Raw genomic sequence first — 56,886 nt, 5'->3', positions numbered from 1 at the left:
GCTGGACGATCCCCGCAGCCGTTATCAGCAGGCCGAGCGCTGCCGTCGCGGTGACGGCACGTCCCGGACGGGGTCTGTGCGAGGAGGACGAGTCCACGAAGTCGTCGCCTTTCCGAGGGGGCCGGACGGCCCCGAGTGGAGTCAAGTTACGGCATGGACCACGGCGGTTCGCAGGGGCCCCGGCGGACTGTCCGCCCTGGTCACGAGGGGACCATCGTCACGCGGCCCCCAGCTCGCACCACACGCACTTGCCGCGGTCCCCGAACCTGGCCGCCGGCTGCCACCCCCAGTACTCCGCGCAGGCCTCCACCAGCCCCAGCCCCCCGCCCGTCCTCCAGCTCCCCCACCTGTTCCAGTGGACGCGGCGGATCCGGCGGCGCCGGGTCGCTGTCCCACGCCCCGATCCACACGGTGCCCTCCGGGGTTCGGCGGACCCTGAGCGCGGCCGGTCCCTTGGTGTGGCGTACGGCGTTGGACACCAACTCCGTCGCCAGCAGCTCCGCCGTGTCCACCAGGCCGATCAGACCGTGCAGTGTCAGGATCAGACGCAGGGTGCGGCGGCACACGGTCACGGCTCTGAGGTCGTTCGGGATGTAGAGCGTGTAGTCCCAGGTCTCGATGGGCTCGTTTTCGGGCATGCGTCATCGACTCCAGTCGCTGAGGGGAGTTCGCACGCGGTGGCATTGCCGCGGCCGCCGTGGCAGGACGGAGCGGTGTGCTTCCGCTGGGTGTGCGCTGCGTCACCGACGGTAGGGGTCAAATTTGGTCCCGCGCAAGTCGCTGCCCTAATCTAACCCTCGAACGAGTCGTTCCTTTGGGGCAGTTGAGGCAGAGGAGGATGGCATGCCACGCAGGCGGCAGGCCACTGCGCGCCAGGAGCGCTTGGGTACTGAGCTGCGGAAACTGCGCGAAGCGGCGGGACTCAAGGGACGTGAGGCTGCCGCGCTATTGGGAACAGACTCCGCACAGATCAGCCAGGTAGAGGCGGGCCTCGCGGGGGTCAGCGAGGCCCGCCTTCGCAGAATTGCCGCGCACTACGCCTGCACAGACCAGGAGTTGGTCGATGCCCTTGCGGCGATGACGTCCGATCGAATGCGCGGCTGGTGGGAGGAGTACCAAGGCCGTCTACCCACGTCGTTCCTGGACTTGTCGGAGCTGGAGTACTACGCCGCCCGCCGATGGGACGTGGAATTCCTACATGTGCCCGGCTTGCTTCAGACACAAGACTATGCGCGAGCACTCTTCGCCTCACGCGTTCCCGAACTCCCCGAAGAGGAGCTGGAGCTGCGGGTGCAGCATCGCATGCAGAGGCGCGTCATCTTGGAGAAGGCGCCACCCGTCCCATACGTTGCCGTAGTCCACGAGGCAGCGCTCCGCATGATGGTGAGCAGCCGTGCCTCCTCGCGGACTCAGCTTGCTCGCATCTTGGAGCTTTCAGAAGCAGACCACATCACCGTGCGCGTACTCCCCTTCGACCTGGAACATTTCGCCGACCTGGGCGCCGCCATGGTCTACGCGGCCGGAGCCGTGCCGAAACTGGACACAGTCGTACGCGACGGCCCTCACGGCACGGTCTTCATCGACTCCGAAGCACAGCTGAGCGTCTTCCGAACACATTTCCATAGAGTGGAGGCAGTGTCACTCGACCCCGCCCGGTCGCGTGACTTCATCCACAGACTGGCGAAGGAACTGTGAGGCGCACATGGCCAACCTCGACCATTGGCGGAAGTCGTCCTACTCCGGTGGCGGCGACGGCAACGCCTGCGTGGAAGTCGCCGACCGCCGTACCCACATAGCCATCCGCGACTCCAAAACCCCGGCCAGAGCCACCCTCACCTTCCCGGCCGGAGCCTTCGTCCCCTTCATCGACTCTCTGAAGGGGACTCCTCGGCGTCCTCGAAGTACGCGTCCAGCACCGCGTCCAGCTGCTCGTCCCACTCCTTGAAGAGGGACTTCGACGTCGCCTCGATCTCGATGGGATACCAGCGGCGCTCCGGTGTGTGGACGGTGATCGTGTAGCGCTTGCCGAAGCGGGGGATCTCCGTCTCCACCGCCGCGATCTCGTCCCAGCGGAACTCGCAGGACTCCTCGTCCAGGCGGAGGCGGACGCCCTTGCGGTCGGCCACGATCTTCGCCCGGCGGTCGGAGGCCTCGAAGACCGGGCCGTCCTCGGGGCCGTCGTCGTCCATGCTCGCGTCGGTCTCCGGGGTCTCGCCGGTCTCCGATGTCTCCTCGGGCGCCTTCGAGTCCTCCGGCTCTGCCGACTCCGCCGGCGGCTCCGCGTCCCGCGGCTCCGGCTCGTCCGGCCTCGCCGACGCCGGGGCCGTGATCCCGGGGATGAACGCCGGGTCGAAACCGGCGCCCGTCACGGGCTCGGCCTTCAACGGCTCGGCCCCGGACGGCTTGCTGCTCGCTCCTATGCGCTGCTCCACGGCGGCAGTATGGACGACTTCCCTGTGCCGGAACCAGTCAGCCCGCTCATCCCCGGTATCACTCACGTCACGTTCACACGAACAAACCGACCACCGCCGCCACCGCGAACCCCGCCACCGACAGCACCGACTCCAGCACCGTCCAGGTGCGCAGGGTGTCCCGTTCGCTGATGCCGAAGTACTTGGCCACCATCCAGAAGCCACCGTCGTTGACGTGCGAGGCGAAGATGGAGCCTGCGGAGATCGCCATGATGACCAGGGCCACGAAGGCCTGGGAGTGGTGGCCCTCCGAGAGCAGGGGCGCCACGATGCCCGCCGTCGTCACGATCGCCACCGTCGCCGAGCCCTGCGCCATCCGCAGGACCAGTGAGATCAGGTACGACAGCACGATCACCGGCAGGCCCACGCCGTGGAACGTGTCCGACAGGGCCTGGGCCACGCCGCTCGCCTTCAGTACGGCGCCGAAGACCCCGCCCGCACCGACCACCAGCAGGATATTGCCGACCGGCTTGAGCGAGGAAGTGGACACCGCCTCCAGGGACTTGCGGGACCAGCCTCGGCGGATGCCCAGCAGGTGGTAGGCCATCAGCAACGCGATGGTCAGGGCCACGAACGGGTGGCCGAAGAACTCCAGGACCGAGCGGGTTGGGGACGGGTCCAGGGCGATCGAGGAGAAGGTGGCCGCGAGGATGAGGACCAGGGGCGTGCCGATGATGGCCAGGACCGTGGCGAGCGGGACCGGACGCTCCTGGGGTGCCACTCCCTGGGCGCGCTGTTCGGCCGCGACCGCCCGCTTCGCCTCCTGGGCCGCCTCGGCCATGTCCTGCGGAACGGCGACGAAGATCCGCTGTCCGATCCAGGCGGAGTACGCCCAGGCGGCGAGCACGGCCGGGATGCCGCAGACGATGCCCATGAGGATGACCCAGCCGAGCTGGACGTGCAGGAGGCCTGCGGCGGCGACCGGACCGGGGTGCGGGGGCAGGAAGGCGTGGGTCATGGAGAGGCCGGCCAGCAGGGGAAGGCAGTAGAGGAGGATCGACCTGCCGCCACGCTTCGCCGCCGCGTAGACGAGCGGGGCCAGGACGAAGATACCCACGTCGAAGAAGACCGGGATGCCGAAGACAAGGCCGGTCAGGCCCATGGCCAGGGGCGCGCGCCGCTCGCCGAACAGGGCCAGCAGGCGGGCGGCCAGCACCTCCGCGCCGCCGCTGGCCTCCAGAATCGCACCGAGCATGGTGCCCAGGCCGATGATGATCGCGACGTGGCCGAGGATGCCGCCCATGCCGGACTCGATGGTGGAGACGGCGTCGGAGCGCTGGACCGTGCCGAAGAGCTCGGTGACCGACAGGCCGGCCAGCAGGCCCACGGCTATGGAGACGGCCAGGAGGGCCACGTAGGGCTGCAGCCGGACCTTGATGATCAGGAAGAGCAGCAGGGCTATGCCGAGGGCCGCGACCGTGAGGAGGCCGGGGGTGCCGTCGAGGAGGAGGAGCAGGCCTCCGGTGTGGGGTGGGGCGGCGGGCGCGGCCGCAGCCACGGAAACAACGGACATACGGGGGTCCTCTGGGTAAGTACATGGTGCTTTCGGGCAGGGGGGATCGCGGTACGGCGGCCCGGGGGTGGGGGCCGTCGTACCGGGAGAGGGCGTGCGGGAGGTGAGGGACCGTCAGACGCTCAGCCGAGTACGGCGAGCGCGTCGATCTCGATGAGGAGGCCGGCCGGGAGTCCGACGTAGACCGTGGTCCGGGCGGCGGGCGGCTGGGTGAGGCCCTGCTCCTCGAAGTACGCGTTGTAGATCTCGTTCATCTCGGCGAAGTGGTCGACGTCGGTCAGGTAGACGCGGATCATCATCACGTCGTCCCAGCTCGCGCCGCCCTCTTCGAGGATCGCCTTGACGTTGGCGAGGGTCTGGAGGGTCTGCTCGCGCAGGGTGGGACCGGCCGGCGTCGGGGGCTTGCCCTCCTCGGCGGGCAGGAAGCCGACCTGGCCGGCGACCTGGAGGATGTTGCCCTTCTTCACGCCGTGGGAGAACCGGGCGGGCGGGGTGGTGTGGGTCTTCGGGGTGAGCGCGATCTTGTCCGTCATTCGGGGTCCCTTACTGGCGTTCTTCCGGAGTACTCCCCGCTGATCGCGTCCGCGGTACGGCGGACCTGCGGGAGCAGGGTGAGGAGTTCCTCGGCGGTGACGACCACGTTCGGCGCGGACACCGACATCGCGGCGACCACGCGGCCGTCGGCGCCGCGGACGGGGGCGGCGACGCAGTTGATGGACTCCTCGTGGCCACCGAGGTCGGTGGCCCAGCCCTGTTCGCGCACCTTCTCCAACTCCCGTAGGAACGCGGGGGCGTTGGGGGTCGAACGGGGCGTGTACAGGGGGTAGTCGAGCTTGTCCGCGAGGGCGCGGCGCTCGGGTTCGGGCAGGTCGGCGAGGAGGAGTTTGGCCACGGCCGCGACGGTGATGGCGACGGGTTTGCCGATCCGCGAGTACATGCGGACCGGGTAGCGGCTGTCCACCTTGTCGATGTAGAGGACCTCGCCCTCCTCGTACACGGCGAGGTGCACGGTGTGCCCGCAGGCCTCGTTCAGCCGTACGAGATGGGGGTGGGCGATCTCGCGGATGTCGAGGTTCTCCATCGCCTCCTGGGCGAGGGCGAAGAGGCGGGCGCCGAGGCGGTAGCGCTGGTCGGACTGGCGGTAGACCAGGCCGTGTTCGTGCAGGGTGCGCAGGAGGCGGAGGGCCGTGGACTTGTGCACGCCCAGGCGGTCGGCCACCTGGCCGAGGTCCGCCGGGCCCTCGGCGAGGAGCGGCAGGATGCTCAGGGCGCGGTCTACGGTCTGACTCATGGGGTGTTCGCCTCCTCCGTGGCCCGCTCGGCCTGCGTCCAGCCGGGGGCGAGTCGAAGTCTCCCCCATGCGGTGTCGTCCAGAGCGGTCAGGCGGTCGGCGTGGTCCCGGGTGGGCGGCGCGGCCAGATCGCCGGGGGTGGTGAGGGTCGCCGCGGCGAACAGGTGACCGAGCCGCAGGCGGGCCCTCGGGGGGAGGCCGCGGAGCGTCCCGGAGAGAAAACCGGCGGCGAACGCGTCTCCGGCCCCGGTGGTCGCCACGACGTCCACTTCCAACGCCGGTTCGAAGGCGGGCGCCGCAGTGGACCGTCGGCCGGTCACGTCACCCGGCACTGCCGGGACACCGCCTCGCTCCGGGACGGCACCCACCCCAGCACGACCGCCCACGGTCAACCCAGGGAGCTGTGCACCCTCCGCCGCCGCCCCAGCGGCGTCACCGCCCGCGGGATCGGGGTGTTCGAACGCTGTCGCCCCCTTCTCCCCCTGCTTCACCACCAGCACCCGCGGCTCCGGAAGTGCCGCTCGGATCGCCTCCGGGCCGCCGGTGACGCCCCAGGCCTCTGCCGCCTCGTCCTCGCCGACGAAGACGATGTCCGCTCGGCGGGCCAGGTCCAGCAGTGCCAGGGGGCCGTCGGGATGCCGCCACAGGGCCGGGCGGTGGTTGACGTCGAAGGAGAGGAGAGGGCGCCCCGGGCGGGGTGCCGTCAGGGTGTGCATCAGGGCCCGGCACTCGTCGGACAGCGCTGCCGTGATGCCGGTCAGGTGCAGGACGCGGCCCGCCCGTACCGCCGTCAGGTCCACGGTGGCCGGCGACATCGCCGAGGCCGCCGAACCCGCCCGGTAGTACGCCACCTCGTGCGCACCCGTGCCCCGGTCGCCGGCCGTACGGAAGTAGACGCCGGTCGGGCGGTCCGGGTCCCGGGAGACGGACGAGACGTCGACGCCGTACCCGGCGATGCGCTCCACCAGGTGGTCGCCGAAGCCGTCCGCGCCGACCCGGCCGACCCAGCGGGCGGTGTGCCCGGCGGCGGCCAGCACGCAGGCCACGTTGGACTCGGCACCGCCGATCGCGCGGTCGAAGGAGGGCACGTCCGCGAGGCGGCCCGGCCCGCCGGGCAGGAAGGTGACCATGGACTCGCCGAGCGCCACCACGTCCACGGCATTCATGGCCGAACCCTTCACGGCGTAAGCAGCGTCCTTGATGATGGCTCCTGTTCGATGCCCGGGCAGCGGCTCCGTTGACCCGGTGTCGGCGAGATGCTAGACACCAAGCAGCAATCCACGCAATGACCATTGCAGAGAATGCAACGCCCGAGAGAGGGGCTCCATGAGCAGCAGTGAAGCGCTCGCCCGGCTGGCCGAGGAACGCGTCGACCACCGCTTCAAGGGCCTCCCGCCGGACGCCGACGGCCTCACCGTCGGCGAACTGACCGCCCAGCGCCGCAACCTCTTCGCGGAAGACGCCGGAACCGGCGGCTTCACCACTCCCCTCCTCGTCCTCTCCGCCGAGCGGCTCGCGCACAACCTGGCGGTCATGGAGACGTACACCGCCCGGCACGGCCTCGCCTTCGCCCCGCACGGCAAGACCTCCATGGCCCCGCAGCTCTTCCACCGCCAGATCGAGCACGGCGCCTGGGGCATCACCCTGGCGGTGCCCCACCAGGTGCGCGTCGCCCGGGCCTTCGGCATCCAGCGGGTCTTCCTCGCCAACGAGCTGGTCGACGCCCCGGCACTGCGGTGGGTCGCCGCCGAACTCGCCGCCGACCCCGCCTTCCGGTTCGTCTGCTACGTCGACTCGGTGCGCGGCGTCGAGCTGATGGACGCCGCCCTGAAGGACTGCGCCCGACCGGTCGATGTCGTGATCGAGCTGGGCGCGGGCGCCGGGGCCCGTACCGGCGTGCGCACGGAGGCGGAGGCCCTGGCCGTCGCCGAGGCGGTGGCCGGTGCGCGCACGCTGCGGCTCGTCGGTGTGGCGGGGTACGAGGCCCAGGTGCCGGACGCCTCCCCGGAGCGGGTGCGCGAGTGGCTGGGCCGGCTGGTCGCGCTCGCCGTGGAGCTCGACAAGGCCGGGCGGCTCGCAGGCGCCGACGAGATCGTGATCAGCGCCGGCGGCAGCGAGTGGTTCGACGCGGTCGCCGACGTCTTCGCCGCCGCACCCGAGTTGTCCCGCCCTGTCCTGAAGCTGCTGCGCTCCGGCGCGTACGTCACGCACGACGACGTGCACTACAGCAGGCTGACGCCGTTCAACCGGGTGCCCGGGGAGGGTGCCCTGGAGCCCGCGTTCCGGCTGTGGGCGCAGGTGATCTCCCGGCCCTCCGCCACGGAGGCGTTCGTCAACGCGGGCAAGCGGGACGCCGCCTACGACCTCGACCTGCCGGTGGCTCACGTGGTACGCCGGAACGGCACCGAGCACCCGGCGACCGGCATCGAGGTGACCGCCCTGTCCGACCAGCATCTGTGGCTGCGCACGGAACCCGGCGCGGACGTCGAGGCCGGTGACTGGATCGGCCTCGGTCTGTCCCATCCGTGCACGTCGTTCGACAAGTGGCAGCTGATCCCGGTGGCCGAGGCCGACGGGACGGTCGTCGAGTACATCCGTACGTTCTTCTAGACCCGCGGGAGGCGCCGGCCGTGGAGCAACTCGTCATCCGGGACGCCGACGTCGTCGACGGCAGCGGCGAACCGTCGTACCGGGCCGACGTGGTGATCGACGGCGGCCGGATCGCCGGAATCGTCAAGGAGGCCGCCGCGGCCGGCTGCCAGCGCCCGCGCGCCATGCGGGAGCTGGACGCGGAGGGCCTGGTCCTCTCCCCCGGCTTCATCGACATGCACGCCCACTCCGACCTCGCCCTGCTGCGCGACCCCGACCACAGCGCGAAGGCCGCGCAGGGGGTCACGCTGGAGGTCCTCGGGCAGGACGGGCTGTCGTACGCGCCCGTCGACGACCGCACGCTTCAGGAGGTGCGGCGGGCGATCACCGGGTGGAACGGGTACGGCGACGACATCGACTTCGACTGGCGGTCGATGGGTGAGTACCTCGACCGGCTGGACCGCGGGATCGCCGTGAACGCGGCCTGTCTCATCCCCCAGGGCACGGTCCGCGCGCTCGTCGTGGGCTGGGAGGACCGCGCGGCCACGCCCGAAGAGCTGGACCGGATGCGGGAGTTGGTCGCGCAGGGGCTGGAGCAGGGCGCGGTCGGGCTGTCCTCCGGGCTGACGTACACGCCCGGCATGTACGCGCCGGACGCCGAACTGACCGAGCTGTGCCGGGTGGTGGCGTCGTACGGCGGCTACTACTGCCCGCACCACCGCTCCTACGGCGCCGGCGCGCTGGAGGCGTACGCCGAGATGGTCGCCCTGGCGCGGGAGGCCGGCTGTCCGCTGCACCTGGCCCACGCGACGATGAACTTCGGCGTGAACGAGGGCCGGGCGCCGGAGCTGCTGGCCCTGCTGGACCGGGCACTGGACGCCGGCGCGGACATCACCCTCGACACCTATCCCTACACCCCCGGCTGCACCACCCTGGCCGCGCTGCTGCCGGGCTGGGCGAGCGAGGGCGGCCCGGAGGAGATCCTGGCGCGGCTCACCGACCCGGCGACGGCCGCGCGGATCCGGCACGACCTGGAGGTGACGGGCTCGGACGGCTGCCACGGGGTGCCCGTGGAGTGGGAGACGATCGAGATCTCCGGGGTCACCGACCCGGCGCTCGGGGAGCATGTGGGCCGTACCGTCCGGGAGGCGGCCGCACGGCGTGGCGAGGCGCCCTGGGACACCGCCCGCCGGCTGCTGGTCGAGGACCGCCTCGGTACGACGATCCTCCAGCACGTCGGCCACGAGGACAACGTCCGCACGATCATGCGGCACCGCACCCACACCGGCGGCTCGGACGGCATCCTGCGCGGCGACAAGCCGCACCCGCGCGCCTACGGCACCTTCCCGCGCTATCTCGGCCACTACGTGCGCGAGTTGGGGATCCTCTCCCTTGAGGAGTGCGTCGCCCATCTCACGTCCCGGCCCGCGGCCCGGCTGCGGCTGCCGGACCGGGGGCTGGTGCGCGAGGGGTACCGGGCCGACCTGGTGCTGTTCGACCCGGACACGGTGGCGCCCGGCGCGACGTACGCCGCGCCCCGCACGCTGCCGACCGGCATCCCGCACGTCCTGGTCGACGGCCGGTTCGTCATCGAGGACGGGAAGCGGACGGACGTGCTCGCGGGCCGGTCCGTCCGCCGTACGCCCCTGTGACCGTTACGGCTTGGGCAGGACGCAGCCGGCCGCGCTCAGGTCCAGCTTGTTGCCCGTGGTGAAGCAGGCGGGGATCTGGTAGGTCTCCTCGGCGTAGTTGATGCCCTGGTGGATGGTGACGTTGCCGTTCTCGTCCACCTCGCACGGGTTGTTCACCGTGCAGGTCTCGCCGTCCTCGTTGCCGGTGTTGTTGACGGCGACGACCTTGCCGGTGCTGGTGTCGATGACCGGGGAGCCCGAGGTGCCGCCGATGGTGTTGCAGGAGGAGGTGTAGCGGACCGAGTCCTTCCAGGTCCAGTCGCCCTCCTTCAGCCGGTAGACGAAGCCGTCGATGCTGCAGCTGTAGGTGCGCTTCCAGTAGCCGGAGACGACCTTGACGGCGGTGCCGACGGTGGGGTGGGTGTCGTTCACGGTGAGCGGGCTGATCCCGTACGCGCTCTTGATCTGGGCGTAGGTGGTGGTCAGCCGGTAGATCGTGACGTCCGTGTCCGTCATGGTCGAGTAGACGACCTGGTTGGCGCGGAGGGTGGCGACCCTGCTGCCGGAGGCGTTCAGCAGACCGAAGGTGCGGCTGGAGGACTGGCCGGTGATGACCTGGCCGGGGTCCGGGAAGCCGGTCTCCAGGCAGTGCCCGTTGGTGAGCACGAGCGCCGGGTCGCTGTCGGCGGAGTTGGGGAAACGGATGACGGAGCCGGAGCAGTCGCTGAGCGCGACGGTTCCGGCGAAGTTGACGGTCACCGCGGGCTTGGCGGCGGGCTCGGCGGTGTGCGGCGCGGCGACCGCGGGGGTGGCGCCCAGTCCGGCCACGGCCAGGGAGGAGAGTGCGGCAAGGAGAGGCTTGTTCATGTGGGGGTCCCCTCTGATGACATTGTCATGCGCATTGTCATCGCGCGAGAGGGGCGGGAACAAGAAGCCGGGTCAGGTCGTAGGGGTTTCCCTCTGTGGGGCGCTCGGCACGACAACTGGCCCCGAATGACCCGGAGTTGGCGTGAAGGCGAGGTCCGGCGGTCAGTGCGGGTGCTTGGTGGCTCCGTGGCCGTGGCCCTGGCTGCCGGGGAAGCCGGGCTCGGAGGTGGTCGGGGCGGCCGTGGTCGCCGTCGGCGCGGGCGCCCGGGACGTGGTGGGGGCAGGAGCGGGCGCCGAGGCGGTCCGGCCGTCACCCGACGGTCCCCGGGACTGCCGGGACGCCCGGACGTCCGGGGAGGAGGCCGAGCCCGACGGCGAGGGCGCGGGGGAGCCGGCGGCGGCCGTCGACGCGCCCGCGGACGGGGAGCCGGTGTCCGTACGGGGGCTCGCGGTGACGGACCGGCCCACGGCCGGACCGGACCCGTCCGGGGCGGGAGCGTCCGAGCCGCCCGCCAGAGCGGCGATCACCCCGACCGTGCCGGCCAATCCCAGCACCCCGGCGACGACCACCACACGGCGCCGGCCGCCCGCTCGCCGCCGCTGCCGGCGCCGCCGCGCGGCGCGCCCCCCGGCGGGAACGTCCGGCTCGCCCGGCCCCGGGACCGCGGGCAGCTCGCGGGTCCGGCCGTTCTCGCGGGCCCGGTCATAGGCGTCCTGCCAGCCGTGGGCGGCCGCGGGGTCGGCGTACTCGTCGTACGCCGGAGCGGAGGCCGACTGCGGAAGGTACACATTCGGCGGGGGCGCGTCCGCTGCCGCACGGCCCGCCTGCGGGTGAGCCGCGTCCGGCCGGTTCCGGGGCACAGGACCCGGTATGCGGCCGCCGTCCGGCCCGTGTCCGCCGTCCGTCCCCATCCCTGTGTGCCTCCCCGCCCCTCGCGTCGCCGTGCGGACCCGACGCCCGGCGGCACCGCATTCTAGGGACGCGAGTGACCGCCGGGACAGCCGATGGGCATATCGGGACAAACCAATGTGTCTCACGTGTCGGAAAACACGACCCAAGAGGCATTACCGGGCCGTAAGCTCACGACATGCAGGTGATCCAGTCGACCAAGCTCGCCAACGTCTGTTACGAGATCCGGGGCCCGGTTCTCGAGGAGGCCATGCGGCTTGAGGCGGCGGGGCACCGCATCCTCAAGCTCAACACCGGCAACCCGGCCGCCTTCGGCTTCGAGTGCCCCCCGGAGATCCTGGAGGACATCCTCCGCAACGTCTCCACCGCACACGGCTACGGCGACGCCAAGGGCCTGCTGGCCGCCCGCCGCGCCGTCGTCATGCACAACCAGACCATCGGCATCGAGACGGACGTCGAGCACGTCTTCATCGGCAACGGCGTCTCCGAGCTGATCGTGATGGCGATGCAGGGCCTGCTCGACGACGGCGACGAGGTCCTCGTACCGGCCCCGGACTACCCGCTGTGGACGGCGGCCGTCTCCCTCTCCGGCGGTACGGCGGTGCACTACCGCTGCGACGAGCAGTCGGACTGGATGCCCGACCTCGCCGACGTCGAGCGCAAGGTCACCGACCGCACCAAGGCCCTCGTCATCATCAACCCGAACAACCCGACGGGTGCCGTCTACGACGAGGCCGTGCTCAAGGGCCTGACGGACATCGCCCGCCGGCACAACCTGCTGATCTGCTCGGACGAGATCTACGACAAGATCCTCTACGACGGCGCCACGCACAGCCCGACCGCGAAGATCGCCCCCGACCTGCTCACCCTCACCTTCAACGGCATGTCGAAGGCGTACCGGGTGGCCGGCTACCGGGTCGGCTGGATGTCGATCTCCGGCCCGCGCGCCCACGCCGACTCCTACATCGAGGGCCTGACGATCCTGGCGAACATGCGGCTGTGCGCCAACATGCCGGGACAGCACGGGGTGGTCGCCGCGCTCAGCGGACGGCAGTCGATCAACGACCTGGTGCTGCCGGGCGGGCGACTGAAGGAGCAGGTGGACACGGCGTACGAACTGCTGACGCAGATCCCGGGCGTCAGCTGCGTCCGCCCCCGGGGCGCGCTGTACCTCTTCCCGCGGCTCGACCCCCAGGCCTTCAAGATCAGGGACGACCGGCAGATGGTCCTGGACCTGCTGCGCCAGGAGAAGATCATGGTCGTCCAGGGCACGGGCTTCAACTGGCCCGAGCCGGACCACTTCCGGGTGGTGACCCTGCCGTCGGTCGGCGACCTCCGGGACGCGATCACCCGGATCGGGAACTTCCTGGACGGGTACAGCCAGCCGTAGCGGAGAGGGTCCTGGGGACTCCTTACCGTGACACGACTCAACTTTAGACGAAATCCAAGCTAGGATGGCTTCCTGTCAGCGCACAGGAGGCCATCCCCATGTACGAACCGATCCGCACCAAGTCGGTCCACAGCACGATGGCCGGCACCGCCTCCGACTTCCCCCACCGGTCGCGCGAGGAGGAGTTGGACATCCAGCTCGCCGGCCACCTCGCCGCGCTGCTCGCCGTGACCGACGAGTTGCGCGGGCTGAACCCGTCGGCCGACCTGGAGACCTCCGCCGAGCGGCTCGCCGAGCAGGTGGCCCGGCTCCGGGGAGGCCGCGCCCCGCTGCGGGCGAAGCCGTCCGCCGCCGGCGACCCCGTGGCGTTGCACCGGCGCGCGCACGCCCTCGCCGGGCGTGCGCTCGTGGTCGCCGCCTCGCGCGCCGACACCGCGGCGGCGATCCTCGCGGCCGAGCGGATGGACGCGCACGCCGACGCGCTGTCGGAACCGAAGGAACTGAGCACCACCGCCTGACCCCGCCGGGGTCCCACGATCGGCCCCGGTCCGCGTGCACCCGCAGCGACGCGCGGACCGGGCGCCATACCCTGCGCCGGCTTCGGCCGGGCTCTTGGGGTGCGGGGCGTTTCGTCGGTGCGGTGGGCCGGGCCGCGTCTCGCCGTAGGGCTTGATGTCGTTCGGCGGCTGCCTGTGGTTCGTGGTTGCTCGCGCAGTTCCCCGCGCCCCTTCGGGGCGCGTTGCCGTACACGGGCGAGGGCCTGCCGCCGTGTTCCCGCGGGGCAGCGGGAACGTGACGACAGGCCCAGGACCCCCACGCCGTTGTGCGGGCCTCGCCGGTCTGTCACCACGGCCGGCCGGGACGATCGCTGGTCAGGGCACGGCGGCCGGCCGTGGAGTCTCGGGGGGACTAGCCCAGGCGCTCCACCAGCGCGTGGTACTGGTCCCACAGCTCCTTCGGGGTGTGGTCGCCGAAGGTGTTGAGGTGCTCGGGCACGAGTGCCGCCTCCTCGCGCCAGACGTCCTTGTCGACGGTGAGCAGGAAGTCCAGGTCGGACTCGGACAGTTCCAGGCCCTTGGTGTCCAGCGCCCCCTTGGCCGGCAGCACGCCGATCGGGGTCTCGACGCCCTCGGCCCTGCCGTCCAGGCGGTCCACGATCCACTTCAGGACGCGGGAGTTCTCACCGAAGCCCGGCCAGACGAACTTGCCCTCGTCGTTCTTGCGGAACCAGTTGACGTAGTAGATCTTCGGCAGCTTGGACTGGTCCTTGTCCTTGGCCACGTCGATCCAGTGACCCATGTAGTCGCCCATGTTGTAGCCGCAGAACGGCAGCATCGCGAACGGGTCGCGGCGCAGCTCGCCGACCTTGCCCTCGGCGGCGGCGGTCTTCTCGGAGGCCACGTTGGCGCCGAGGAAGACGCCGTGGTTCCAGTCGAAGGACTCCGTCACCAGCGGCACCGCGGAGGCGCGGCGGCCGCCGAAGAGGATCGCCGAGATCGGCACGCCCTTGGGGTCCTCCCACTCCGGCGCGATGATCGGGCACTGCGAGGCGGGGGTGGTGAAGCGGGCGTTGGGGTGCGCGGCGGGCTCCGCGGACTCCGGGGTCCAGTCGCGGCCCTTCCAGTCCGTCAGGTGGGCCGGGGTCTCCTCCGTCATGCCCTCCCACCACACGTCGCCGTCGTCGGTGAGGGCGACGTTGGTGAAGACCGAGTTGCCCCACAGGGTCTTCATGGCGTTGGCGTTGGTGTGCTCGCCGGTGCCGGGCGCGACGCCGAAGAAGCCGGCCTCGGGGTTGATCGCGTACAGGCGGCCGTCCTCGCCGAACCGCATCCAGGCGATGTCGTCGCCGATGGTCTCCACGGTCCAGCCGGAGATCGTGGGCTCCAGCATGGCGAGGTTGGTCTTGCCGCAGGCGCTCGGGAAGGCGGCGGCGACGTACTTGGACTCGCCCTGCGGCGGGGTGAGCTTGAGGATCAGCATGTGCTCGGCCAGCCAGCCCTCGTCACGGGCCATGACGGAGGCGATCCGCAGGGCGTAGCACTTCTTGCCGAGCAGGGCGTTGCCGCCGTAGCCGGAGCCGTAGGACCAGATCTCGCGGTCCTCGGGGAAGTGCGAGATGTACTTGGTGGAGTTGCACGGCCACGGCACGTCCTCCTGGCCCTGCTCCAGCGGGGCGCCGAGGGAGTGGACGGCCTTGACGAAGAAGCCGTTGTCGCCGAGTTCGTCCAGGACCGCCTGGCCCATGCGCGTCATCGTGCGCATGGAGACGGCGACGTAGGCGGAGTCGGTGATCTCCACGCCGATCGCGGACAGCGGGGAGCCGAGCGGACCCATGCAGAACGGGACGACGTACATGGTGCGGCCCCGCATGGAGCCGCGGAACAGGCCCTTCTCGCCGCTGAAGATCTCCCGCATCTCGGCGGGGGCCTTCCAGTGGTTGGTCGGGCCCGCGTCCTCCTCCTTCGCGGAGCAGATGAAGGTCCGGTCCTCGACGCGCGCGACGTCGGTCGGGTCGGAGGCCGCGTAGTAGGAGTTGGGGCGCTTGATCGGGTCGAGTTTCCTGAAGGTGCCCTTGGCCACGAGCTCTTCGCACAGCCGCTCGTACTCCGCCTCGGACCCGTCACACCAGACCACACTGTCCGGCTGCGTCAGTTCGGCGATCTCGTTGACCCAGGAGATCAGTTCCTGGTGGTTGGTGGGAACGCTGGTAGCCGAGTTGTCGCGCGCCACGGTTGCTCCTAAGTGAGGGATTTATACCCTGGTGAGGGATTTTGTCCTTGTTGCCCCGTGGGGGCTGCGACCCGGACGCTTCGCGGGATGCTCATCCGGTGCCGACCGCACTCATTTGATCATCCGCCCAGAGTGCGCATATGTCCAGGGGACCTCACAGGTGAGCGAAGTGAGGAAGGCCACGGTTTCCAGGCCCGTTTGCGTTCCCTTTACGTCCAGGTTTGCGTCACCTGAAGGTCTTTTTGCGTTCGATCAACCAAGTCCCGCCCTGACACCCGACTTACGGTGCCGTAGGTACCATGCCCCCCATGACTGCGTCCGCCCCCGACGCGCCCATGGACACGCCGGCCGACGGCCGCGGTCCCGCGCTCTCGCTGCCGCAACAGGTCAAGCCGAAGCTCCGCGGCTGGCTGCACCTCGGCATGTTCCCGGCCGTGCTCATCGCGGGCCTCGTGCTCACCGCCCTCGCGGACTCCACCAGAGGCCGCGTCGCCTGCGGGATCTACGTCCTCACGGCCTGCCTGCTCTTCGGCGTCAGCGCGCTGTACCACCGGGGCAACTGGAGCCCCCGGATGGACGGCGTCCTGCGCCGCCTGGACCACGCCAACATCTTCCTGATCATCGCGGGCACCTACACCCCGCTGACCCTGCTGCTCCTGCCCGGAGCCAAGGGTCGCTGGCTGCTGTGGGGCATCTGGGGCGCCGCCGCGGCCGGCATCGTCTTCCGCGTCTTCTGGGTGGGCGCCCCGCGCTGGCTCTACACCCCCTGCTACATCGCGATGGGCTGGGCGGCCGTGTTCTTCCTGCCCGACTTCATGCGCACCGGCGGCATCGCGGTCCTGGTCCTCGTGATCGTCGGCGGTCTGCTCTACAGCGCAGGCGGCGTGGTCTACGGCATCAAGCGGCCGAACCCGTCACCGCGCTGGTTCGGCTTCCACGAGGTCTTCCACTCCTTCACGCTCGCCGCGTTCGTCGTCCACTACGTCGGCATCTCGCTGGTGGCCTACCAGCACGCCTGACCCACCGCCCCGCCCCCACCCCGCTCCCACCCCTCTCCGGCCACGGCTCATCAGCCGTGGCCGATTTCGTATGCCTGCCATCAGCTACCGATTGACAGTCCCATTATTTTGAGAGCTACTCTCATTTCATGGCTACTGTCATTCACGCTGACGAGACGCGGCGCGATCCCCGCCGCTGGTGGGCCCTCGGGGCCCTGGTCGCGAGCATGCTCACGCTCGGCTTCGACATGACGATCCTCAACGTGGCACTGCCGACGATGGCCGGCGATCTCGGCGCCACCACCGGCCAGCAGCAGTGGATGGCGGACGCCTACGTCGTCGTCTTCGCCGCGCTGATGCTCCCCGCCGGTCTCCTCGGCGACCGGTTCGGGCGACGCCGGATGCTGATCACCGGGCTCGCCCTCTTCCTCGCAGGCTCCCTGGTGGGCGCGCTCGCCTCGGACGTGCACTGGGTCGTCGCGGCCCGCGCGTTCATGGGCATCGGCGGCGCCCTCGTCACCCCGCTCGCCCTGTCCGTGCTGCCCTCGCTCTTCGGCCCCGACGAGCGCGCCAAGGCCGTCGGCATCATCTCCGCCGCGTCCGCACTCGGCATGCCGCTCGGGCCGATCATCGGCGGCTGGCTGCTGAACCACTTCTGGTGGGGCTCGGTCTTCCTGGTCAACGTCCCGATGGCCGCGATCGGCATCGCCGCCTGCGTCCTCCTGCTCCCCGAGACCAGCGACCCCGCCTCCCCGCGCGTCGACCCGCTGTCCACCGCGCTCACCGCGACCGGCCTCGGCGCCCTCATCTACGCGATCATCGAAGCGCCCAGCCGCGGCTGGGGCGACGCCCTGATCCTGGCGATGTTCGCGGCGGCCGCGGTGCTGCTCACCGCGCTGGTGCTGCGCGAGCGCCGGGCCGTACGCCCCATGCTCGACATGACGCTGCTGGCCCACCGCGGCTTCCTGTTCAACACGCTGGCCGCGACCCTGGCGATGTTCGTCCTGTCCGGCCTGATGTTCGTGCTGCCCCCGTATCTCCAGGCCGTCCTCGGCAACGACGCCCTCGGCACCGGTGTGCGTCTGCTGCCGATGATGGGCGGTCTGATGGTCGCCGCGCGGGGCGCACAACCGGTCGTCGCCCGGTTCGGTGCGCGGGCCGTGGTGAGCGCCGGACTGGTGGTGCTGGCCTTCGCCGCGCTGCTCGGCAGCCGTACGACGGCCGACTCCGGCTACGGCTTCACCGCGCTGTGGCTGTCGATCACCGGCGTCGGATTCGGTTTCTCCATCGTGCCCGCGATGGACGGCGCGCTCGGCACCCTGCCCCGCGACCGGGCCGGCAGCGGCTCGGGCCTGCTCATGACGCTGCGCCAGGTCGGCGCCGCCGTCGGCATCGCCCTGCTCGGCAGCCTGCTCGCCGGCGTCTTCCGCGACCGGCTCGACGTGGCGGGACTGCCCACGCCCGTCGCACACACCGCCGGTGACTCGGTGATCGCCGCGCACCTGATCGCCGCGAGGACCGGCTCGGCGCACCTCGCCGCCTCCGCGAACGACGCCTACGTCCACGGCATGGGCGTGGTCCTGCTGGTGTGCGGGATCGCCGCGCTGGTCGCCGCCCTGCTGGCGGCACTCCTCCTGCCGAAGACGGCGGCACCCGCGGGGGAAGCGGAAAGCACCGGCGCCGCCATGGTCGTCACCACGGAGGATGCCTGACAATGAACCGTATGACGGCCGCACGTTCCCCCCTCTCCCCCGCCGACCGCCCCCAGCTGGGCCTGCGCGAACGCAAGAAGATCAAGACCCGTGAGGCGATCCGCGCCGCGACGTACGCGCTGATCAAGGAGCAGGGGTACGACGCGACGACGATCGAGCAGATCGCCGAGCGCGCCGAGGTGTCGCCGTCGACCGTCTTCCGCTACTTCCCGACCAAGGAGGACATCGTCCTCACGGACGAGTACGACCCGCTGATGGCCGAGGAGTTGCGGGCCCGGCCCGCCGGCGAGTCCTGGATCGACTCGGTGCGGCATGTGATGCGCAAGGCCATCGACGCGAACATGGCCGAGGACCCCGAGGTGGTGCGCCTGCGCACCCACCTCACGGTGCAGGTCCCCGCCGTCCGCTCCCGGATGTTCGAGCACATGTCGGTGACCGGCAGCCTGCTCCGTCAGGCCCTCGCCGAACGGTTCGGCCTGGACCCGGACAGCCTGGAGGTCCGCGTCTACGCGATGTCGCTCATCGGCGGTCTGATGGAGGTCTCCATGTTCTGGGCGGAGCACGACTTCGAGGGCGACCTGCACACCTTCGCGGACCGGGCCCTGGACGTCATGGAACACGGCCTCCCCGGCGAAAACCGCTGAGGTCCGGGCGGTCCCGCGTGCGATCCTGACACCGTGAACGGACCCGAGATCCACGTCGAAGTCGCCCCCGCGCTCCATCTGTTCGTGCCGGCCGCCCGCCGCGCCGGCGCCACGGCCCTGGCCACGGACGGCGTCTCGACGCTCGGCCATGTCATCGAGTCCCTCGGCGTGCCGCTGACCGAGGTCGGCGCGCTGGTGGTGGACGGCCGCGAGGTGCCGCCGTCCCACATCCCGCGGGCGGGCGAGGCGGTGCAGGTACGCCCGGTCACCCGCCCCCAGCAGGTCCCCGGCGCCCCCCTCCGCTTCCTCCTCGACGTCCACCTCGGCACGCTCGCCCGCCGGCTGCGGCTGCTCGGCGTGGACACGGCGTACGAGTCGACGGACATCGGCGACGCGGCGCTCGCCACCCGCTCGGCGGCCGAGAAGCGGGTCATGCTCAGCCGCGACCGGGGCCTGCTGCGCCGCCGCGAACTCTGGGCCGGCGCCTTCGTCTACAGCACCCGCCCCGACGACCAACTCCACGACGTCCTCGACCGCTTCGCCCCCGACCTGCACCCCTGGACCCGCTGCACCGCCTGCAACGGCCTGCTGAAACAGGCCACCAAGGCCGAGGTCGCCGACCAGCTCAAACACGGCACCCAGCGCTCCTACGACGTCTTCGCCCAGTGCACCGAATGCGGCCGCGCCTACTGGAAGGGCGCCCACCACGACCAGCTGGAGGCGGTCGTGGAAAGGGCGTTGGGACGCGCCCGCCGCTGATCCTCAGCTACGTCTGACGTCCCCCTTCCCGCACGCCACCCCGTCCCGGTTCCGGTCCAGGCCCAGGGGGTCGTCACCGCCGTTGACCTTCAGGCGGCCGTAGTGGTTCTGCCGGAGCCAGGTGCAGCGGGCGGCTGTTGTCCTCTTGACCTCCGGCGGGAACACCGTCGGCACGCACACGTTGACCGAGCCGTAGTGCCGGTCGCAGCCGGAGAGGGTGGGGCTGACCTGCTGGGACGTCTTCCGCTCGGCGGGTCCCGACACTGTGCCGGACAGGGAGTCGGCGAAGGCGTGGATGTGCGGGGAGGCGGCACCGAGGGCCGCCGGGCCCGTCAGGTGCACCCACTTGGCCACCGAGGGCACCCCGTTGGCGTCGACCGCGAAGAGCATGTACCAGCCGGGCGGGGCGATGTCCGGGTTGTTCGTGACGTTCAGGTCCACGTTGTTGCCGTCCACCGACAGCGGGAGATCCACGAACCGCTGGTTCGGGTCGGAGGAGTGCGTGACCGCCGCCGGGCGGATCAGCTCCGCCTTGGCGATGGGCCGGTCGACGGTGATCCGCTGGGTGTCGCCGTACTTCCACTCCTGGTTGATCACCGAGGTGATCGTCGGCCGGGTGCCCTTGTAGAGGTAGGGCGGGGTGTAGATCGACACGTTGTGGTTCCAGCTGCCGTTGCCCGGGTTGTCGCCCGTCGCCATCACCCGGCCGTCGGGCAGCAGGAACGCCGAGGAGTGGTAGCCACGGGACTCGGGGTCGGCCGCGACCGGGTCGAAGGCGTTCGTGGCCGGGTCGTAGACCGAGGACTCGTACACCGGGTTGGCGCGGTTGTGCAGGGCGCCGCCGGTCTCCAGCACCTTGCCGTCGGGCAGCAGCACCGCGGAGACGTACATCTTGCCCTGGTTGCCGGTCTCCGGCTGGGGCCCGCCGCCCAGGTCGACCGTGCCCTGCGGGACCGGCGGCCCGGCGACGTACGACGGGTTCGCCTGCTTGAGGTCGATCAGGTCGGTGAGCCGGTTCGCGTCGGGGTTGGAGTCGATGTTGCCGCCGCCGATGGTGAGGACCCTCTGGTCCTGCGCCGGGGGCAGCAGCACGGACGCGGACTGGTCGCGCTCGTCCTTGTTCTGCAGCCCCGGGATCTGTGTGATCGTGTTGGCGTCGTAGTCGTAGATCGCCGAGCCGCTGCCGGGGATGTTGTTGCCGAAGACATGGCTGCCCGTGTAGAAGAGGCGGCCGTCCTGCATCAGGATCATCGCCGGGTACAGGCCCCAGTACGACCAGGTCTGGTTGACCTGGGACAGCGGCAGCCACTGGTTCTGCGCGTAACTGAACTTCTCGGCGGTCACCGAGCCGGTGGAGTCCTCGCGGAGCCCGCCGAAGGAGATGACGTCACCGTTGCCGAGCTCGGTCGCCGAGGGGTACCAGTGGCCGTCGTTCAGGTCGTTGGTCTTGCTGTAGGTCTCGGTCGTCGGGTCGAAGATGTACGAGTCCTTGAACCCCTCGTAGCCGTGCCCGCCCGCGACCGGGTACGCCTTGTTGCCGCTCAGCACCAGCACCCGGCCGTCCTGCAGCTGGACGTGCCCCGCGCAGAACATGTCCTTCGGAGTGGGGATGACCTTGTACGTGCCGTTCGCCGGGTCGTACACCGCGCTCGTGAACGTGCCCGCGTTGAAGTTCTCCTCGCTGTTGCCGGAGCCGGCGATCAGGAGCACCTTGCCGTTGTCGAGCACGACCGAGTGCATGGAGCGGACCGGGTTCTGCGTCGGCAGTACCGACCAACTGCCGTTGGCGCACTGGTCGGTGGTGCCCGTGCACGGGGCCGGCGGGAGCGGGTCCGGGACCTGGTCCATGGTGTAGTCGTCGGTGGTCGCCGAACCGGTGCCGTAGACGGAGACACCCCACGTGATGCGGTCGGTGCCGGCCGGGATCTGCGGGGTGCGGACCGTGGCCTGCGTCCAGGCCGACGCCATGTCGAGGGTCTTCAGGTCGGTCCAGTACTGCCAGCCGGCCGTGGTGTCGTGCCGGAAGAGGGTGATGTTGGCGTCCGGCGTCGTGGTCTTGTACCAGAGCCCGAGGTCGTACTGCTTGCCCACCGAGACGGCCGGCGCGCAGTCGGCGGACTCCGTGATCATCGCCTTGCGGTCGCCGTCGACGCGGCGGGTCAGCGTGACCTTCATGGCCCTGGTCCCGGAGTGCGCGTCCGAGGTCGTCTCGAAGGTGAAGTCGTTGTCGCCCCAGCCCGACTTCTCCCAGCAGTACGGCATGTCGTCGCTGCCCGCGGTCTCGAAGCCGGGGTTCTTGATCAGGTTGGCGGCCTCGGCGCTCTGCGGCGAGGTGAGGAGCAGACCGGCGGTCAGGGCGCCCACCCCGAACAGCGCGGTCCGTCTGCGGTATCTGCTGCTCACACGGCTCTCCTTGCTCGGCTCCCCCGGCGACGGGGGAGGTAGACCAGCGCCTCGGTGCCGGCGAAGCGCAGAACGAACGTCATGACCAGTGCGAGCGCGGTGGCCGGCAGGGCGCCCATGCCGAACCGGCCGACGAGCAGGGCGATCAGCGGGATGCGCAGCACCAGGTCGGCGTTGGCCAGCAGCGCGAACCGGCCGAGCCGGTCCCACCAGCGGCGGTGTGCGCGCCGGTCGCGGAACAGCAGCTGCTCGATCAGCAGGAAGTTCCAGGCGACCCCGAACTGGTTGGCGAGGATCTCGGCGGGAAGGTAGTGCATGCCGAGGGCGGTCAGTGCCCAGAGCCCGACGAGGTTCGGCACGAACCCGCTCGCGCCGATCAGTCCGAAGCCGACCATGCGGGCCACCGGGGAGGCGGTGCGCAGGCCCGCCAGGTGGCGCAGGAAGCGGAAGCCCTCCCGGGCGGTGGACTTGGACTCGCCGGCGAACCGGTCCTGGAAGGCGAACGGCACCTCGGCGACCTGCCGGGGGCGGCTGCGTACGGCCAGTTCCAGCAGGATCTTGTAGCCGAGGGGCCGCAGCACGTCCGCCGTGACCGCGCTGCGGCGGATGGCGAAGAAGCCGCTCATCGGGTCGCTGATGCCGCGCAGTCTGCGTGGGAAGAGTGCCTTGGCCAGCCAGGTCGCGCCGCGCGAGACGGCCACCCGGTAGCCGCCGGCCAGCCCCGCCCGGCTGCCACCCGCGAGGTACCGGGAGGCGACGACCAGCCCGGCGTTCGCCCGCTCGCCGGTGGCCACCAGCTCAGGTATCAGGGACGGCGGATGCTGGCAGTCGCCGTCCATCACGACGACCCACTGCGAGGTCGCCGCCCGCAGTCCCTCGACCACCGCCCCGCCGAGCCCGCCGACGGGTTCCTCGCGGTGCAGCACGGCCACCGGGAACGGGCAGTCCCGGGCCGCCGCGCGGACGACCTCGGGGGTGTCGTCGGTCGAGTCGTCCACGAAGAGGACCTCGCAGGGCAGCCGCGCGGGCACCGACTCGGTGATCTCGTGCAGCAACTGCCGGATGTTCGCGGACTCGTTGAAGGTCGGTACGACGATGGTGACGGCGCCGGGTTCCGGCACCTCGGTGGCTCGCAGACCGGGTACCGGCGCCGTGTGCTCGCTCATCGGCCGGCCCCCGCTGCCCGGACCTGACGGATCTCGATGCGGTCGGGCCCGCTGCCGAACGTGGCGACCGGCGTGGAGTGCCGGATGGCGGCCCGGACGTTCGGCAGGTTCCTGGCGTCGCGGCGGACGGTCGGTGAGGCGACGACGTAGTCGATGTCCCGCCAGCCGTGCGGCATCGTCTTCGTGACGGCCGGGTCGAGGTCGGCCTTGTAGAACCAGATGGCGCCGAGACCGGGCCGGTATCCGGCGTGCACGAGGTCCAGCCAGAGGGCGTCGTCGACGAGCACGCGGGTGTCCTTCGGGTCCGCCACCTCGGTGCTGAGCCAGTGGGAGGCCTGCCGGTAGGGCCCGTTGGCGTCGGCGGTGACGGCGGTGCGGTCGCCGTCGTACCAGTGCGGTACGACATAGGCGCCGGCGGCGAGGGCGAGGGCGGCGGCGAGCGCGTACCGGCCGCCGGTGACGTACCGCTTCTCGCCCTGCGTGCGCCATCTGCTGGTGACCGCGTGCGCGACGGAGGCGGCGCCGCCCGCGAGGACCAGGGAGAGGAAGGGCAGCGCGCCGATGACGTACATGGCGGGCAGATAGCCGCCCGGACGCAGCGCCACCGCGGCCAGCACGGCCACCGTGATTGCCGGTCCGGCGAGGGCCCGGGCGGTGACCGACCAGCGCCGGGTGAGCAGCAGGAGCAGGGCCGCGGCGAGGCCGCCGAGGGGCAGGACGCGGTCGTAGTACAGCCAGGAGTGCAGAACGCCGTAGGAGCCGGAGCCCGCATCGAGGATGAATCCCGAGCCGGGCCTGGACATCTGGTAGGTGATGCCGTCCCACAGGGACACGTGCCCGGCGCCCGGGAACAGCTCGCCCTTGAGCAGGGCGAACAGCGGGTAGGAGAAGCCGGCCAGGGCGCACCCGGTGACGGCTCCGGTGAGGGCGAACTTGCGGGTGTCGCGGTGGCTGTGCCGCCACATGGTGACGAACAGGGCGGGCAGGACGACGAGCATCGTCTCCTTGGTGAGCACGCCCGTGGCGGCGGCGAGGCCCGCGCCGAAGTGGTGCCAGAGGTGGCGGCTGGGCGAGGCGGCGAGGCAGAACGCCAGCAGCAGCCACATCACGGCGATGTTGTCGAGGAAGATCTCCCGGCTGAGGACGACCGCGAGCGGGGAGAGCCCGAACAGGGCCATGCCGAGTCCGGCGGCCCAGCGGGGCAGGGAGAGCCGGCGGCCGAGGACGTAGACGAGGACCGCGCTGATGCCGCTGACCAGCAGCATGGTGAGCCGCATGGTGCCGACGGTCATCGAGCCGGGACTGATCGCCGAGGGGATCCAGCTGAGCAGGGCTATCTGGATCCAGCCGAGCGGCGGGTGGTCGTACCAGTAGGTGTAGTGGGCGAGGCCCCGGCCCTGCTGAACGGCCCAGGCCTGGGCGAGGTAGGTGCCCTCGTCGTCGCTGAGGGTCGGGTAGGCGGCGATGTTCCAGCCCTGGACGACGAGGATCGCCGTGAGCAGCAGGCCGCAGAGCAGCAGGTCGGGACGGGAGGAGCGGAGTCGCGGCGGCGGGTTTGTTCGGCCGGTCGAACGACCCTCCGGCACAGGTGGGCGCTGCGCGGGGACCTTCGCTGCGGTCACCGCGGGAAGTGTGGAGGTCACGCAGGAACGTCCTCTCGGATGGGCTCGGCCGCGGTGAGGTGCGCGCCGACGTGCGTGGTCAACTCCCAGTCATTGCGGCCGCGTTGCTCGCGCCAGACAGCACGGATCGCGGCTCCGGCGAGGAGGACCTGGTAGAAGGGCCCGCCCACGATGAGCTTCACGTAGTGGACGAGCCGGACCCGCAGGCCGTACTGCTTGCCGAAGTCGTGCAGCCCGACCACCTCGAAGACGAAGGTGACGGCGGCGGTGACCAGCGGCAGGAAGGTGAGGAAGGCGACCCCTACGGGCACGTCGAGGAAGAGCGCGACGGCGGCGTTGAGCGGGATGATCACGCCGGAGAAGGCCTGCATGAACGGGGTCATCAGGGTGTACCGGGCGAGCAACCGCTGGCCGAATCCCGGCAGTTGCCGCCAGTCCTTCTTCCGGTACACCTGCAGGAAGCCCTGGTTCCAGCGGGTGCGCTGCTTGAGCAGCGACATGAGGGAACCCGGGGTCTCCTCCCTGGTGACCATGTCGGAGTCGTAGGCGACGACGACCTTCTTGCCGACGCTGGACAGCCGGACGCCCAGGTCGCAGTCCTCGGCGAGGCAGTTGGGGTCCCAGCCGTCCGCTTCCCTGAGGACGCCGGTCCGCACGAAGACGGTGTTGCCGCCGAGCGGGATGAAGCCCTTCTGCGCGTGCAGGTGCAGCCGGGAGCGGAACCAGAAGAAGTACTCCAGGCAGTTGCGCAGGCTGTACCAGCTGGAGTGGAAGTTGATGAGCTGGACCCCGCCCTGGACGACGTCCGCGCCGGTGGTGCGGAAGGCGTGGTCGACGTGCGCGAGCAGTTCCGGGTGGACCTGGTCCTCGGCGTCGAAGACCCCGACGACGTCACCGCGGCAGTGCGGCAGCGCCGTGTTCATGGCCTTCGGCTTGTTCTTCTTCTCGTGGGTGTCGACGACGACCCGGACGCGCGCGTCCCGTGCGGCGGCCTTCTCCGCCACCTCGGTGGTCTCCGGGTCGTCGTGCCCGACGATCACGATGATCTCGAAGTCGGTGTGCGTGGATTCCAGCAGCCGCTGGATGGTGTGGTCCAGCACCGCCTGCTCGTGCCGGGCGGGCAGCAGCAGTGAGAACGACACGTGTTCGTCGCCGTCCGGTCTGCCGAAACGGGTGGAGGCCAGCACCTCGGGCGTACGCCACGCGTGCATCTGCCACCACAGGGTGAAAGCCGCCATCCAGAACAGGGCCAGTGAGACGGCGGCGATGAAGACAGACGTGAGCAAAAAGATCCCCCCAGATCCCGATTACCCCCTGTGCGGACAACGGTGAGTGACCACCCGTCAACCCGCTGTGGAGACAGTAGGGGGGATCTGTGAAGCGTGGGAGCTCTTCCGATAAATAGCTTGTTTCGGAACGGTGGTACGAGTAGCGGGATCTATCCGAACACGTGCTCCGTTTCGGACAGTTCGCACCTTCCCGCGCCGGGATTCCGGAGGCTCAGGCGCTGTTCAGGGACGTACGGAGCCGTTCCGGATCGGTCGTCGGCGCGTCACAGGTGAAGTTACGGCAGACGTACGCGGTCGGTTCGCCCTGCTGCAGGGGCCGGTCGGCGAGGAGCGGGAACTCGTCACTGTCCGCAGTCCCGACGGCGACGACGGCACCCGGGGCGGTGCCCAGAAGTGCCGTACGGTGCAGGGCGGCCGTCCTCTCGTCCGCGAGGCCCGCTCCGGCTTCGGCTCCGGATCCCGGTCCTACGACGGCGATCTCCCTGGGGCCGTCGAGGAGGGCCTCGGCGACGGCGAGCCCCCAGCCGATGAACCGGGGCACGCGCGGCCCCAGGGTCTTCACGACACCCAGCGCCCGCTCGGCGGCGGTCCGGTGCGGCTCGGACCCGGTGTGCGCGGCATAGCCCAGCAGCGCGCCCGCCGCCGCGGTCCAGCCCGACGGGGTGGCGTTGTCGGTGGGGTCCTGCGGCCGGCGGATCAGCCGCTCGGCGTCGGAGGCGGTGTCGAAGAGCGCGCCGGACCCGGGGTCGGTGAAGCGGGCGAGCACCTGGTCGAGGAGCAGCCCGGCGAAGTCCAGCCAGACGCCCTCGCCGGTCACGGACGCGAGCGCGAGGAAGCCCTCGGCGACGTCGGCGTAGTCCTCCAGCACGCCGTCGTTCGGGCCGACACGGCCGTCCCTGCTGGTGCGGGCGAGCCGGGCGTGCTCGTCGAGGTGCACCCGGACGAGCAGGTCGGCGGCGCCGAGGGCGGCCTCGACCAGATCGGGCCGGCCGAAGTAGGCGCCGGTCTCGGCGAGCGCGGCGACGGCGAGGCCGTTCCAGGCGGCGACGACCTTGTCGTCCCGGCCGGGCGCGGGGCGCTGCCGCCGCTCGTGGAGCAGGCGCTCCTTGACCGAGGCGATCTTCTGGGCGTCGAAGACCGTGTCCTGCTGGGGCAGTTGGAGGACGGACTGCCCGTGCTCGAAGGTGCCCTCGTCGGTCACGCCGAAGTACTGGGCGGCGAGGTCGCCGTCCGTGTCCCCGAGGACGGCGCGCAGCCGCTCGGGCGTCCACACGTAGTACGCGCCCTCGACGTGCCGCCCGCTGCCGTCGTCGCTGTCGGCGTCCAGCGCCGAGGCGAACCCGCCCTCGTCCGTGCACAGTTCCCGCACGAGGAAGTCGGCGGTCTCCAGGGCGACACGCCGGGCGAGGTCCGATCCGGTGGCCCGCCACAGGTGGGCGTACACACGGCACAGCAGCGCGTTGTCGTACAGCATCTTCTCGAAGTGCGGCACGACCCAGTCACGGTCGACCGAGTAGCGGGCGAACCCGCCGCCGAGCTGGTCGTAGATCCCGCCGCGGGCCATCCGCTCACAGGTGTCCTGCGCCATCTGCAACGCGCCCTCGGCGCCGGTCCTGGCGTGGTGCCGCAGCAGGAACTCCAGCACCATGGACGGCGGGAACTTCGGCGCGCCGCCGAATCCGCCGCGCTGCGGGTCGTACTCGCGCGTGAGCCCGAGGAGGGCCTGGGCGAGTTCCTGCTCACCGGGCGGCTGGGCGCCCTGGTGGCTGATCTCCCGCTGGGCGAGATCGCGGACGATCTTCCCGGCGACCTCCGCGACCTCGTCCCGACGGGTGCTCCAGGCCTGTTGCACACCCTCCAGCACCTGCCGGAAGGAGGGCATGCCGTGCCGGGGCGCGGGCGGGAAATAGGTCCCGAAGTAGAAGGGCGCGGCGTCCGGGGTGAGGAAGACGGTCATCGGCCAGCCGCCCTGACCGGTGGCGGCCTGTACGGCCTCCATGTAGACCGCGTCCACGTCCGGGCGTTCCTCGCGGTCGACCTTGATGCTGACGAAGTGCTCGTTCATGAAGGCGGCCGTCACTTCGTCCTCGAAGCTCTCGCTCGCGAGGACATGGCACCAGTGGCAGCTCGAATACCCGACGCTCAGCAGGACGGGTTTGTTCGTCCTGCGGGCCTCATCGAATGCCTGAGCCGACCAAGGCCACCAGTCGACCGGATTGTCGGCATGCTGGAGGAGGTACGGGGACGTCTCGTGAGCCAGTCGGTTCGGCATACCCCCCATCCTGCCCCACACGTTCGGGTCAGTCCTGCGAAGGCTCGGCCTTCCGGACAGGGCACATTCGCGAGTAGTCCCAGGAAGGACTGCCCTTCATGCCCGGTCCGACGATCAGGTACCGGTCGCTTCGGGCGCCACGGGCTCCGGTACCGCGTAGAAACGCATCAGTACCGGGCGCGCCCCTTCGGGGGCCTCCTCGCGCGGGTGGCCGTAGCGTTCCAGCAGGGCGTGGTACTCCCGCAGGAAAGCGAGCAGTTCCTCCCTGGTCAGCCAGGTTCCGTGGCGCTGGACCTGGGACCAGCCCTCTGGACCGCGGTACTCCTGGTGGGCGCGGCGGTACAGGGCGGTGTCGAACTCGATCTTCAGGTGGGCGAGCCGGGCGGCGGCCTCGTACTCCTCCGGCGCCATCGTGGCCGGGTCGGGCGTGGTGTGGCTGAAGGGCCGGGACCGCCACCAGCGCTCGCGCCCGCCGGACTTCTCCGGGATCTCCTCGATCAGCCGCTGCTCGGCGAGTTTGCGCAGGTGGTAGCTGGTGGTGCCGGAGCTCTCGCCGAGTTCGCGAGCCAGGACGGTGGAGTTCGCCTCGCCGTGTCGGCCGAGGTATTCGAGGATCCGGCGGCGCAGCGGGTTGCCGAGGGATTTGTAGAGGGCGGTGCGCTCCAGGCTCGTCATCTCGGGCATGCCGTCGGTCATGCGGCCACGGTAACCCTGAGAACCCTGAGAAGACCCCCATGTCTGCCGAGATTTCTTTGCAGAGTTTTCTCTGCATTCTGGTGCAGTCGATGTCGGAGGGACGACGAGAGGGGGAGGACGTGAGCGTGAGTGTGAGGGTGGCGGAGACCGCTCGGAGGAAGTGGCCCTTGGTCCTGTTGGGGGCCACGGCGGTCCTGCTGGTGCCGTGGATGGCGGTGCTGGCCCTGACCCTGCCGGGCAGCACAGAGGTCGACAACTGGCCCCTGGCCTGGATCGGCCTCGACGTCCTCATGGCGACGGGCTGCGCGGCGACGGCCCTGCTCGGCCTGCGTGGCGATGCGAGGGTCCACCTGACGGCTTCGGCGACAGCGTCGGTGGCGGTGCTGGACGCCTGGTTCGACATAACGACAGCGGGCACGGGCGCCCCACTGGCCGAGGCGCTGCTGTGCGCGGTGGCGGAGGGGGCGCTGGCGGGGGCGTGCGTCTGCCTCGCGCTGGGCAGGGGAAGGGGCCGGCGCAAGGCGCCCCGCCGCCGCGAACCCGGCCGCCCGTCAAGGAGTGGGCACGAAACTCTCACCGCACCCCCTGATCACCACCCCCTCGCCATCCCGTCTCACTCGAAGGACACTCATGGGCAAGGGAGTTGGCACCGGAGGGGGACGGGACATGCGGGACGGCCATCGGGCGGAGGCCGAGCGGCTGCTGGTACGGGCCGTCGAGGAAGAGGTACGGCGCTCGGGCGGGCGGATCGACGGACAGCTGCTGCTGTCGCGGGCGCGCGGTGCGCTGGAGGCGATGGCGGGGGCGGCCGGCGAGGAGTACGAGGCGTACGTCCACGCGCTGGACGAGACCGAGGCGGGCCGGCTGACCTTCGGCCAGCGGTACGCCCGTGAGGGCGCCGGAACCGCGCTGCTGGTGGCGGTGGTCGCCGCGGTGGCCGCGGGCGTGGCCGACCTCTGCCTCGGCACCGGTGCCGGCCCGGCCGTCGGCGCGGGTGTCGCCGCGGGCGTGGTCGGTGCCGCCGCCTCCGTGGTGAAGGTGGCCGGCGCCCATCTGCCCGCCGCGCACCACCGGGCGGGCGCGGCCGGCCAGCCCGGCGGGACCGAGCAGCTCCGGCTGCAGTGGCTCACCGCGCTCGAGGTGCGCGGCATCCGCCCGTTCCTCGACCAGCAGCGGGTGCTGACCGCCTCCACCACCCCGAAGAAGAAGGGCGGCCCGACACTGCGCGGCGCAAACAAGAGCGCCGCGGCCCGTCGGCGTACGGTGCTGGAGCAGTCGTTCGGGCAGCTCCCGGTCGCGGACGGCCCGTTCGCGGGGCGCCGGGCGGAGCTGGCGCGGATCCGGCAGTGGGCGCAGGCCGCCCGGGCGGCCACCGAGACCCGGCCCACGGTGGTCGTGCTGCACGGCGAGCCCGGCTCGGGCCGGACCACGCTCGCGGTGCGCGCGGCGCACGAGCTGCGGGACCACTTCCGTGGCGCGGTGGTGGTGGATCTGCGCGGTGGCACCCGGGAGGCGGCGCCACTGGCGACGCGGGACGCCCTGCTGCATCTGCTCAACCGGCTCGGTGCGCCCCGCGAGCAACTGCTGTTCCGGGAGCGCTCCTCCCCGGACCAGCAGGTCAAGCGGCTCGGCGAGCTGTACCACCAGCACCTGTCCGGCCTGCCGGTGACGATCGTGCTGGACGACGCCTCGGACCCGGAGCAGGTGCGGGCGCTGGTGCCCGAGCGCTCCGACAGCCTGGTCCTGGTCACGGCCCGCAGCGCCCTGGACCTGCCGGCGGATCTGCCGGCCTGGGTGCACGATCTGCCGGTCGAGGCGCTGGACGCGGCGGGTGCCGAGGACCTGCTCGGCGCCGTCGCCGAGGACGCGTCGGGTCCGTACGACGCCGAGTCCGCCGACCGGATACGGGACCTCACCGGTGGGCTGCCGCTGGCGCTGAGGATCGCCGGCTCGGCGCTCGGCCCGCGCTCGCCCCGGCAGCTGGCCACGGATCTGGGCGCGTACGGCCCGGTGGAGCCGGTGGAGCGGGCCCTGTGGCTGCGCTACACCGACCAGCCGGAGCCGGCGCGCCGGCTGCTGCGCAGGCTCGCGCTCGCGGGCCGGGCCTCGCTGGGCGCCGCGGCGGCCGCAGCGCTGCTCGCCACCGACGAGGCCGAGGCCATGCGCCACCTTGTCGCCCTGGCCCGGGCGGGTCTGATCGACCATGTGCGCGGCAGCCGCTACCGGCTGCACGACCTGGTGCGCGCCTTCGCCCAGGCCCGGCTGCTGGACGAGGAGGACCCGGCCGAGCGCGCGGCGGCGCAGGAGCGGCTGATCGTGAACTACGCCGACCTGGCCGACTCGGTGCTGCGCCTGGTCGACGGGAACATGTCGACGCGCTCGCACCAGTTCGGCCCGCACGGTTTCACCTCGCTGGACGAGGCGCTGCGCTGGCTGGACGACGAGTCCAGCTTCATCACCGCGACCCTGCGCCACGCCGAGGGCGTGAACCAGTCGGCGGTGCAGAACCTGCTGGGCGCGCTGTGCGACTACTGCCTGCTGCGCGGCGACCTGTACCGGCTCGGGGAGATCGGCGAGCTGGCCGAGGCCGTGGACCAGGGGCTGCTGGTGCGCTCGGTGCAGTGGCGTACCGGTATCGCGGCCCGGCAGCTGGGCGAGCTGGACAAGGCGCGCACCACGCTGGCCTCGGTGGTGGACCTGTACCGGGAGGCGCACCATGACGCGGGGGCGGCCCGCGCCCTGTGCTCGCTCGGGATCACCCTGCACCACCAGGGCAACCTCACCGAGGCCGCCGCCCGGCTACAGGAGGCGCTGGATCTGCAGGCGGCGCCGGAGCTGGCCACGGACCGGGCCTGGACGATGCACGCCCTGGCCGCCGTCCAGCGGGACCGGGCGCGGCCGGCCGAGGCGCAGGACCTGCTCACCCGCTCCCTGGTCCTGCACCACGAGGGCGGTTCGGTGCACGGCGAGGCCTGGGCGCACTTCCAGCTCGGCCAGCTGGCCCTGCGGATGGGGGACGTACCGCGTGCGGAGACCGAGCTTCGGGCGGCCCTGGAGCGGTACGGCCGGACGCACGACGCGCGCGGCGAGGCCTGGGCGCTGACCCAGCTGGCCCGGGCCCGGCTGGTGGCCGGCGACGCCTCACCGGCCGTGGAAGGCCTCCGGCAGGCCGCCGCCCGGCACCGGGAGAACGAGGACGTGCGCGGCGAGGCCTGGACGCTGTACTACCTGGGCCAGGCGCTGGAGGAGGCCGGCGACGGGGACCTGGCGGTGCGCGATCTGGAGCGGTCCCGGACGATGTTCTCCCGGATGCGGGACGGCTACGGCCTGGCCTGCGCCCGGCACCACTCGGCGCGGGTCACCCGCGACCAGCGGGCCGCGCAGACCGGCTCGCTGCGCAACTCCGGCTTCGCCCGGCAGCTCCTGATGGACGCGCGGGCCGACTTCCAGCGCATCGGTGTCGCCCACGGCGAGGCGTGGACCTGCCTGGAGCTGGCGGTGGTCGACGCGGGCAACGCCCGGACACAGGCCGCGCTGGCGCTGTGCGACGAGGCGCTGGACCTGTTCGCCTCCTACGGCGACCGGCGCGGCGAGGACTGGGCCCGTTTCCTGCGCTGCACCCTGCTGCCCTACGCGGCGCCCGGCGGGGCGGAGGTGGGCACGGCGGTCGCCCAGGAGGAGCTGGCCCAGCTGGCCCGCGCCGGCCATCCCCTGCGGGACGAGAAGCTGGCCGACTACGTCCCCGCGTATGCCCTGCTGCTGGAACGCGGGGTCAGCCTGGATGACGGCTGGCAGGCCTGGCGGCTGCGCATGACTCCGGACCGCCACGCCCGGGAGGTGATGGGGGTGGCGGTGCCGGCGGGGCGCTGAGGCCCGGGTCAGCCTCGCTCGGCCGCGGAGTCGGCCTTCTCGGCCCTCCCCGCCTGCTCGGCCTCGGGGTCCGGGGGCTCCTTGAAGTCGACCTTGTTCATGTGCTTGCTCATCGACTTCATCAGGCCCCACACCGCCAGGGCCATCACCGCGAAGACGATGAAGCCGAGGACACCGGGGGTGACCTTGTTCTGGTCCACCTCCTTGGCGAGGGGGACCAGATGCGTCACTGCCAGGCTCACGCTTGCGCTCATGTCAGGCATTGTCCCGGATGCCCGCGAAGAGGTCGTCCTCGGGGAGGGAGGTGTCGACGAGCGACTTCGCCAGCTCGTACTCCTCCGTCGGCCAGACCTCCTTCTGGATCTCCATCGGCACCTTGAACCAGCCGCCGTCGGGGTCGATCTGCGTGGCGTGCGCGATCAGCGCCTTGTCGCGGATCTCGAAGAAGTCCGCGCACGGAATGTGCGTGGTCAGGGTGCGCTCGGTGCGCTGCATCTCGTCCCAGCGCTTGAGCCACTCACCGTACGGCGACTCCAGGCCGCGCGTGAGCATCGCGTGGTGCAGCGCCTCGGTGCGGGGGCGGTTGAAGCCCTGGTTGTAGTACAGCTTCTGCGGCTGGTAGGCGGGGCCGAACTCGGACTCCGGGTACTTCTCGGCGTCCGCCGCGCCCTCGAACGCCACCATGGAGATCTTGTGGGTCATGATGTGGTCGGGGTGCGGGTAGCCGCCGTTCTCGTCGTAGGTGGTGATCACCTGCGGGCGGAAGGAGCGGATCTGGCGGACCAGTTCGCCGGCCGCCTTGTCGACGTCCTCCAGGGCGAAGCAGCCCTCGGGCAGCGGCGGCAGCGGGTCGCCCTCGGGCAGGCCGGAGTCGACGAACCCGAGCCACTCCTGCTTGACGCCGAGGATCTCCCGGGCCTCGTCCATCTCCTTCTTGCGTACCTCGTGGATGTGCTCCTCGATGTACTTGTCGCCCTGGAGCTTCGGATTGAGGATGGACCCGCGCTCTCCGCCGGTGCAGGTCACCACCAGCACGTCCACCCCCTCGGACACGTACTTCGCCATGGTGGCCGCGCCCTTGCTCGACTCGTCGTCGGGGTGTGCGTGAACGGCCATCAGTCGCAGCTGGTCAGTCAAGACTCAATCCTCGGTCAGTCGGCGCCCCGTGTCTTCGGCGCGATCGGCGGCTTCTATAGTGACGGAATCGGGGGGCGAATAATTCCGGGACCGGTTCTGCCGAGAGGACGATCATGAGCACGGCGAGCGCGCGGCTGCCCGAGGGGCGCTACGGCCGTTCCTCGGACGAGCGTGCCGACCGCAGGCTCAAGGTCGCCGGTGCGGTGCTCGGCGCGGCCCTGCTCGCACTGGTCGGCTACTTCGCCTACCACTATGTGGTGGAGAGCAGGATCAGCGCCCAGGTGATCGCCTTCGACGCCACGGACAACGCGGTCGAGGTGCATCTGGAGGTCCGCAAGGACTCCGGCACCTCGGGCTACTGCACCCTGCGCTCCCAGGCGGCGGACGGCTCCGAGGTGGGCCGGGCCGACTTCCGCTTCACCGGGTCGGCCACGCGTATCGACAAGGTCGTCACGCTGCGTACGACGGCGAAGGGCACCACGGCCGAGCTGCTCGGCTGCCATACCGGCTGACCGGGGCCCGGACACTCCCCGGCTTCACCCGGAATACGTACACGCTGACCTGCGTTGATGTGATTCTGATGGCTTATGTCCTCCCCCTTCCGGCCTTGAATTGTTAGGCTCGTGGTTTCGCCCACCCGAGAGGGAACATTCTTCTGGGTAGGGCGATGCTTTGTATTCCCAGTACCGACGAGGAGCACCCTGTGACCCAGACCAGCGAGAACGTCACCTGGCTGACCCAGGAGGCGTACAACAAGCTCAAGGACGAGCTTGAGTACCTTACTGGTCCTGCGCGCACGGAGATCGCCGCCAAGATCGCGGCCGCGCGCGAGGAGGGCGACCTGCGTGAGAACGGCGGGTACCACGCGGCCAAGGAGGAGCAGGGCAAGCAGGAGCTGCGTGTGCGGCAGCTGACCCAGCTTCTCGAGAACGCCCAGGTGGGCGAGGCCCCGGCCTCCGCCGACGGTGCCGTCGCGCCGGGCATGGTCGTCACGATCGCCTTCGACGGTGACGAGGACGACACGATGACGTTCCTGCTCGCCTCCCGCGAGTACGCGAGCGCCGACATCGAGACGTACTCGCCGCAGTCCCCGCTGGGCGCCGGCGTCATCGGCCACAAGGTCGGCGAGGACGCGGAGTACGAACTGCCGAACGGCAAGAAGGCTTCGGTGCGGATCCTGAAGGCCGAGCCGTACTCGGGCTGACCACCCCACCCCATGTGACCTCCAGCCCCCGGTGTCCGGCGGATCCCGCTCGACACCGGGGGCTTCGTCATGCCCGAAGCCGTCAGGCGGTGGCCGAGCGGTACTTGCGGACCGCGAGGGTGCGGAAGACGAGGATGATCACGACCGACCAGATCAGCGAGGCCCAGACGGGGTGCTGCATGGGCCAGGCGTCGGCGGCCCGGAAACCCGGGGGAAGGTTCCCGAACAACTCGCGGGAGGCCTGGACGGTGGCGCTGAAGGGGTTCCACTCCGCGACGTGCCGCAGGAAGGCCGGCATCTTGTTCGCGTCCACGAACGCGTTGGAGATGAACGTCAGCGGGAACAGCCAGATCAGGCCGCCCGAGGTCGCCGCTTCAGGAGTGCGCACGGACAGGCCGATGAGCGCGCCGATCCACGAGAACGCGTACCCGAGCAGCAGGAGCAGTCCGAATCCGGCGAGCACCTTGCCGAGGTTCTCGTGCGTGCGCCAGCCGACGATCAGGGCGACGACCGCGAGGACGACCATGGTGAGCGCGGTCTGCACCAGGTCGGCGAGGGTGCGCCCAGTCAGGACCGCGCCGCGCGCCATGGGCAGGGAGCGGAAGCGGTCGATGAGCCCCTTGTGCATGTCGTCCGCGATGCCGGCACCGGCGCCCGCCGTGGCGAAGGTGACCGTCTGCGCGAAGATGCCGGCCATCAGGAACTCACGGTAGGCCTGGGTCGAGTTGGACGAGCCGACCTGGATCGAGCCGCCGAACACGTAGGTGAACAGCACCACGAACATGATGGGCTGGATCAGCCCGAAGATCAGCATCTCGGGAATCCGGCCCATGCGGATCAGGTTCCGGCGGGCTACGACCAGTGAATCGTTCACGGCGCTCACTTCACGGCCTCCTCGGCGGTCGCCTCGTCGTCCTGGGCGGCGGTCTCGGCCACGTGTCCCGTCAGCGACAGGAAGACGTCGTCGAGGGTGGGGCGGCGCAGCCCTATGTCGTCTATCTCGATCCCGCGGGTGTCCAGCTCGCGGATGATCTCGGCGAGCAGCTTGGCCCCGCCGGTCACCGGGACCGTGAGCTTGCGGGTGTGCTCCTCGACCGTGACCTCGCCCTTGCCGAAGCCGCGCAAGACCTCGGCGGCGCTCGCGATGTGCTCGCGCTCGTGCACCACGACCTCGACGCGTTCACCGCCGGTGCGGGCCTTGAGCTGGTCGGAGGTGCCCTTGGCGATGACCCGGCCGTGGTCGACCACCGCGATCTCGTGGGCGAGGTGGTCGGCCTCCTCCAGGTACTGCGTGGTGAGCAGCAGCGTCGTACCGCCGGAGACGAGCTGTTTGATGACCTCCCACAACTGCTGGCGGTTGCGCGGGTCCAGGCCGGTCGTCGGCTCGTCCATGAACATCACCGGCGGCGAGACCACGAGGGCCGCGGCGAGGTCGAGCCGGCGGCGCATGCCTCCGGAGTAGGTCTTGGCGGGGCGGTCGGCGGCGTCCGCGAGGTTGAACTGCTCCAGCAGCTCCGCCGCGCGTGCCTTCGCCGCCTTGCCCTTCATCTGGTACAGCTGTCCGACCATCTGCAGGTTCTCCCGGCCGGTCAGATACTCGTCGACCGCCGCGAACTGACCGGACAGGCCGATGGAGCGGCGTACGGCGTCGGGGTCCTTCAGCACGTCCACGCCCGCGACGACCGCCTTGCCGCTGTCGGGGCGCAGGAGCGTGGTCAGGCAGCGGACGGTCGTCGTCTTGCCGGCGCCGTTCGGCCCGAGAAGGCCGAGGACCGTGCCCTCGGGCACGTCCAGGTCTACGCCGTCGAGAGCCCTTACGTCGCCGAAGGTCTTCACCAGGCCTTCGGCATGGATGGCGCCTGGCATGTCTGTCTCCACGTCGTCGGGGATGTTTCGGAAAGGCTAGGTTTGCGGGTTCGCACGCGCCTGCGATTTTCCGCATGCGGCGGTGGGGCCACAGCCTCCGCGACACACCATAACGCGATGTATCGCGTTCCTCAATGGACTTCACCGGAACGGGTGGCGAAGGGGGACAGAAGGCCGGCCCCGGCCTCAGTCGATGACGGTGTAACCCGCGTCCCGCAGGGCCTGGCCGACCTCGGCGCAGTGCACCGGGCCCTTCGTCTCGAGGTGCAGCTCCACCTCCGCCTCCGTGAGCCCGAGCCGGGGGTCGGTTCGTACGTGGCTCACGTCGAGGACATTAGCGTCGACCACTGACAACACCCCGAGGAGCGTGGCAAGGGCGCCCGGGCGGTCCGTCAGCCGGAGCCGAACGGCCAGGTAGCGGCCTTGCGCGGCCATGCCGTGCCGCAGCACGCGCTGCAGCAGCACCGGATCCACGTTGCCCCCGGAGAGCACGGCGACGACCGGCCCCTCGAAGGTGTCCGGCGCCGCCAGCAGCGCCGCCACCGGGCTCGCCCCGGCCGGCTCCACGACCAGCTTGGCCCGCTCCAGGCAGAGCAGCAGCGCGGCCGACAACTGGTCCTCGCCGACCGTGCGCACCTCGTCGACCAGGTCCCTGACGATCCCGAACGGCACCTGGCCCGGCCGCCCCACCTTGATCCCGTCGGCCATCGTCGCCGGGTGCCGCACGGACACCGGGTGCCCGGCGGCCAGCGACGGCGGGTAGGCCGCCGCACCCTCCGCCTGCACGCCGACGATCCGGACGTCCGGCCGGATCGCCTTCACCGCCACCGCGATACCGGCCGCGAGCCCGCCGCCGCCGATGCCGACGACGATCGTGCGCACCTCCGGGCACTGCTCCAGGATCTCCAGGCCGACCGTGCCCTGACCGGCGATGACGTCCGGGTGGTCGAAGGGATGGATGAACACCGCCCCCGTCTGGGCCGCGTACTCCTCGGCGGCGGCCAGCGTCTCGTCGACCACCTGGCCGTGCAGGCGGACCTCGGCGCCGTAGTCGCGCGTCGCGCTGATCTTCGGCAGCGGCGCGCCCTTCGGCATGAACACCGTGGAGTGCACACCGAGCAGCGAGGAGGCGAGCGCCACGCCCTGCGCGTGGTTCCCGGCGCTCGCGGCCACCACCCCGGCCGCCCTTTCCTCCGGCAGCAGCCCGGAGATCCGCACATAGGCGCCGCGCAGCTTGAACGATCCGGTCCGCTGCAGGTTCTCGCACTTCAGATGCACCGGCGCGCCGACCAGCTGGGTCAGGTGGCGGCTGCCCTCCATCGCGGTCACGCGTGCCACGCCCGAGAGCATCTTCTGGGCGCCGCGCACGTCGTCGAGGGTGACGGAACGCAAGGAGTCAGCCGTGCCGTAGCTCATGACTCCAGCATCGCAGTTCACGGTCGTACACGACGGGTGTGACCAAGCTCCGAGACCGGTTTGTGCAGCGCCGGTACGGCCCGCCGCCGGGCCGCGTACCCTGTCCCCCAACCCAGCAGCCCTTCATGAAGCGAGCCTCCGGCCATGCCCACAACACCTGAAATGTCGATGGACATGACGACCGTCGGTGACACCGGCCTCCTCGACACCCTCCAGCACGAGGTGGCGGTGTTCGCCCGCCGTGCCGAACAGACGCGGCTCGGCGGGGTCGGGCAGGTGCGCAACTCCATGGACCGCGCGGCGTACCTGCTGCTCAACCGCCTCGACAAGGAAGGCCCGATGGGCGTCAAGGCGCTCGCCGCGAGCATGGGCATCGACTCCTCCACGGTCACCCGGCAGGTGGCTCCGCTGGTCGACACCGGGCTCGTCAAGCGCACCTCGCACCCCGAGGACGGGCGGGCGGTGGTCCTTCAGCTGTCCCCGCGCGGGGTCGCCCGGCTGGAGGAGGTGCGCTCCTCCAGGCGTCAGCTGATGGCCGAGCTGACACAGGACTGGGCACCGGAGGAGCGCGAGCAGTTCTGCACGCTCCTGACCCGGTTCAACGGCGCGCTGTCCGCGCGGATGACGGTGCAGGGCACCGGGCCGGCCGACCAGCCGCCGGCGTCCTGAGACGCGCCGGGCAGAGTACGGGTCCGGAGTCTTGACCCCGGGCCGCCACTGGCCTCATATGAGACCGGGTCCTGCGTCGTACGCGGTTCACCTGTCCCGTACCGGACAGGACCCCCTCTAGGGGGAGGCGTGGTGCGTGATCGGCAGGTGTCCCGAGGAGCCCGCCGGGCCCGGGAGTTCGAGGCGTTCGTCGCGGGTGCGGCCGGACGTCTGCTGCATGCCGCCACGCTGCTGACCGCGGAGGCGCCGGACGCCAACCCGCGCGCGCGGCGCCTGCTGACGCTCGCGCTCGCCCACACCTACGCGCGCTGGGACCGGCTGCACGGCGAGGACCCGTACGACTGCGCCCGCCAGTACCTCGCCACCCGCTTCGCACGCGCAACCTGGCACCAGTACGGCGCCTTCGGCCGGATGCGCCCGGATCCACGCAGCCCGCTCGCCGCCCTGGGCCCGCAGGAACGGCTGATCCTGGTCCTGCGCCTGTACGAAGGCGTCGCCGAGGAGCAGGCGGCGGCCCTCCTCGGACTCCCACGCGAGCGCATCCACACCATCTGCGACCGCGCGACAGCCACCCTGCTCCACCCCACTCCACGTACGGCGGGCAGAGAGGTGGCGCCTTCATGAAGGGGCGGCGAGTCGGCGAGAGTGCCGGGCCCGTGGGCGGCCCGAGCAGCGTGCGGATGTCCGGGATCCGGTGCAGTGGGAGGGCGGTGTGAACCGGCCCCAACGGGAGGCCGCCGCGCGGCAGATCATGGAGCAGGCGCCGGCACCGGTGCCGGCGGACCTGTGCTCGGAGGCGGTGCGCCGCGGCGAGCGCCTGCTGCGGCGCGGGCAGCTCGTCCGCCGGGTGCTGTGGCTGCTGGCCTGCGCCGCAGCCGTCGCGTTCAGCGTGTGGGCGGCCCGCGTACACCCGTGGACGGAGCCGCCCTCCCAGACGACGCCACCGGTCACCGGCTGGTGAGCCGCGGGCCGACGGGAGATGCGGCCCGCGTACGACGGTGGTCACGCTGTCCGGGCCCGGCGGCGCGGCGCAGTGGCGGCCGCCGGGCTTCAGGGGGCCGGCACGCCGTCGGTTTCACCTGCTGCCACGGCTTCCGTCCCTGCAGTCGGTGACCGCAAGCCTCCCCCCGCAACCCGTCCCGCGGCAGGCGTTCGTTTCCGTCAGCCCAGGGCCTGCTGGAGGTCCGCCAGCAGGTCGTCGACGTTCTCGATGCCCACGGACAGGCGTACCAGGTCGCCGGGTACCTCCAGCGCGGAACCGGCCGCGGACGCGTGCGTCATCCGGCCGGGGTGCTCGATCAGGGACTCGACGCCGCCGAGCGACTCGCCGAGGGTGAACACCTTGGCCCGGTTGCACACCTCGACCGCGGCCTCCTCGCCGCCCTCGACGCGGAAGGACACCATGCCGCCGAACGCCTTCATCTGCTTCGCGGCGACCTCGTGTCCGGGGTGCTCGGGCAGGCCCGGGTAGAGCACGCTGGTCACGCGCGCGTGCCGGGTCAGCATGTCGGCGATCTTCGTGGCGTTCTCGCTGTGCCGGTCCATCCGCACCGCGAGGGTCTTGGTGCCGCGCAGCACCAGCCAGGAGTCGAAGGGGCCCGCGACGGCGCCCATCGCGTTCTGGTGGTAGGCCAGCTCCTCGCCGAGGCCCTGGTCGGAGACGATCAGCGCGCCGCCCACCACGTCCGAGTGACCGCCCATGTACTTGGTCAGGGAGTGGACGACGACGTCCGCGCCGAGCGACAGCGGCTGCTGGAGGTAGGGCGTGGCGAAGGTGTTGTCGACGACGAGCTTCGCGCCCGCGTCGTGCGCGACGGAGGCGACGGCGGCGATGTCGGTGATGCCGAGCAGCGGGTTGGAGGGGGTCTCCACCCAGACGGCCTTGGTCCTGGGGGTGATCGCGGCCCGTACGGCGGCCGGGTCGCTGGTGTCGGCGACGGACCACTCCACGCCCCAGCGGGTGACGACCTTGGCGAAGAGGCGGAAGGTGCCGCCGTAGGCGTCGTTCGGGATCACCACGTGGTCACCGGGGCTGAGCAGCGTGCGCAGCAGGGTGTCCTCGGCCGCCAGGCCGGACGCGAAGGCGAGGCCGCGACGGCCGCCCTCGAGCGCGGCGAGGTTCTCCTCGAGGGCGGTGCGGGTGGGATTGGCGCTGCGGCTGTACTCGTAGCCGCCGCGCAGCCCGCCGACGCCGTCCTGCTTGTAGGTCGAGACCTGGTAGATCGGCGGGACGACCGCGCCGGTGAGGGGATCCGCGGTGTTGCCCGCGTGGATCGCGAGGGTCTCGAAGTGCTGACTGATGTGCCTGTCGCTCATGTGCACCGAGCGTAGTGCGCCTGACCGGATCCTGAAGCCCACCGGGCTCGAGCGGCACCGGCGAAGGGTTTCCCCTTACCCTGTCATGAACAGATCCGGAGTTTTCCACAGCCTCGCGGCGGGGTTGGCCAATTGTCGGCGGCGTCTGGTTCGCTTGGGGCATGGCGATTCTCTGGCTGCTCATGGCGCTGCTCATGCTGAGCTTCGTGCTGCTCTCGTTCATGCGGCGCAGGCGCGGGGTGATCGAGCAGGTTCCTCCGGGACACCCGGACGCCGCCGACCCGGCGGCCTACGGCTTCGTGCGCCAGGAGGAGCTGGACGTGCGCATGCCCGGCCCGGACCAGGACCTGCTGGACGTCCTGGAGTTGGTGCAGCGCACGCAGGACTATCGCGCGGCCTCCCAGCTGCTGGCCGGCACCGAGGCCGAGGGCGAGCCGCGCTGGCAGCGGGTGCAGGCCTTCGCGGGCGCGGCCGCGCTGGAGCTGCAGCGGCGGCCCGGCGGGGTGCATGAGACGCCGGGCGGCCAGTGGCTGCGGGTGTGGCGCGCCGAGCAGCCCAAGGACGCGGGCTGCGCCGCCGTCTACGCGGAGTTCCTGGTGCAGCAGGCCTGGCGGACGTCGACGCCGGGCACGGACGACTTCCGGATCATCATGGAGGAGGCCCGGGACGCGTGCGCGCAGGCGGCCCTGCTCGCTCCCGGCGACCCGGTGCCGTACATCGTCGAGCTGTCCATCGCCCGTGGACTCGCCTATTCCCAGGCCGAGTTCGACCAGCTGTGGCTGAAGATCCTCGACCGCGCCCCGCATCACATGGGCGCTCATCTGGCCGCGCTGCACTACTGGTGCGAGAAGTGGCACGGCTCGCGCGAGCAGGCGTACGCCTTCGCCGAGGCCGCAGCGGCCCGCGCGCCGCAGGGCTCACTGCTCGCCGCGCTGCCCCTGTTCGCGGTCTTCGAGCACCTTCCCGAGGTGAACCTGGTGGCGAGCTTCTACCAGAGCGAGGTCGTCACCAAGGCGATGCACGGCGCCCTGCACGCGGTGCACTCGGCCCGCCCCGACGACCCCATGCTCGCGCACGTCCGCCATCTGCTGATCTTCTTCCTGGTCCGTGCCGAGCGCTGGCAGGAGGCCATGCACCAGCTGATACACGTGGACGGGCACGTCGGTGCGCTGCCCTGGATGCTGTCCGCCGACCCGGCCGCCGAGTTCGCCCTCTACCGCGCCCTGGCGGTGGCCGGCTACGAGGCCAACGGCGGCAACCCGGCCACCCTCCCCGGCTGAGCCCCGGTCACCCCTGCTCTCCTGCCAACTCCGCGATGAGACGGCGTAGTTCCGCCTGCTCCGCCTCCAGCCGCGCGGCGCGTTCGTCGTCAGCCGGCTGGGCGGACTGAACTGGATGGAGGCCGTCGAGCTGGTCCGGGACCGCGTCCCCGGCGGCAACGCGGCCGCGCTGCCGGGGCTCACGGCGCAGGCAGCCGGCTAATTCCGGCGACGAGGGCGGGCCTTTCCCCGTACATTCGCCGTTCGCGCGGCCATGGAAGCCGCAGAAGCAACAAAGGCTGCAGAACCCGGGGGGAGAGCGATGAGCACGTTTCTGATCGGTGGCGGGTGGGACACCGCCGAGGTGTACGAGCCGTTCGTCCGTGCGGTCGGTGAGGACCGGCGCATCGGGTGTCTGATCGTCGACGAGGGGGACGGGGCGGCGCAGTTCGAGCGGTACGCCGAGGTGCTGCGGAAGGCGGGAGCGGGCACGCCCGTGCCGTTGCTCGTGCCGCTCGGCGGCCGGTTCGAGCCGGAGGCGGCACTGGACGGGGTCGGCGGGCTGCTGGTGTGCGGTGGGCTGACGCCCGCGTACCAGGAGGCACTCGGGGACTGTCTGGAACGGCTGCCGGCGCTGCTCGCGGGGCGTGGGATGCCGTACGCCGGGTTCTCCGCGGGCGCCGCCGTCGCCGCGCGGCGGGCCGTGGTCGGCGGGTGGCTGGCGGACGGGACGCCGGTGTGCCCGGAGGAGACCGGTGAGGATCTGGCGGAGGTCGAGGTACGGGCGGGGCTCGGGCTGGTGCCGTTCGCGGTGGACGTCCACGCCGCCCAGTGGGGGACGCTCGCGCGGCTGATCGCGGTCGTCGGGCGGGGCGCGGCGCCGTACGGGGTCGCCGTGGACGAGAACACCCTGCTCCACGTGGTGGGTGGCGAGGTCAGGGTGGCGGGGCTGGGCCGCGCCCATGTCGTACGGCCGGGCGGGGACGCGGGTGTGCTCGTGCGGGCCTACTCCGCGGGAGAGGGGTTTTCGATCGATCGGACGAGTGGTTCCGATGTGGCTCAGTGGTCATAGGCGGTCAGTGACCTGGTGATGGGTGCGCCGGACGGTGCGGTCGAGAGGGTGTCCGACCCGGTTGTCACAACCCGATGCCGGACACCCTCCCTGCGTCCGTGAACCGCAACCGGAACTACTCGTCCAGCGGTCGCCGGCCCCGATGCCGCCGCGGCCGCGGCGCACGCCGGCTCTCAGATCGTCGCCGTGTCGATCACGAAGCGGTAGCGGACGTCGCTGGACAGCACCCGCTCGTACGCCTCGTTGATCTCCCCGGCGCCGATCAGTTCGATCTCGGCGCCCAGGCCGTGCGCGGCGCAGAAGTCCAGCATCTCCTGGGTCTCGGCGATGCCGCCGATGCCGGAGCTGCTCAGGCTGCGGCGGTGGCCGAAGAGGGACTGCAGGACGATCTGCACGGGCTCCTCCGGGATGCCCACGTTGACCATCGCGCCGTCGGTGCGCAGCAGGGACAGGTAGGCGGCGAAGTCCAGCGGGGCCGAGACGGTGTTCAGGATCAGGTCGAAGGTGCCGGCCAGCTCCTCGAAGGTCTTCGGGTCGCTGGTGGCGTGGTAGTGGGTGGCACCCAGCTTCAGGCCGTCGTCCTTCTTGCGCAGGGACTGGGACAGCACGGTGACCTCGGCGCCGAGGGCGGCCGCGATCTTCACGCCCATGTGGCCCAGGCCGCCGAGACCGACGACCGCGACCTTCTTGCCGGGGCCGGCGTTCCAGTGCCTGAGCGGCGAGTAGGTGGTGATGCCGGCGCACAGCAGCGGGGCCGCCACGTCCAGGGAGAGACCGTCCGGGATGCGGACGACGTAGTTCTCGTCGACGACGATCTTCTGCGAGTAGCCGCCGTAGGTGGGCTGACCGTCCTTGCCGGTGCCGTTGTAGGTCCAGGTCGGGCCGCCGCCCGTGCAGTACTGCTCCAGGCCGGCCCGGCAGTTGTCGCACGCGCGGCAGGAGTCGACCATGCAGCCGACGCCCACCCGGTCACCCACGGCGAACCGCGTCACACCGGGGCCGACCTCGGAGACGACACCCGCGATCTCGTGGCCGGGGACCATCGGAAAGGTGCCGGGGCGCCAGCCGTCCCGGACCTGGTGGATGTCGGAGTGGCAGATACCGGCGAACTTGATGTCGATCAGGACGTCGAACTCGCCGACCGCGCGCCGCTCGATGGTGGTCCGCTCCAGCGGAGCCTTGGCGGCGGGCGCGGCGTACGCAGCAACAGTGGTCATGCCGGGGTTCTCCTAGCAAGGGGGCGTCGTGCCCGGCTGCCTTCCGCCGGGGCACGCTTCCAGCCTGCCGCACGCCCCACCGCTCTCCCAGGTCACGGCTTTGCGTACGACTGCCGTGCCTACCACTGACGGGGTCAGGATGCTGTGCGTACGACCAGGAATACTGGACGTATGGAACGCAGGGACTCGGAGCCGGAGGCGGCCACCGCACGGCACTCGCTGGACCGGCGCGCGGAACTGAGCGAGTTCCTGCGCAGCCGGCGGGCCCGGCTGAAGCCGGAGGACGTGGGGCTGCCGGACTTCGGACGGCACCGGCGGGTGCCGGGGCTGCGCCGCGAGGAGCTGGCACAGCTGGCCGGGGTGTCGGTGGCGTACTACACCCGGCTGGAACAGGGCAACGGACGGAACGTCTCGGCGGAGGTCCTGGACTCGATCGCCCGGGCGCTCAGGCTGTCGGACGCCGAGCACGCGCATCTGACGCACCTGGCCAAGCCCAAGTCGCACAAGAAGAAGCCGGCGGCGCGCCAGCAGCAGGTCCGCGTCGCGCTGCGGCAGCTGCTGGACACGATGGACGGCGTACCGGCGTACGTCGTCGGGCGCCGCTCGGAGATCCTCGCCTGGAACCGGATGGCGGCGGCCCTCTTCGGTGACTGGGCGGAACTGCCGGCGGCGGAGCGGAACTGGGCGCGTCTGACGTTCCTGCGCCCGGACTACCGCGAGCTGTTCGTCGACTGGGAGCAGAAGGCGATCGACATCGTCTGCGCCCTGCGCATGGACGCGGGCTGCCACCCGGACGACCCGAGGCTGTCCGCGCTCGTGGGTGAACTCTCGGTCAAGAGCGAGGAGTTCCGCCGGCTGTGGGCGACGCACGACGTCAAGGAGAAGAGCCACGGCATCAAGCGGATGCGCCATCCGCTGGTGGGCGACCTCTGCCTGCACTTCGAGTCCTTCCGCCTGACGGACGACTCGGAGCAGTCCCTGATCACGTACCACGCCGAGCCCGGCTCCCCGTCCGCCGACTCCCTGCGCCTCCTGGCCAGCTGGGGCACGGACGCGGCCCGCGCGGTGCCGTCGGCGTAGGCCCCCGTACGACGAAGGGGCACCCGGAGCCGTGCTCCGGGTGCCCCTCGCTCGTTCAGCGGGCGCTACGGCTCACTTGCCGAAGTAAGCGTCGTAGATCGTGATCTCGGACGTGTTGCCCTTCCTGTCGGTGATCTCGGAGCGGAAGGAGACGGACCTGCCCTTCGCCGGGTTCTTCACGGTGATCCTGCCGCCCCGGACGTCGACCTTGGTGAAGGTCCTGCCGTCGTAGGAGACGTACACCGCGAGGGACTTCAGGTTGCGGCCCGCGGCCGCGCCCTCGACGGTGACCGGGAAGGTGACCGTCCTCCCGGCCGCGACACAGCTGTCCAGGCCGGTCGTGGCGCCGTAGTGCAGGACGGAGGCCGGGAGCTGGACGGCGGTGCCGGAGACATTCCCGGAGCGGAAGGTCCAGGTCGCGTCGATCCGCGAGGAGGCCCGGGAGACCTTCGCCGAGCGCTTGACCGAGGTGGTCAGCCTGTACGCGGCCTCGCCGGCCGGGACCTTGAAGGTCTCGTCACCGAACAGCGGGTCGGCGTTGGAGCCGACCTCGGTGCCGTCGCGGTACAGGGTCGTGTTCACCGAGGTGAACTCCGAGTACCCGGCGTGCCGGGCGGAGTCGGCGAACAGCGGCAGCGAGCCGTAGATCTCGTTGCCGGTGCGGAACAGCCCGAGGTCCTTGTTGACGTACGGGCCGAAGACCGCGGTGTCGACCGTCCTCGTGTAGCTGTGGCCGGCCCTGAAGGAGGACTGGCCGAGCGTGTAGCCCGCGTCCTGGATCGGGAAGCCGTCCTGGTCGCGTCCGCCGTACTGGCTGAAGGTCAGGTCCCACAGGACCCCGCCGCCCGCGGACAGGTGCAGGGTGCGGGTGCCGGGCAGCTTCTGCGGGAGGTCGACGGAGGAGGCGCCGGAGCTGCCGGGCAGCCAGCCGGTGGCGCTGATCGAACCGGTCTTGCCGCTCGCGGCGGCACCGAGCCGGGCCTTGACGGTGGCCAGCTCGCTCGCCTTCCAGTGCTTGGTGTAGCCGGTGGCGAGCTGCTTGACCGGGCCGCCGGAGGTGACGTCGTACTCCTCGCCCGCGCCCTTGGTCCAGTGGCCGTCCCACTGCTGGAACAACTGGCCGTCGGGCAGCGGCGGGCCCAGGTGGGCGGCGCGGAAGTTCTTGTACGAGTCCAGGAACCAGCTGTAGCTGAACTCGCCGGCACCTGTCGTGACGTCGTACTCCGGCGCGGCGAACTCCGGCTTCGCGCCCGAGGCGGGGACGGTGATGTCCACCGGCCTGGCCCGGCGCGCGTCGATCGTGACGGTCTGCTTCTTGGCGACGGTCAGCTTCGGCTGGGCGATCCAGTCGGTGCCCTTGGTGCCGTTCTTGTCCACGAACACGGCGGAGTTGAGGATGTACGTGCCCTTCGGCAGGCGCACCTTCACCGTGCCGGACGGGTCGTACGGGCTCACCTCCGTGCCGTTCGCGAGTCCGGCGACACCGTTGAGGTCGGCGTTGTAGTACGTGCCCGGCTTGCCGTCACGGCCGATGACCTTCAGCGTGATGTCGTACGACTCCACCTCGCGCTGCACCGCGGCGGCCGTGCGGACGCTCTGGCCGGCGCCGGTCGCGGTCACGTACGCGGAGTAGGCGCCGTCGAGGGAGCCGCCCAGCCTGGTGTCGGCGGTGAGGCCGACGGAGGCCCTGCCGTGCGCCGGAACCGTCAGCCTGGTCGCGCCGAGCCTGAAGAAGCCCGACGGGGCCGCGTGGCCCTTGGGGTCGAGGGCGGTGCTGCTCAGGGTGAGCGTGACGGCCTTGTCGCCGAGGTTGCGGTAGGTCACCTTCCTGGTGACCGGCTTGTCGTCGGTGTGCGGCCACTGCTGCAGCCCGAAGTTCACCGAGACCGGGTCGGCGATCACGGTCTGCCGGTAGGCCCTGTCCACCGCGATACGGCCCGAACCCTGCTGGTACGGCGTGTAGGCGCCGCCCTTGGCGGAGCCGGTCAGTGCGCCCTTCAGCTCGGCGTAGCCCCAGTCGGGGTGCTCCTGCTTCAGGATCGCGGCGGCGCCCGCGACGTGCGGGGTGGCCATCGAGGTGCCGGAGATGGTCAGGTAGCCCTCGGGCTTCTCGCCGACCTCCTGGTCGATGACGCTGCCCTTGGCCGCGGCGGCGGTGATGTCCACGCCGGGCGCGGTGACGTCGGGCTTGATGGCGTAGTCGCCGAGGCGCGGGCCGGTGGAGGAGAAGTCGGCGAGCTTGTCCTTCTTGTCGACGGCGCCGACGGTGAGCGCGGCGTCCGCGCTGCCCGGCGAACCGATGGAGTGCGGGCCGTCGTTGCCCGCGGCGATCGCGAACAGGATGCCCTTGGTGGCGGACAGCTTGTCGACCTCGGCCTCGAGCGGGTCGATGCCGGGGCTGTCGTAGCCGCCGAGGCTGAGGTTGACGACGGAGGCGCCCTGCTGGGCCGCCCACTCCATGCCGGCGAGGATGCCGGAGTCGTCACCGGAGCCGGTGTCGTCCAGGACCTTGCCGTTGAGGATCCTGGCGTCCGGGGCGACTCCCCTGTACTTGCCGCCCGACTTGGCGCCGGTGCCCGCCACGATCGAGGCGACGTGGGTGCCGTGCCCGTAGTGGTCGGTGGCGTCGGCGGCGCCGGAGAAGTTCCTGGACGCGATCACCTGGTCCTTGAGGTCCGGGTGGCCGGTGTCCACACCGGTGTCCAGGACGGCGACCTTCACGCCCTTGCCGGTGTAGCCGGCCTTCCAGGCGACCGGGGCGCCGATCTGCGGCACGGACTTGTCGAGGGAGGCCTGGCGGACGCCGTCGAGCCAGACGTGCGCGATGCCGGAGGCGGTGTCGTCCCCGTCGGTGACGGCGTGCCACAGCCCGGCGGTGTCGTCGGCCGGCGTCTGTACGGCGTCGGCGTCGAGGGCCGCCAGGCTGTGCCGCAGACGGCCGGCCTCCCGGACGTCCGCCTTGGCGGTCCGGGCGGAGCCGTTGTAGCCGACGATGACCTTCAGGCCGTTCTTCTGGGCCCGGCGGGTGGCGGCCTTGGTCAACTCGGTGACGTCGAACAGGCGCTGGTCCAGCTTGCCGGAGGCGACCAGGTGGGCCGCGTCGACCGGGACGACCAGCGTGTGGCCGTCGGTCCTGCGGACCTGGACGGGTATGTGCTCGCGGCCCTTGGCCCGCTGCAGGCCGACGATGCGGCCCTTGGCGTCGAGGACGACACGGTCACCGGTGATGAGGGTGACATGGGTCTTCGCGGAGAGCGCGGAGGCGACGGCCGGGATGCGCTCCGCGGGCTTCGCCGACGCCGGGCTGGTCATACCCGCTGCGAGGGCGACGACTGCGGCCGTGCCCACACCGGCCGCAGCAGCTCTTTTCACTTGTCTGCGCAAGTTCTCCCCCTGGAGATGGAGTACCGGGCGAATTCCCCGTTCGCCCGGCCGGGGGGGTGTCGTGGGTGAGAACGTCAACCCCCCGGGGTCACGCAGAGTATGCCGGGGGGTGATCAGACGGCTCAATAGACAAAAGGACGGTAAGAAATGATGAAGGAGAACTGTTACGCCGCGTCCTGATCGCCGTTACACAACTGCCGGATCAGGCACCGGCGTTCTCCCTCACCGTGATCTTTCCCTTACGGATGGTGGCCGGCCGCGGGGCCTTCTTCGCGATCGCGGAGTCGTGGGTGACCATGACGAAGGTCAACCCGTGCTGGAAACGACGGTGCCGCCCCTGGGGGCGGCACCGGGAAGCTGCCAACGGGGTGTCAGACCGCCGAACCGGCCTTCCACTGGGCCCAGTCCATGTTCCAGCCGTTGAGGCCGTTGTCCGGGGAGACCGTCTTGTCGCCGGTGTTCTGGACGACGACCACGTCACCGATCAGGGAGTGGCCGTAGAACCAGGCGGCCGGAGTGTTCGGGTCGCCGGCGCCCTTGACGTCCTGCAGACCGACACAGCCGTGGCTGGTGTTGACGCTGCCGAAGACGGACGGCGCACCCCAGTAGTTGCCGTGGATGAAGGTGCCCGAGCTGGTCAGGCGCATCGCGTGCGGCACGTCCTTGATGTCGTACTCGCCCTTGCCGTCGGAGTCCTTGAAGCCGACCGTCGCGCCGTTCATCCGGGTCTGGGTGAACTTCTCGGAGATCACCATCTGCCCCTCGTACGTGGTGTGCTCGGGGGAGCCGGCGGAGATCGGGATGGTCTTGACGACCTTGCCGTCCTGCGTGACCTTCATCTGCTTGGTCTTCGCGTCGACGTAGGAGACCTGGTTGCGGCCGATGTGGAAGGTGACTGTCTTCTGCTGGACGCCGTGGACACCGGGCGCGCCCTCGACGCCGTCGAGCGCCATCTTGAGGGTGACGGTGGAGCCTTCCTTCCAGTACTGCTCCGGGCGGCAGTCCATGCGGTTGGCGTTGAACCAGTGGCAGGCGACCTCCTGGCCGCTGCTGGAGCTGACCGTGATGCCCTTCTGCACGGCCGCCTTGTTCGTGATCGCCTTGTCGAAGTTGATCGAGACCGGCATGCCGACACCGACCGTGGAGCCGTTGTCCGGGGTGTAGGTGCCGATGAAGCTGTTGGCCGGCGAGACCGTGGTGAAGGAGGCGTTCTCGTGGGCTATGCGGCCCTGGGAGTCCTTGGCCTCCGCGGCGATCTTGTAGGTGGTGGAGCGCTGCAACTGGGTGCTGGGCTTCCAGCTCAGCTTGTCGGCGGAGAGCTGACCGGGGACGGCCGTGCCGCTCTCGGTGGTCATGGTGACGCCGGTGAGCGTGCCCTTGCTGACGGTGACGGTGCCGGAGTTGTTGATCGACGCGTTGTCGGAGCCGTCCTTCGGCGTGATGGCGATCTGCGCCTGCGAGGACTTCTTCGCCGCCGCCGCGTCGGCCTGGGCCTGGGAGGAGCCGCCCTTGTCGGACGACTTGGAGCTGCCGCCGCCGGAACAGGCCGTGAGGGCCAGGACACCACCGAGCAGTGCGGACGCGGCCATCAGGCCCTTGCGCCGCTTACTGTCCGTCATCACACGCTTCTCCATCGTTGCCGAGTCGCCAGAAACCCCAAAAGCCCCCGCAAGAACCTTCAACGCTACGGCCGTACCGCCCCGTTCCGGATCCCGTGGATCTGTGGGGCACACCACGTCCACGGTGCGCGGGTGGTGCGGGAGTCGGTCCGTGCGTCCCCTGAGACGACGAAACCCCGGACGGCGGTTGCCGTCCGGGGTCATGGGTGCCCCGTGACGCTCAGCCGATGCCGTCCTCTTCTTCGTCGTCCGCCCCATCATCCTCATCCAGGTCCCAGTCCGGCGAGTCCGGGTCGTAGTCGATCCGCTCACTCGACCAGGACGCCTGCTGGAGCTCCACCCCGGGCACCTCGCTGACCAGGTCGAACGGATCCACGAGATAGGCCAGGGCCTCCGCGGTGTCTTCGGTCACAGCTCCCTCGGCCTGGGCCCGCTCCGCCGCCGGCAGCTCCGCGTCGGCGGCGAGCCGGCGCAGCGCGGCCTTGCTCACCTCGTCCTCGTCCTGCACCTCGAGGACGATCTCCACACGAAGTCGTACATACCGTGATGTCTCTTCAGGGTTCATGGCGGGAGCGTACGGCCGAAACCTCCCGTGACTTTCCTGTGACCCGCAACTTTCACTAACATCGCTGCCCACGGCCAATTCGCCAGCGTCACAAGGGGATCGATATTCCGTGTCATCCGCTCGCCGTCCGCTGCTGACCGCCACCGCCGCGGGCACTCTGTTGTGCGCGCTGTGGTTCGTCCCGTCCGCGAACGCCTCGCAGGACTCCTCGGCGGACACCACGGCGAGAGCGAGCGCGGAAACCTCCGCCGCGCATCTGACCCAGCAGGCCAGGGCGGTGTCACAGGCGACCGCCGAGACCGCCCGGGAAGCGGCGGACGACACCGAACTCGCCGACACCGGAAGCATCGACACCACGCCGTACGTCGTCGGCGGCACCCTCTTCCTCGGTGTGGGCGCCGGCTTCGTGGTGTATTCGGTGCGCCGCGAACGCATGGGGTTTTAGTCTCCCTTGAGGGCGCCCTGTCTCGCCGGTGGCCCTCAAGGCCCAGCAGGCCGAGCTGAAGTGACGTGGGAACACGAGGGGCCCTGCACACGGCAGGGCCCCTCTCCGCGTGCGGAGACGTTACTGCAGCGGGCCGGTGACCGACTCCACCGCGGCCACGAGCCGGCCCTCGCGCACGAACGCGTCGGCGGCGGCCAGGTCGGGCGCCAGGAACCGGTCCGGGCCCGGGCCCTGCACACCGGCGGCGCGCACGGCCTCGATCACGGCCTGGGAGGCGGGCGCCGGGGCGAGGCCCTCGCGCAACTCGATGGCCCGGGTGGCCGCGTACAGCTCGACGGCGATGATCCGGGTGAGGTTGCCGACGGCGGTGCGCAGCTTGCGCGCGGCCGACCAGCCCATGGACACGTGGTCCTCCTGCATGGCGGAGGACGGGATGGAGTCCGCGGAGGCGGGCACGGCGAGCCGCTTCAACTCGCTGACCAGCGCGGCCTGCGTGTACTGGGCGATCATCAGCCCGGAGTCGACACCCGCGTCGTCGGCGAGGAACGGCGGCAGACCGTGGCTGCGGTTCTTGTCCAGCAGCCGGTCGGTGCGGCGCTCGGCGATGGAGCCGAGGTCGGCCGCCGCGATGGCGAGGAAGTCCAGGACGTAGGCCACGGGCGCGCCGTGGAAGTTGCCGTTGGACTCCACGCGGCCGTCGGGCAGCACGACCGGGTTGTCGACGGCGGAGGCCAGCTCGCGCTCGGCGACCAGCCGGGCGTGCGCCATGGTGTCGCGCCCGGCGCCGGCGACCTGCGGGGCGCAGCGCACGGAGTAGGCGTCCTGGACACGCGGGGCGTCGTCCTGGTGGTGCCCGGTGAGCTGCGAACCCTTCAGCACGGCCAGCATGTTGGCGGCGCTGGCACCCTGGCCCGGATGCGGCCGGATGGCGTGCAGCTCCGGCGCGAGCACCTTGTCCGTGCCGAGCAGCGCCTCCAGGCTGAGGGCGGCGGTGACATCGGCGGACTTGTAGAGGGTGTCGAGGTCGGCGAGGGCCATGATCAGCATGCCGAGCATGCCGTCGGTGCCGTTGAGGAGGGCGAGGCCCTCCTTCTCGCGCAGCTCGACCGGCTTGATCCCGTGCTCGGCGAGCAGCTCACCGGCGGGCCGTACGACCCCGTCGGGCCCTTCCGCGTCCCCCTCGCCCATGAGGGCCAGGGCGCAGTGGGACAGCGGGGCCAGGTCGCCGGAGCAGCCGAGGGAGCCGTACTCGTGCACGACCGGGGTGATCCCGGCGTTGAGGACATCCGCCATGGTCTGCGCGACCTCGGGCCGGACGCCGGTGTGCCCGGAGCAGACGGTCTTCAGGCGCAGGAACATCAGGGCCCGTACGACCTCGCGCTCCACCCGCGGGCCCATGCCGGCCGCGTGCGAGCGGACGATGTTGCGCTGCAGCTGGGCGCGCAGTTCCTGGCTGATGTGCCGGGTCGCCAGCGCGCCGAAACCGGTCGAGACGCCGTAGACCGGGTCCGGCTTGGCCGCCAGCGCGTCCACGATCTCGCGGGCCGCGGCGAGGGCCGCCACCGCTTCGGCCGACAGCTCGACGCGGGCACCGCCGCGCGCCACGGCGAGCACGTCGGACGCCGTGACACCCGACGTCCCCACCACCACAGTGTGCATATCCATATTCAGGAGCGTACGCATTGAATGCAGAGATGTCACTAGTGGAGTACGGGAGCGACCCTTACCGGTTCGTGTGGGCTTCGCCTCACGGCCGGCGCCCACGGAACCGGCGCCGCTCGGCGGGCGCCACGTGCGGCGGCTCGTCGGCCAGCCGGACGACCGGATCGTCCGGACCCTCCCGCCCCGCCACCACCGGCCGGTCGGCGCGCAGGGCCTTGGCACGGTACTGGGCGGCGTCGGCGAGCCGGAACAGCCGCCGCGCGTCCCGCACCTCACCGATCGGATCCTCGGTCGAGGCGACCCCGCACGCCACGCCTTCGCCGAGCTCCAACTCCCCTGCCCTGCGGCACAGTTCATCGGCGGCCTTGACGACGTCGTCGGCGGGCGGCCCCACGGCCAGCAGACAGAACTCGTCCCCGCCGAGCCGCGCGACCAGCGCGCCCCGCACCATGGCGCCGCACAGCGACAGCACCGAACCGAAGCGCTCCAGGAGCCGGTCGCCGACGGCGTGCCCGAGGGTGTCGTTCACCCGTTTCAGCCCGTTGAGATCGCAGACGACCAGGCTGACGGCCACACCCTGCGTACGGTGCCGCTCGACCGCCTCCTCCAGGCGTACGTCGACGGCCCGGCGGTTGGCGAGTCCGGTGAGGGCGTCGGTGTACGCGAGCCGGCGGGCCTCCTCCAGCCGCTCGGTCTGCGCGAGCCCGGCGGCGACGACGGCGGCCAGCACGGTCGCGAAGTCGGCGTCGGCGCGGTCGAACACGGGGGCGTCGACGGCGCGGGCGACGTACAACTCGCCCCAGGCCCTGCCGTGCAGCAGGACCGGGGCGACGACGCAGCACCCCCGGCCGCGGCGGCGCAGCGCGGCGACCCGCTGATGGAAGTAGCCGGGGGTGCCGGCGGCGGTCCCCTCGGCGGTCTCCACCCACGCGTTCGGTCCGCCCCCGCCGGCCCACCGCTCGTGCAGGAACTCGGTGATCTCCGGGAACTGGTGCACCGGGTAGGCCTCGGACTCGGGGAACTCCTCCTCGTCCGGACGCCTGTCCCCCACGTTCACGAGGACGCGCAGGCGGCCCAGCTCCCGCTCCCACACCGACAGCGCGGCGAAGCTGCCGTCCAGCGCCCGGCAGGCGCCGAGCGCGGCGGCCCGCCATGCCCCTGCCGGGGTGTGCGCGGCTGCCATGCCCTGTGCCAGCGCCACGACTGCGGCCAGCCGCCTGTCCTCGCCCATTACTCCAGGTTAGGTAGGATTTGGGGGAATCGGGACATTGGCGGGGCGAACAGGTGGAGGGGGACCGTGCGGCTACGGGCCCGGGGCTGCGGGACCGTTGCCGGGTGCGGGTCCGCGGTGGCTGGTCGCACCCACGCGGCGGAGCCGTGTATCAGCACAGGGCGCCCATGAGGCGCAGGGCCGCCTACTCCCCCGGCCACTCCGGCTTGCGCTTCTCGTTGAAGGCCGCCACGCCCTCCGCACGGTCCCCCGAGAAGGCCACCGAACGCCACGCCGCGTCCTCGACCTCCAGGCCCGCCCGCAGATCCAGGCCATGCCCCAGCCGCAGTGCCCGCTTGGCGGCCCGCAGCCCGACCGGAGAGTTGCCGGCGATGGTGGCGGCCAGCGCCAGCGCCTCCTCGCGGTCGCGACCCTCGGCCACCACCCGGTCGACCAGCCCCAGCTCGGCCGCCTCCGCCGCCTCCACCCGCCGCGCGGAGAAGATCAGCTCGGCCGCCCGCGCCGCGCCGATGCGCCGCGGCAGCAGCTGGGTACCGCCGCCCCCGGGAATCACGCCCACGGACACCTCCGGCAGCCCCACCACCGCCGTACCGTCCGCCACGATCAGGTCGCAGGACAGGGCCAGTTCGAAACCTCCGCCCAGCGCGAAGCCGTGCACCGCCGCGATCGTCGGCATCGGCAGCTCCAGTACCCCGGTGTACGCACCGCGCGTCACCGGCCGCTGCCGCAGCAGGTCGGCGTCGCTGAAGGAGTTCCGCTCCTTCAGGTCCGCTCCGACGCAGAACGCCCGCTCGTGGGACGAGGTCAGGACCACCACGCGCGCGTCCCGGTCGCCGGCCAGCGCCGTGCACGCGGCGGAGAGGGAGCGGGCCATCTGTGTCGAGACGGCGTTCATGGCCTTGGGCCGGTCCATGACCAGCTCCGCGACATGCCCGTGCCGCCGCACCAGCACGAACTCCCCGAACCGCTCCTCGCTCATGACATCCTCCGGCTCACGTGTTAACGCGGGTTAACGCACTGCTCGGCCCGATCATCGCAGCCGTACCCGATCGCAGGAAAGTCCAGGGGGCTACGCCCGTTCGAGTGACATCCCGGCCGTCTCACCCCACATCGCCCACAGGAGCGCATAGCGTGCGTCCGCCACGGCGCGCCCGGGGCGCGGCCGGGAGGGGAACCGGGGAGGGGAACCATGGCACCGACACCTGCACAGGCCCGTACGGACGACGGGGACGAAGGGCCCGTACGGCGCGGGCGGCACCGCAAACCGCGCCCCCGCAAGGTGCTGCTCGCCGCCGGCGGTCTCGCCCTGGCCGCGGGTGTGCTCAGCCTGGTCCGGGTCTCGGCCGAGTCCGGCGCCGGCGCCCCGGGCACGGCAGAGGCCGAGCCCCGCGTCGGCGCGGGCGACGGCGCCACGGACCATGCGGCGAACACCGCCGCCACGGCCACCCCGCTGCCCTCGGCGACCTCCGTCATGGGCGGCAGAAGCCTCGCACCGACCCCCACGGCCACACCCACCGGCCCGGCCACGTCCGGGGCACCGGCGCGGGGCACCGCCGTACCGAGCGCGACCGGCCTCCCGACCGCCACGTCCGCCACCCCGGGCACCACACCCCATCCCTCGGCGACGACGTCCGCGCCGCGCCCGGCCCCGACCACCGCCGAGCCGGCCCCGACCACACCGGCGCCCACCCACGGCACCCCCGCCCCGGGCCCGGGCGGGCTGTGCGTACCGGTGCTGGGCCTGTGCGTGGACGCGGCCACCGGTCACTAGGGCCTGTCTGACAATTCGCGTCGTCGCCCGAAGGGCGGCCGCGCGGCGTCAGGTACGTGCTCTGGGGGTCCCCCCGGCCGAAGGCTGGGGGAGTGCCGGCCCCAGACCCTCGTACTGGACGTACTTGGGTCTGGGGCCGGTGCGGCGAGA

At 71.2% G+C, this 56,886-nt stretch carries 49 protein-coding genes and 2 pseudogenes (1 of these 51 only partly in view); 21 read left to right on the top strand and 30 right to left on the bottom strand.

Annotated elements, in window-relative coordinates; genetic code table 11:
- Positions 1-97, bottom strand: the start of a protein-coding gene (locus tag ACFYZB_RS33055; protein ID WP_388764795.1) for a hypothetical protein. 1,583 nt of this gene lie to the left of the window's left edge; the window shows 97 of its 1,680 coding nt (coding positions 1-97); the start codon lies at positions 95-97; its stop codon lies beyond the left edge, outside the window.
- Between the two features lie 120 nt (positions 98-217).
- Positions 218-638: pseudogene (locus ACFYZB_RS33050) on the bottom strand (ATP-binding protein).
- Positions 639-843: 205 nt separating this feature from the next.
- Between ACFYZB_RS33050 and ACFYZB_RS33045 the strand changes: the two are divergent.
- Positions 844-1,695: a helix-turn-helix domain-containing protein gene (locus tag ACFYZB_RS33045; RefSeq protein ID WP_388764794.1), complete on the top strand. Its 852-nt coding sequence runs from the start codon at positions 844-846 to the stop codon at positions 1,693-1,695.
- Between the two features lie 7 nt (positions 1,696-1,702).
- The gene (locus ACFYZB_RS33040; RefSeq protein WP_388764792.1) at positions 1,703-1,945 is read left to right on the top strand and encodes a DUF397 domain-containing protein; all 243 of its coding nucleotides are present in this window, start codon (positions 1,703-1,705) and stop codon (positions 1,943-1,945) included.
- On the opposite strand, the gene ACFYZB_RS33035 is transcribed toward ACFYZB_RS33040, so the two are convergent.
- The 5 genes from ACFYZB_RS33035 to ACFYZB_RS33015 form a co-directional block, all read right to left on the bottom strand.
- Positions 1,863-2,432 (bottom strand): hypothetical protein, encoded by a 570-nt coding sequence (locus ACFYZB_RS33035; protein ID WP_388764790.1) that lies wholly within the window; start codon positions 2,430-2,432, stop codon positions 1,863-1,865. The genes ACFYZB_RS33040 and ACFYZB_RS33035 overlap by 83 nt on opposite strands.
- A gap of 73 nt (positions 2,433-2,505) precedes the next feature.
- Positions 2,506-3,984, bottom strand: a complete 1,479-nt coding sequence (locus ACFYZB_RS33030; RefSeq protein WP_388764789.1) for a GntP family permease — start codon at positions 3,982-3,984, stop codon at positions 2,506-2,508.
- Positions 3,985-4,106: 122 nt separating this feature from the next.
- On the bottom strand, positions 4,107-4,517 hold the full coding sequence (locus ACFYZB_RS33025) for a RidA family protein (RefSeq protein WP_388764787.1): 411 nt from the start codon (positions 4,515-4,517) through the stop codon (positions 4,107-4,109).
- Positions 4,514-5,275 carry an IclR family transcriptional regulator gene (locus ACFYZB_RS33020; protein WP_388764786.1) on the bottom strand — a complete coding sequence of 254 codons (762 nt, stop codon included), beginning with the start codon at positions 5,273-5,275 and terminating at the stop codon, positions 4,514-4,516. Before ACFYZB_RS33020 ends, ACFYZB_RS33025 begins: the two co-directional genes overlap by 4 nt.
- Positions 5,272-6,441 carry a sugar kinase gene (locus ACFYZB_RS33015; RefSeq protein WP_388764785.1) on the bottom strand — a complete coding sequence of 390 codons (1,170 nt, stop codon included), beginning with the start codon at positions 6,439-6,441 and terminating at the stop codon, positions 5,272-5,274. Before ACFYZB_RS33015 ends, ACFYZB_RS33020 begins: the two co-directional genes overlap by 4 nt.
- Positions 6,442-6,601: 160 nt before the next feature.
- On the opposite strand from ACFYZB_RS33015, the gene ACFYZB_RS33010 reads away from it, so the two are divergent.
- Both ACFYZB_RS33010 and ACFYZB_RS33005 read left to right on the top strand, forming a co-directional pair.
- Positions 6,602-7,885 carry an alanine racemase gene (locus tag ACFYZB_RS33010; protein ID WP_388764782.1) on the top strand — a complete coding sequence of 428 codons (1,284 nt, stop codon included), beginning with the start codon at positions 6,602-6,604 and terminating at the stop codon, positions 7,883-7,885.
- Between the two features lie 20 nt (positions 7,886-7,905).
- The gene (locus ACFYZB_RS33005) at positions 7,906-9,516 is read left to right on the top strand and encodes a D-aminoacylase (RefSeq protein ID WP_351209145.1); all 1,611 of its coding nucleotides are present in this window, start codon (positions 7,906-7,908) and stop codon (positions 9,514-9,516) included.
- Between the two features lie 3 nt (positions 9,517-9,519).
- On the opposite strand, the gene ACFYZB_RS33000 is transcribed toward ACFYZB_RS33005, so the two are convergent.
- Both ACFYZB_RS33000 and ACFYZB_RS32995 read right to left on the bottom strand, forming a co-directional pair.
- Entirely contained in the window at positions 9,520-10,362 is an 843-nt protein-coding gene (locus ACFYZB_RS33000) for a trypsin-like serine peptidase (RefSeq protein ID WP_388764780.1), read from the bottom strand.
- Between the two features lie 162 nt (positions 10,363-10,524).
- Entirely contained in the window at positions 10,525-11,274 is a 750-nt protein-coding gene (locus ACFYZB_RS32995; RefSeq protein ID WP_388764779.1) for a hypothetical protein, read from the bottom strand.
- Between the two features lie 176 nt (positions 11,275-11,450).
- On the opposite strand from ACFYZB_RS32995, the gene ACFYZB_RS32990 reads away from it, so the two are divergent.
- Both ACFYZB_RS32990 and ACFYZB_RS32985 read left to right on the top strand, forming a co-directional pair.
- Positions 11,451-12,662, top strand: a complete 1,212-nt coding sequence (locus ACFYZB_RS32990) for a pyridoxal phosphate-dependent aminotransferase (RefSeq protein WP_388764776.1) — start codon at positions 11,451-11,453, stop codon at positions 12,660-12,662.
- Between the two features lie 98 nt (positions 12,663-12,760).
- A complete protein-coding gene (locus ACFYZB_RS32985; protein ID WP_388764775.1) occupies positions 12,761-13,180 on the top strand; it encodes a hypothetical protein in 420 nt (139 codons plus the stop codon).
- Between the two features lie 391 nt (positions 13,181-13,571).
- On the opposite strand, the gene ACFYZB_RS32980 is transcribed toward ACFYZB_RS32985, so the two are convergent.
- Entirely contained in the window at positions 13,572-15,392 is a 1,821-nt protein-coding gene (locus ACFYZB_RS32980) for a phosphoenolpyruvate carboxykinase (GTP) (protein ID WP_388764773.1), read from the bottom strand.
- A 308-nt stretch (positions 15,393-15,700) separates the two neighbouring features.
- On the opposite strand from ACFYZB_RS32980, the gene ACFYZB_RS32975 reads away from it, so the two are divergent.
- The 4 genes from ACFYZB_RS32975 (at position 15,701) to ACFYZB_RS32960 (ending at position 19,505) form a co-directional block, all read left to right on the top strand.
- Entirely contained in the window at positions 15,701-16,411 is a 711-nt protein-coding gene (locus ACFYZB_RS32975) for a hemolysin III family protein (RefSeq protein ID WP_388764771.1), read from the top strand.
- A gap of 128 nt (positions 16,412-16,539) precedes the next feature.
- Entirely contained in the window at positions 16,540-18,102 is a 1,563-nt protein-coding gene (locus ACFYZB_RS32970; protein WP_388764769.1) for an MFS transporter, read from the top strand.
- Between the two features lie 2 nt (positions 18,103-18,104).
- Positions 18,105-18,746 (top strand): TetR/AcrR family transcriptional regulator, encoded by a 642-nt coding sequence (locus ACFYZB_RS32965; RefSeq protein WP_388764767.1) that lies wholly within the window; start codon positions 18,105-18,107, stop codon positions 18,744-18,746.
- 33 nt (positions 18,747-18,779) lie between these two features.
- Positions 18,780-19,505 (top strand): Mut7-C RNAse domain-containing protein, encoded by a 726-nt coding sequence (locus ACFYZB_RS32960; RefSeq protein WP_388764766.1) that lies wholly within the window; start codon positions 18,780-18,782, stop codon positions 19,503-19,505.
- A gap of 3 nt (positions 19,506-19,508) precedes the next feature.
- Here the strand turns inward: ACFYZB_RS32960 and ACFYZB_RS32955 are convergent, their stop codons facing one another.
- The 6 genes from ACFYZB_RS32955 to ACFYZB_RS32930 form a co-directional block, all read right to left on the bottom strand.
- Positions 19,509-21,908, bottom strand: a complete 2,400-nt coding sequence (locus ACFYZB_RS32955) for a galactose oxidase-like domain-containing protein (protein WP_388764764.1) — start codon at positions 21,906-21,908, stop codon at positions 19,509-19,511.
- Complete coding sequence (locus tag ACFYZB_RS32950) at positions 21,905-23,074, bottom strand: glycosyltransferase (RefSeq protein WP_388764762.1); 1,170 nt, start codon at positions 23,072-23,074, stop codon at positions 21,905-21,907. Before ACFYZB_RS32950 ends, ACFYZB_RS32955 begins: the two co-directional genes overlap by 4 nt.
- On the bottom strand, positions 23,071-24,717 hold the full coding sequence (locus tag ACFYZB_RS32945; RefSeq protein ID WP_388764761.1) for an ArnT family glycosyltransferase: 1,647 nt from the start codon (positions 24,715-24,717) through the stop codon (positions 23,071-23,073). The genes ACFYZB_RS32950 and ACFYZB_RS32945 overlap by 4 nt, the downstream gene beginning before the upstream one ends.
- Entirely contained in the window at positions 24,714-25,982 is a 1,269-nt protein-coding gene (locus ACFYZB_RS32940) for a glycosyltransferase (RefSeq protein ID WP_351209158.1), read from the bottom strand. The genes ACFYZB_RS32945 and ACFYZB_RS32940 overlap by 4 nt, the downstream gene beginning before the upstream one ends.
- Before the next feature lie 214 nt (positions 25,983-26,196).
- Positions 26,197-28,257: a thioredoxin domain-containing protein gene (locus ACFYZB_RS32935; RefSeq protein ID WP_388764759.1), complete on the bottom strand. Its 2,061-nt coding sequence runs from the start codon at positions 28,255-28,257 to the stop codon at positions 26,197-26,199.
- Between the two features lie 114 nt (positions 28,258-28,371).
- Positions 28,372-28,953, bottom strand: coding sequence for a helix-turn-helix domain-containing protein (locus tag ACFYZB_RS32930; protein WP_351209160.1), 582 nt, complete (start codon positions 28,951-28,953; stop codon positions 28,372-28,374).
- Positions 28,954-29,619: 666 nt separating this feature from the next.
- Here ACFYZB_RS32930 and ACFYZB_RS32925 point away from each other — a divergent pair.
- Complete coding sequence (locus ACFYZB_RS32925) at positions 29,620-32,823, top strand: tetratricopeptide repeat protein (protein WP_388764930.1); 3,204 nt, start codon at positions 29,620-29,622, stop codon at positions 32,821-32,823.
- 8 nt (positions 32,824-32,831) lie between these two features.
- Here ACFYZB_RS32925 and ACFYZB_RS32920 read toward each other — a convergent pair whose 3' ends face one another.
- Both ACFYZB_RS32920 and mca read right to left on the bottom strand, forming a co-directional pair.
- Entirely contained in the window at positions 32,832-33,086 is a 255-nt protein-coding gene (locus ACFYZB_RS32920; RefSeq protein ID WP_388764757.1) for a hypothetical protein, read from the bottom strand.
- Complete coding sequence (gene mca / locus ACFYZB_RS32915) at positions 33,079-33,939, bottom strand: mycothiol conjugate amidase Mca (protein WP_351209233.1); 861 nt, start codon at positions 33,937-33,939, stop codon at positions 33,079-33,081. Before mca ends, ACFYZB_RS32920 begins: the two co-directional genes overlap by 8 nt.
- Before the next feature lie 134 nt (positions 33,940-34,073).
- Between mca and ACFYZB_RS32910 the strand changes: the two genes are divergently transcribed.
- Positions 34,074-34,472 carry a DUF4307 domain-containing protein gene (locus ACFYZB_RS32910; protein WP_351209162.1) on the top strand — a complete coding sequence of 133 codons (399 nt, stop codon included), beginning with the start codon at positions 34,074-34,076 and terminating at the stop codon, positions 34,470-34,472.
- A gap of 191 nt (positions 34,473-34,663) precedes the next feature.
- Positions 34,664-35,164, top strand: a complete 501-nt coding sequence (gene greA, locus ACFYZB_RS32905; protein WP_351209163.1) for a transcription elongation factor GreA — start codon at positions 34,664-34,666, stop codon at positions 35,162-35,164.
- 82 nt (positions 35,165-35,246) lie between these two features.
- On the opposite strand, the gene ACFYZB_RS32900 is transcribed toward greA, so the two are convergent.
- The 3 genes from ACFYZB_RS32900 to ilvA form a co-directional block, all read right to left on the bottom strand.
- Positions 35,247-36,047 carry an ABC transporter permease gene (locus ACFYZB_RS32900; protein ID WP_388764754.1) on the bottom strand — a complete coding sequence of 267 codons (801 nt, stop codon included), beginning with the start codon at positions 36,045-36,047 and terminating at the stop codon, positions 35,247-35,249.
- Positions 36,044-37,030: an ATP-binding cassette domain-containing protein gene (locus ACFYZB_RS32895; RefSeq protein WP_388764752.1), complete on the bottom strand. Its 987-nt coding sequence runs from the start codon at positions 37,028-37,030 to the stop codon at positions 36,044-36,046. Before ACFYZB_RS32895 ends, ACFYZB_RS32900 begins: the two co-directional genes overlap by 4 nt.
- 186 nt (positions 37,031-37,216) lie before the next feature.
- Positions 37,217-38,446, bottom strand: a complete 1,230-nt coding sequence (ilvA, locus tag ACFYZB_RS32890; protein WP_351209166.1) for a threonine ammonia-lyase — start codon at positions 38,444-38,446, stop codon at positions 37,217-37,219.
- 168 nt (positions 38,447-38,614) lie between these two features.
- On the opposite strand from ilvA, the gene ACFYZB_RS32885 reads away from it, so the two are divergent.
- The 3 genes from ACFYZB_RS32885 to ACFYZB_RS32875 all read left to right on the top strand — a co-directional run bounded on the left by ACFYZB_RS32885 (position 38,615) and on the right by ACFYZB_RS32875 (position 40,076).
- Entirely contained in the window at positions 38,615-39,115 is a 501-nt protein-coding gene (locus ACFYZB_RS32885; RefSeq protein ID WP_388764928.1) for a MarR family winged helix-turn-helix transcriptional regulator, read from the top strand.
- Between the two features lie 132 nt (positions 39,116-39,247).
- Complete coding sequence (locus ACFYZB_RS32880) at positions 39,248-39,739, top strand: sigma factor-like helix-turn-helix DNA-binding protein (RefSeq protein WP_388764749.1); 492 nt, start codon at positions 39,248-39,250, stop codon at positions 39,737-39,739.
- Between the two features lie 88 nt (positions 39,740-39,827).
- Positions 39,828-40,076, top strand: a complete 249-nt coding sequence (locus tag ACFYZB_RS32875) for a hypothetical protein (RefSeq protein WP_351209169.1) — start codon at positions 39,828-39,830, stop codon at positions 40,074-40,076.
- A gap of 200 nt (positions 40,077-40,276) precedes the next feature.
- On the opposite strand, the gene ACFYZB_RS32870 is transcribed toward ACFYZB_RS32875, so the two are convergent.
- Positions 40,277-41,431, bottom strand: coding sequence for a cystathionine gamma-synthase (locus ACFYZB_RS32870; RefSeq protein WP_351209170.1), 1,155 nt, complete (start codon positions 41,429-41,431; stop codon positions 40,277-40,279).
- Between the two features lie 161 nt (positions 41,432-41,592).
- Here ACFYZB_RS32870 and ACFYZB_RS32865 point away from each other — a divergent pair, with 161 nt between their 5' ends.
- A complete protein-coding gene (locus ACFYZB_RS32865) occupies positions 41,593-42,711 on the top strand; it encodes a hypothetical protein (protein WP_388764747.1) in 1,119 nt (372 codons plus the stop codon).
- A 301-nt stretch (positions 42,712-43,012) separates the two neighbouring features.
- Positions 43,013-43,762 carry a hypothetical protein gene (locus ACFYZB_RS32860; protein ID WP_388764745.1) on the top strand — a complete coding sequence of 250 codons (750 nt, stop codon included), beginning with the start codon at positions 43,013-43,015 and terminating at the stop codon, positions 43,760-43,762.
- Between the two features lie 173 nt (positions 43,763-43,935).
- Here ACFYZB_RS32860 and ACFYZB_RS32855 read toward each other — a convergent pair whose 3' ends face one another.
- Entirely contained in the window at positions 43,936-44,979 is a 1,044-nt protein-coding gene (locus ACFYZB_RS32855) for an NAD(P)-dependent alcohol dehydrogenase (RefSeq protein ID WP_351209173.1), read from the bottom strand.
- A gap of 171 nt (positions 44,980-45,150) precedes the next feature.
- Here ACFYZB_RS32855 and ACFYZB_RS32850 point away from each other — a divergent pair, with 171 nt between their 5' ends.
- Positions 45,151-46,059 (top strand): helix-turn-helix domain-containing protein, encoded by a 909-nt coding sequence (locus ACFYZB_RS32850; RefSeq protein ID WP_388764742.1) that lies wholly within the window; start codon positions 45,151-45,153, stop codon positions 46,057-46,059.
- Positions 46,060-46,131: 72 nt separating this feature from the next.
- Here the strand turns inward: ACFYZB_RS32850 and ACFYZB_RS32845 are convergent, their stop codons facing one another.
- The 4 genes and pseudogenes from ACFYZB_RS32845 to ACFYZB_RS32830 all read right to left on the bottom strand — a co-directional run bounded on the left by ACFYZB_RS32845 (position 46,132) and on the right by ACFYZB_RS32830 (position 51,627).
- A complete protein-coding gene (locus ACFYZB_RS32845; protein WP_388764741.1) occupies positions 46,132-49,431 on the bottom strand; it encodes a S8 family serine peptidase in 3,300 nt (1,099 codons plus the stop codon).
- 214 nt (positions 49,432-49,645) lie between these two features.
- Positions 49,646-49,762: pseudogene (locus ACFYZB_RS32840) on the bottom strand (ABC transporter ATP-binding protein); the annotation flags it as partial.
- Between the two features lie 52 nt (positions 49,763-49,814).
- A complete protein-coding gene (locus tag ACFYZB_RS32835; RefSeq protein WP_388764739.1) occupies positions 49,815-51,062 on the bottom strand; it encodes an Ig-like domain-containing protein in 1,248 nt (415 codons plus the stop codon).
- Positions 51,063-51,282: 220 nt separating this feature from the next.
- Positions 51,283-51,627: a hypothetical protein gene (locus tag ACFYZB_RS32830; protein WP_388764736.1), complete on the bottom strand. Its 345-nt coding sequence runs from the start codon at positions 51,625-51,627 to the stop codon at positions 51,283-51,285.
- Between the two features lie 109 nt (positions 51,628-51,736).
- On the opposite strand from ACFYZB_RS32830, the gene ACFYZB_RS32825 reads away from it, so the two are divergent.
- A complete protein-coding gene (locus ACFYZB_RS32825; RefSeq protein WP_351209177.1) occupies positions 51,737-52,072 on the top strand; it encodes an LPXTG cell wall anchor domain-containing protein in 336 nt (111 codons plus the stop codon).
- Positions 52,073-52,192: 120 nt separating this feature from the next.
- Here the strand turns inward: ACFYZB_RS32825 and hutH are convergent, their stop codons facing one another.
- The 3 genes from hutH to ACFYZB_RS32810 form a co-directional block, all read right to left on the bottom strand.
- Entirely contained in the window at positions 52,193-53,731 is a 1,539-nt protein-coding gene (hutH, locus tag ACFYZB_RS32820; protein ID WP_388764927.1) for a histidine ammonia-lyase, read from the bottom strand.
- Between the two features lie 88 nt (positions 53,732-53,819).
- Positions 53,820-54,965 (bottom strand): diguanylate cyclase domain-containing protein, encoded by a 1,146-nt coding sequence (locus ACFYZB_RS32815; RefSeq protein ID WP_388764733.1) that lies wholly within the window; start codon positions 54,963-54,965, stop codon positions 53,820-53,822.
- 184 nt (positions 54,966-55,149) lie between these two features.
- Positions 55,150-55,944: an enoyl-CoA hydratase/isomerase family protein gene (locus ACFYZB_RS32810; protein WP_388764731.1), complete on the bottom strand. Its 795-nt coding sequence runs from the start codon at positions 55,942-55,944 to the stop codon at positions 55,150-55,152.
- A gap of 210 nt (positions 55,945-56,154) precedes the next feature.
- Between ACFYZB_RS32810 and ACFYZB_RS32805 the strand changes: the two genes are divergently transcribed.
- Positions 56,155-56,736, top strand: coding sequence for a hypothetical protein (locus ACFYZB_RS32805; protein WP_388764729.1), 582 nt, complete (start codon positions 56,155-56,157; stop codon positions 56,734-56,736).
- Positions 56,737-56,886: the final 150 nt, after the last annotated feature.

Origin of the sequence: Streptomyces sp. NPDC001852 (assembly GCF_042891825.1) — a bacterium.
GTDB lineage: Bacteria > Actinomycetota > Actinomycetes > Streptomycetales > Streptomycetaceae > Streptomyces.
The sequence above is the reverse complement of the archived record's forward strand: the minus strand, read 5'-3'. Positions and strand labels throughout refer to the sequence as shown.

Coding starts and splice junctions, on each gene's coding strand:
- ACFYZB_RS32930 (WP_351209160.1), bottom strand. CDS start 28,953: ATGACCGACGGCATGCCCGAGATGACGAGCCTGGAGCGCACCGCCCTC.
- ACFYZB_RS32865 (WP_388764747.1), top strand. CDS start 41,593: ATGGCGATTCTCTGGCTGCTCATGGCGCTGCTCATGCTGAGCTTCGTG.
- ACFYZB_RS32850 (WP_388764742.1), top strand. CDS start 45,151: ATGGAACGCAGGGACTCGGAGCCGGAGGCGGCCACCGCACGGCACTCG.
- ACFYZB_RS32925 (WP_388764930.1), top strand. CDS start 29,620: ATGCGGGACGGCCATCGGGCGGAGGCCGAGCGGCTGCTGGTACGGGCC.
- ACFYZB_RS33040 (WP_388764792.1), top strand. CDS start 1,703: ATGGCCAACCTCGACCATTGGCGGAAGTCGTCCTACTCCGGTGGCGGC.
- mca (WP_351209233.1), bottom strand. CDS start 33,939: ATGGCCGTTCACGCACACCCCGACGACGAGTCGAGCAAGGGCGCGGCC.
- hutH (WP_388764927.1), bottom strand. CDS start 53,731: ATGCACACTGTGGTGGTGGGGACGTCGGGTGTCACGGCGTCCGACGTG.
- ACFYZB_RS32860 (WP_388764745.1), top strand. CDS start 43,013: ATGAGCACGTTTCTGATCGGTGGCGGGTGGGACACCGCCGAGGTGTAC.
- ACFYZB_RS33000 (WP_388764780.1), bottom strand. CDS start 10,362: ATGAACAAGCCTCTCCTTGCCGCACTCTCCTCCCTGGCCGTGGCCGGA.
- ACFYZB_RS32995 (WP_388764779.1), bottom strand. CDS start 11,274: ATGGGGACGGACGGCGGACACGGGCCGGACGGCGGCCGCATACCGGGT.
- ACFYZB_RS32990 (WP_388764776.1), top strand. CDS start 11,451: ATGCAGGTGATCCAGTCGACCAAGCTCGCCAACGTCTGTTACGAGATC.
- ACFYZB_RS32935 (WP_388764759.1), bottom strand. CDS start 28,257: ATGCCGAACCGACTGGCTCACGAGACGTCCCCGTACCTCCTCCAGCAT.
- ACFYZB_RS32830 (WP_388764736.1), bottom strand. CDS start 51,627: ATGAACCCTGAAGAGACATCACGGTATGTACGACTTCGTGTGGAGATC.
- ACFYZB_RS33010 (WP_388764782.1), top strand. CDS start 6,602: ATGAGCAGCAGTGAAGCGCTCGCCCGGCTGGCCGAGGAACGCGTCGAC.
- ACFYZB_RS32805 (WP_388764729.1), top strand. CDS start 56,155: ATGGCACCGACACCTGCACAGGCCCGTACGGACGACGGGGACGAAGGG.
- ACFYZB_RS32815 (WP_388764733.1), bottom strand. CDS start 54,965: ATGGGCGAGGACAGGCGGCTGGCCGCAGTCGTGGCGCTGGCACAGGGC.
- ACFYZB_RS32975 (WP_388764771.1), top strand. CDS start 15,701: ATGACTGCGTCCGCCCCCGACGCGCCCATGGACACGCCGGCCGACGGC.
- ACFYZB_RS33020 (WP_388764786.1), bottom strand. CDS start 5,275: ATGAGTCAGACCGTAGACCGCGCCCTGAGCATCCTGCCGCTCCTCGCC.
- ACFYZB_RS33045 (WP_388764794.1), top strand. CDS start 844: ATGCCACGCAGGCGGCAGGCCACTGCGCGCCAGGAGCGCTTGGGTACT.
- ACFYZB_RS33015 (WP_388764785.1), bottom strand. CDS start 6,441: ATGAATGCCGTGGACGTGGTGGCGCTCGGCGAGTCCATGGTCACCTTC.
- ACFYZB_RS32810 (WP_388764731.1), bottom strand. CDS start 55,944: ATGAGCGAGGAGCGGTTCGGGGAGTTCGTGCTGGTGCGGCGGCACGGG.
- ACFYZB_RS32985 (WP_388764775.1), top strand. CDS start 12,761: ATGTACGAACCGATCCGCACCAAGTCGGTCCACAGCACGATGGCCGGC.
- ilvA (WP_351209166.1), bottom strand. CDS start 38,446: ATGAGCTACGGCACGGCTGACTCCTTGCGTTCCGTCACCCTCGACGAC.
- ACFYZB_RS32920 (WP_388764757.1), bottom strand. CDS start 33,086: ATGCCTGACATGAGCGCAAGCGTGAGCCTGGCAGTGACGCATCTGGTC.
- ACFYZB_RS32895 (WP_388764752.1), bottom strand. CDS start 37,030: ATGCCAGGCGCCATCCATGCCGAAGGCCTGGTGAAGACCTTCGGCGAC.
- ACFYZB_RS32965 (WP_388764767.1), top strand. CDS start 18,105: ATGAACCGTATGACGGCCGCACGTTCCCCCCTCTCCCCCGCCGACCGC.
- ACFYZB_RS32885 (WP_388764928.1), top strand. CDS start 38,615: ATGGACATGACGACCGTCGGTGACACCGGCCTCCTCGACACCCTCCAG.
- ACFYZB_RS32910 (WP_351209162.1), top strand. CDS start 34,074: ATGAGCACGGCGAGCGCGCGGCTGCCCGAGGGGCGCTACGGCCGTTCC.
- ACFYZB_RS32970 (WP_388764769.1), top strand. CDS start 16,540: ATGGCTACTGTCATTCACGCTGACGAGACGCGGCGCGATCCCCGCCGC.
- ACFYZB_RS33030 (WP_388764789.1), bottom strand. CDS start 3,984: ATGTCCGTTGTTTCCGTGGCTGCGGCCGCGCCCGCCGCCCCACCCCAC.
- ACFYZB_RS33025 (WP_388764787.1), bottom strand. CDS start 4,517: ATGACGGACAAGATCGCGCTCACCCCGAAGACCCACACCACCCCGCCC.
- ACFYZB_RS32855 (WP_351209173.1), bottom strand. CDS start 44,979: ATGACCACTGTTGCTGCGTACGCCGCGCCCGCCGCCAAGGCTCCGCTG.
- ACFYZB_RS32950 (WP_388764762.1), bottom strand. CDS start 23,074: ATGAGCGAGCACACGGCGCCGGTACCCGGTCTGCGAGCCACCGAGGTG.
- ACFYZB_RS32835 (WP_388764739.1), bottom strand. CDS start 51,062: ATGACGGACAGTAAGCGGCGCAAGGGCCTGATGGCCGCGTCCGCACTG.
- ACFYZB_RS32870 (WP_351209170.1), bottom strand. CDS start 41,431: ATGAGCGACAGGCACATCAGTCAGCACTTCGAGACCCTCGCGATCCAC.